Origin of the sequence: Synechococcus sp. N19 (assembly GCF_900474045.1) — a bacterium.
Taxonomy (GTDB): domain Bacteria; phylum Cyanobacteriota; class Cyanobacteriia; order PCC-6307; family Cyanobiaceae; genus Parasynechococcus.
The window spans coordinates 1-42,365 of sequence record NZ_UCNR01000012.1 but is presented as its reverse complement, the minus strand read 5'-3'; the positions used below and the strand labels follow the sequence as shown (position 1 = coordinate 42,365).

The window sequence follows — 42,365 nt, the reverse complement described above, 5'->3', positions numbered from 1 at the left end:
ACACGATTTGCTAACGATTTCGAGTCAATATCGTTCGCATTGGCCTGCGGCGGCGCCCACCAGCAGCGGAGTGGCACAACGCCATTGGCAAGCTCAACCCAGCCAGGCGAAGGGAAGCTGGACATTGTCACAGGCCCACAGGACACACCCCCAATTGTCACCAGGCAATTCGCTCCGTATGGTGGCCGCATTCCGACCTGTCCCACCGGCGTGCGATTCCATATCCAACAGGAAAGTGACATTCCGGCATCGACACAGCTTTACAACCAGATCTGCTTCGCCATCGCGGCGCGGCATTACCCGCCTGGGCATCGCTTACCGAGCACCCGCCAGCTGGCGATGCAAACCGGATTGCACCGCAACACGATCAGCAAGGTGTACCGCCAACTGGAAACCGACGGCGTGGTGGAGGCCATGGCCGGCTCCGGCATCTATGTGCGCGACCAGCAGAAACCCCGTGAAATCAAAACTCCACCGCACATCCGCAATCGCGGCGTCACCGACCTCGACCGCGAAGTGCGTAGATGTGTGGATGGCCTGCTCAATGCCGGCTGCACCCTGCAGCAAACCCGCGAACTGCTGACCCGAGAGATCGACTGGCGACTACGCTGCGGTGCCCGCGTGCTGGTCAGCACCCCCAGAGAGGACATCGGTGCCTCAATGCTGATCGCCGAGGAACTGGAACCCTGCTTGGACGTGCCGGTGGAAGTGGTGCCAATGGAGGAGCTAGAGAGCGTGCTGGAAAATTCCAGCAACGGAACGGTTGTGACCAGCCGCTATTTCCTCCAACCGGTGGAGGAGCTGGCCAAGAAACACAGCGTTCGCGCTGTGGCCGTTGACCTCAACGACTTCCGCCAAGAACTGGCCATGCTCAAGGAGCTGCGCCCCGGCAGCTGCGTGGGCCTGGTAAGCATCAGCCCCGGCATCCTGCGGGCAGCGGAGGTGATTCTCCACTCGATGCGCGGCAACGAATTACTGCTGATGACCGCCACACCTGATGTGGGTAGCCGCTTACTGGCACTGCTACGGGCCTCCAGCCACGTGCTGTGCGATCGGCCCAGCCTTCCCCTGGTGGAACAGAGCTTGCGCCAAAACCGCTCCCAACTGATGCGCATGCCCCAAGTGCATTGCGCCGAGAGCTACCTAAGCGCAGATACGATCGATTTACTCCGTAAGGAGATTGGCCTGCAGACCCCAGCGGCCGCCAGCTGACGATTCTGCGATGTTTGCTCACATCCGTGCCGACCTCGCCATCATCCGCGAGCGCGATCCGGCTGCCCGTGGCTGGCTGGAAATCGTGTGCTGCTACCCCGGCTTCCAGGCCATCAGCCTGCATCGGATCAGCCACCGGCTCTGGACCTGCCGTCTGCCCATGAAATTGGCCGCCCGTTGCCTCAGCCAGATCGGCCGGACCCTAACGGGCATTGAAATCCACCCCGGCGCCCGCATCGGCCACAGCGTGTTCATCGACCACGGCATGGGGGTGGTGATCGGCGAAACCGCGGAGATCGGTCCCCGCTGCCTGCTCTACCAGGGGGTGACCCTGGGGGGCACGGGCAAAGAGCACGGCAAACGCCACCCCACTCTTGCCGAAAACGTTGTGGTGGGCGCCGGCGCCAAGGTGCTTGGTGCGATCACAATCGGCACCAACACCCGCATCGGTGCCGGATCCGTGGTGGTGCGCGATGTGGAGAGCGACTGCACGGTGGTGGGAATCCCTGGACGGGTGATCCACCAGAGCGGCGTGCGGATCAACCCCCTGGCCCACTCCGCCCTGCCTGACGCGGAGGCAAGCGTGATCCGCAACCTGATGGAACGGATCGATGAACTGGAGAGCACCGTGGGGAATTTGCAGCGTTGCCTAAAGGAAGTGGCGGAGGGACGGGCGCTGCGAGAGGTATGCCGCGGCGAAGCCCAGAACCTCAAAGACCGGGAGATCCTGGAGTTTCTGGGCGAGGAGACTGGCTGAGGCTGGCGCCTCAGGCCTCAGATGCAGGGCGCGAGGGCTGGAACATGAACATCGAATAGATCACGTTCCGGCGCATGTTGGTCATCATCTCGAGGAACATGTCATAACCCTCGTTCTTGTATTCGATCAGGGGGTCCTTCTGGCCATAGCCACGCAGGCCGACTGACTCCCGAAGGGCATCCATCGCCTGGAGATGTTCCCGCCAGAGGGTGTCAATCTGCTGAAGGATAAAGAAGCGCTCCGCCTCCCGCATCAACCCTGGCCGTTGCTGCTCGATCTGTCCCTCTTTGAGGTCGTAGGCATTACGCAGTTGCTCCTGTAGAAACGCCTTGAGTTCCTCCATGCCAAGTCCCTGGACTTGATCGGGGGTGAGGTCTTCGAGGAGATAAATGAACTCCTTCACCTTGCCCACCAGCTGAGCCAGATCCCATTCCTCGGGAGGCAGATCGGGATTCACATAGGCCTCCACAATCTCAGCCATCGTGCGTTCGCCGTAGCCGATCACCTGCTTTTTCAAAGCCCGGCCATCGAGCACCCGGCGACGCTCGGAATACACCGCCCGGCGCTGGTTGTTCATCACCTCGTCGTACTCGAACACTTGCTTACGAATGTCGTAGTAGTAGGTCTCCACCTTCTTCTGGGCCCCTTCAAGCGAGCGGGTGAGCATGCCGGACTCGATCGGCATGTCTTCCTCAACGCGAAAGGCATTCATCAGGCCGGCTACGCGGTCACCCCCAAAGATCCGCAGCAGGTTGTCTCCCAAAGACAGAAAGAAGCGGGTGGAGCCAGGGTCGCCCTGGCGACCGGCCCGGCCTCGCAGCTGGTTATCCACCCGGCGGGACTCATGCCGTTCGGTGCCGATCACATGCAGGCCGCCCGCCTCGCGCACGCGGGCTTCTTCCTGCTTCACCACAGCGTCATACTCCGCCTTCACCCGTGCAATCGCCTCGCGCAGAGCCAGGATGTGTGGGTCTTCGGTGGGTGCTTTCTCAGCAGCAGTGGCGATTCGCTCCTCCAGCTCGATCAAAGTCAGAGCTCGATCACCCCAGAACTTGACCAAATCACGGGCCAACTGACCAAGGGCTTGGTCGGTGTCGTCGGTGAGGGGGCAGGGATAAAGATTCTCACCGCTGCGGGGCAGCGTCGGCGCAGCGGCATCAGCAAACCCCCCCGCTGCGGCATTGCGCTGCAACGGCACTGTGGGCTTGTGATCGTCCTCAGGCTTCACCAAGCGGCCCAACAACACTTCCCGCAACTTCAAACGAGCCATGTAGTCGCTGTTGCCGCCGAGGATGATGTCGGTGCCCCGGCCCGCCATATTGGTGGCGATGGTTACCGCTCCAGCGCGACCTGCCTGAGCCACGATCTCCGATTCGCGTTCTACATTTTCCGGCTTGGCATTGAGCAGGTTGTGAGGTATCTCCTGCTCCGCCAACAGAGAACTGAGTAACTCGCTCTTCTCCACTGATGTAGTGCCCACAAGCACAGGCCGTCCTTTCTTGTGGATCTCGGCGGTTTCATTGGCCACCGCCCGCCATTTGGCAGTTTCAGTTTTGTACACCTGATCGGCCCAGTCCTGGCGGGCCCGCACCCGGTTGGTGGGCACGATGGTGGTTTCGAGTTTGTAAGTCTTCTCGAATTCCACTTCTTCTGTTTTCGCTGTACCGGTCATGCCGGCCAAGCGTGGATAAAGCAGGAAGAAGTTCTGGTAGGTGATCGAGGCGAGGGTCTGGGTCTCCGCCTGAATCTGCAAAGCCTCCTTGGCTTCAATCGCCTGATGCTGTCCATCGCTCCAGCGGCGACCGGGCATCACCCGACCGGTGAACTCGTCCACAATCACCGCCTCGCCATCGCGAACGATGTAGTTCACATCCTTAACAAACAGCTCTTTGGCTTTAAGGGCATTGGTGATGTAGTGAGCCCAGGGATCTTGGGGGTCAAACAGATCCTGAACGCCAAGCATTTGCTCGGCCTTGGCAAAACCTTCATCGGTAAGGGTGCAGCTGCGCTGCTTCTCATCGACCTCGTAATCACCTTCTGGATCAATGCCGTCCTTACCCATTTCGGCTGCGCGCTCTAGGGCCTGAGCCACCTGTGCCGCCTGCTGATACTTCTCCTGGGGTCGTTCCACTTGACCGGAAATGATCAAGGGCGTGCGGGCCTCGTCGATCAAGATCGAATCAACCTCATCGATCACGCAGTACTGAAACTCACGCTGCACAACCTCGCTGATGTCCGCGGCCATGTTGTCCCGCAGGTAGTCGAAACCCAGCTCAGAGTTGGTGGCATAGGTGATGTCGCAGTTGTAATTACGCCGTCTTTCCTCCGGCCGCATGTCCTGCTGAATTAGGCCCACGGATAAGCCCAGGAAGCGATGCACCTGTCCCATCCACTCGGCATCGCGGCGTGCGAGGTAGTCGTTCACAGTAACCACGTGGACACCGCGACCAGTGAGTGCGTTGAGGTAGCTGGGTAGGGTCGCCACCAGGGTTTTGCCCTCGCCGGTTTTCATCTCGGCAATTTGACCTTCATGCAGCACCATTCCGCCAATCAACTGCACATCGAAATGGCGCATGCCGAGAACCCGCTTGCCGGCTTCGCGCACCACCGCGAAGGCCTCGGGAAGGATCTCGTCGAGAATCGGGCGCTGGTTGACCAGGCTGCCAGCGTTCGCAAGACGTTCTTGAAAAGTAGCTGTTTTGACACGCAGCTCGTCGTCGGAAAGTAGCGCGATTTCCTCTTCCAACAGGTTGATGTCGGAAACGATCGGCTGATAGCGCTTCAGCTTGCGGGCATTAGGGTCACCCAGCAAAAGCTTGAGCATGGAAGGCGCTAAGTCGTCTGAGCCACAGCCTACTGAGGCTGCACAGCAGCAATGCTGGGCAATCCGAGCAAGAAAGCCCAATTACAGGCCTTGAGCAGGGCTTACAGCTGCATTAGCTCAGCAGAAAAGTAAGGATTCACAGCAAAAGCCTTGAAATTGTCTCACTGATCTCTCATGGCCCATAGGGGACCCACTTTTTGAACCATTGATACAGTCCAGAAAATCTGCACTTCTTTGATGAGGCTGTCCATCCTGGTGGTTTCGAGGACAGCAGCGCTGATTAATCGGCTTTGCGACAGCTTGGACGCTGCATGCAGCTTGGCCCCAATGGAGGTCGAGGTCCTCTGCTCATGGAACGGCAGCGACGTTGAGGAAGCACAGATCCGCAATAGCAGCCGCTACGACTTTCACCTCGCTCAACGAGCTCCATACCATTTCGCATCCAACATGAACGCTCTGGCCGGTCTGGCTGGCGGCGAAATCTTGATGTTGGCCAATGACGACCTGATTCTTGATCCTGGCTGCGTTGATGCAGCTCTAAATCTGCTTAGCAGTCGTCCCGAAGTGGGACTGGTAGGGGCACTTCTACGCGATCAACAGGGACTCCTTAGCCATGCCGGCATCAATTTTGACTTGCGATGTTCTTGCTATCACCTGCTGGATCGGCTTTTGCCTGTGGCAAAGATCGCCAAGGGAATGATTCCTTCGGCACCGGTGGCAGCAGTCACCGGTGCTCTGCAATGGATCGAGCGCGAGGCCTTCCTGAAACACCCCTTTAACTCGGCATATGAGGTGAATGGCGAGGACGTGGAACTCTGTCTCGACCTGCAAGAGCATCTTGGCCAGCAAGTGTGGCTCTGCACCGAAGCCAGCGCCATTCACGATGCGGAAACAACCCGGAGCCAAGACCCGCGTCAGGCCGGCAACAGTGTCGACGAGCTTCGCCTGCGTGCTCGCATAAGGCAATTCCTGGATCACACCACCGGAGAACAGTTGCGGGTGCTGCTGCAACAACAGCAAAGGGAATCCCAACTGCTGCGAGACGAACTCAATCAGGAGTTTGGCAACGCGAAACAGCTGCGCCAACGTCTACAAGAGCAAGAGACTGTGCTGCTCTCCTTGCGGGAAGAGCGACTGCGTCTCCGCGATCAGCTGGATGCGCGTGAGGGCTGCCGGTGATGCGCTCTATCCACCAACACATCGCCACCAAACAGCCCTTAAAAGGACTAAGGCTTGTGGTGTGCGGATTTGAACTCGAGCAAAGCGAACATCGCGGCATCGCTGTATTCAGCAAAGGGCTACTGCGATCACTCAAACAAGCTGGTGCCGAAGTGTGGTTATTAAGCGAGGTCGCCCCACCAATGCACGACATACTTTCCCGCGCATGGTTGCCACGAGCAGTGCGTCGCACCGTGTTTACAGCCCGCTTGCTCGACCAGCTCAACAACGGCAAATCCCGATTCATTGTTGATAGCGGTCTGAAGCGCTGGCTGCGCAGCTTTCCGCTGCTGAGAAGGGGATTGGGATTGCTCGAGCGGATCCCAGAATTCGATCTAAAGCTCTTTCCACGCAGCCGGATACACGCCAATCAACTCACCCAGATTCCAGCCGATCAACTTTTAGGCAGCCCGTACCAACGCTGTGAACGACTGGCCTATCTGCGTGACATAGATGGAGTTGTCTGCGCGAGAAACTGCTTTCGCGATTCGTTCCACCTAGCCAGGAAACGTTCCAACCAGACCCTGCAAATCGACCTCACTGGCTTCGATGGATTCATCACAACCAGCCCCCTCAACCTGCAGCCTCTGAACACCCCGCTCTTCCTGCAGACAGTGCACGACCTGATCCCATTGGAATACGGACGCACCCTCGACCACATACCCAGCTTTAGCCGTCGCCTGCTTGCCACCACCAACGCCCGCAGGATCTACGTCTCCGAGGACGCCAAACAGAAATTCAACGCCAGCTTGCTTTCGCCTAGCACCAACACACATGTAAGTCCCCCAACGCGGGTGCTGACCCAACCCCCCTCACTGCAATTCCCTGGCGATGCCCTCGACTGGGAGGCGCGAAGTCGCGATCTGAGAGTGCTCTCAAGCGACCAGCAGCAACTACACACGCTGCTTCCGGCTCAATTCCTGCTATTCAACTCCTCTGTGGTGCCTCATAAAAATCTCCTGTTTGCCCTCCGGGCGTTCATGGAATCAGACATTGAGCGACTCGGGGTCAACTTCTGCATTACCGGTCAACCCCAGCACGATTCCTACAGCGAGGCGGTGGTCGACATAGCGAGCAGACACAAAAGTGTAATTTTCACCGGATATGTGGATGAGGCCACCAAACGACATCTCTATCTCAATGCTTTGGCTCTGATCAGCCCATCCCTTGTGGAAGGATTCGGCATTCCCGTACTGGACGCCGCCTGCCTGGGACTGCCTGCCCTGGCCAGCCCGATTGGCTCCCATCGGGAGATTCAGGCGATGCACGACTTCCAAGAACACGTGCTGCTCTGCTCCACCCTCCACACCAGCGACTGGGCTAGTGCGATGCGACTGGTAGTCCTGCGGCTACAACAGAAGCGGCAAAACCTCAGCCCCGAAGGCGAGCACTTACTGCTTAACCAGATCCGTCAGGAACGCATCCAGAGATATCAAGCGTTGCAAGAACAGATCAACACTGCCTTTAGGGCTGGCCTCTGTGAGCTGCTGAGGGAAGACGCAACTATCGAGCGGCTCAGCACAACCGTGCCAAAGCCCTGATCTGGGAGCTAATCGCATCCACCTGACGCTCCACGCTGAGGGATCGCGCCAGCTCTAAGCCGCGCAACGACAACTGCCCCCAGAGAGTCTGGTCTCGACTCAAATCGATCACAAGCCGTGCCAAAGCCGTACCGTCATCATCAACGGGGAAGAACAGGGAGCCCTCGGAATGCAATTCACGATGAACGGGGATGTCGCTGATGAGAGTGGGGATTCCTTCAGCCTTAGCCTCCAAAACCGGATAGTCGAACCCTTCTTCAGTACTAGCTGATAGCAGAGCCATCGAGGCACGCACAAGGGCTACCAACTCAGCCTGTGGCATAGCATTGATCAGCTCGACTTGCTTTGGCCGAGGCAAACCTTTGTGCAATCGCTGCAGCAAGGAGGTCTGACGGCCACCTCGGCCGATAATTCGCAAAGTTCCACTCCACTGAGGCCACTGCCGCTGGAGCTGATCGATGCCCCGGAACAAAGCAGGCAGGTTCTTGTTCATGTCATGCCGAGCTAAAGCCACAAGGTCATGACTGAAAGGCGCGAGAACCGGCGGGCGCTGGATTTGGATCCCATTGGGAATCACCTCAATCCGATCCGACTCAACACCGAACTCCACTAACTGATCGGCCACGTAGCGGCTGATGGCAATAAGCCGGGTCGCGACCCGGCAATGAAGCGGCTGCCAAAGGCGATAGCGCAACCAAGCCTTGCTGCTGTTGGAAGCCACCAGCGGTGTGAGGTCATGGCAGGTGATCAACTGAGGAACCTCAGGCCAGCAGAGCAGGGCATCAAAAAAAGGCGAATAGATCGCCTCCAGCTGATCCAGCTTCATCCCGTTGCGTTCCAGGAGAGTCGACAGTCGAATGCCGTGTTGAACAAGGCTGTAACGCTGTAAAAAACGCATAGGCAACCCTGGAGCCCAAGTCGGGGGCACAGGCGACCATTGCCTAGGGGGCTGAATCACAGGCTGACCATCGCACCCCAACTGCAGACGCAAGCCATCGATGCCTGGAACCACCCGCTGCACGTAGCTGCCAAAACCTGAATGGCCGGGCTTCCAGGGAAGCAAGTTGATCAGCGGGGCCATAACAATCGACTCCCAGGGCGACAGTCTCTGTAACGGAAGAGCGTTAGATCAGGAAAGGAAGGGACGGGCGTTCGCGATTCAACCAACGCAAGGCAACCCACAAGCCAACGACATTTAGAGCAAGCGACAAGAGACCCACAGACCACTGAACCTCGCCTGCCATTAGGGAGTGACGTACAGGACTTAAAACTCGATAAAGAGGATTGAGGTTGGCCGTCCAGGCCATGGCCCCAAGGTTGTCTTTGCGATACAAAATTGGTGAAAGCAAAAATACCAGCTGAAGCACAATTGGAACAAGTTGATAAAAGTCGCGGTACCGCACTCCGAGCAAACAAACAATTGTTGGTGCCCAGAACAAAAACAAAAACAAATTCAATAGCGGCAACCATCCATAGGCAAGCAAATTGAATAGCAAGTTATGTTGAAACCAGCTCAGGGCGAGAACGACTAATACAAATGATTGCAGGAACGTCTGCACCTGGAAGGCCCATTCCTCGAGCACATAAAAAATTGGATTGAGATTAGTATTGTGAACATGCGCATGATTGTGCTCAAACAAATTGGGTGCTGATCCAATTGCCGCACTAATACCGTTCCACACCACCAAACCAACACCTAAATACACCACGTAAGTACTGAAATCCTGCACCTTGAAAACGGTGCCGTACACCAGCGCAAGAGCCCCAATCGACAGCAGGTTGGAAAGTCCCAACCAGAAACTACCAAAAAACGTTCGGGCAAAACGCGCGCGGGTGCGGGAAGTGGCGGTAAACCACCAGGCCCTACGCATTCTCCAAGCGTCCTGGACGGTGGAGCGAACGGATGTTTGGGCGATGCCGTGAGGGGAGAGGCAGACACGAGTCATGACGCCAACTTCACAGGAGAGGAGCCATGGTTGCAGTGGTAATACTCCAGGGCATCTTCCAGCGGACCGGAAAACACAACGCGACCACTATCAAACACCAAACCGCGGCGACAAAAACGCCGCAACAACTCATCGGAGTGGGAGGCCAGCAACAAGGTGCCAGCTGAGCTAAGGAAGCGGCTCATGCGCTCCTGGGCCTTCTCGTAAAACCTAGTGTCACCTGCGCCAAACCCCTCATCCAACGCCAGGCATTCGTGGCTACCGCCAGTGAGTACAGCGAATAAAAGACGTGCTTCCATACCCTGGCTGTAGGTCTTCACAGGCAGATGAATGAAGTCACCTAGACCAGAAAAACTAATCACGTCATCGCAGAACTCGTCGAAGCCATGGAGATGACCGTGCGCCAATAAATAATGGGCTTTTATCGCCTGAAGGCCACTGAGCTCCGGACTGGTGACAAAGCCCTTGTGAATCATCGGGAACACCGGCACATGGGCCTTGAAGTAGCCGGAAGTATGCTGATATATGCCCGAAACAAGGCGCAGGAAGGACGATTTTCCAGCACCGTTATGACCGATCAGGGCCACTCTCCCCCCCTTATGGACGTTCAAAGTCAGCCCGTTAAGAGCAGTAACCACTGCACCTCCTCGGCTGCGGATTAGGCGGCCTCCAGTGACGGAGCGAATAAGGGATGCTTTGAGAGAACGAGTTTCCGTCGTAAGAACAGGAATGTCCAAGCAGACATTCTCGAGCTCAAGCACCACTGGGCGCTCATGTAAAGGGGGGAGATCTGGCTGATTGATCACCTAGGACCCTTCACTCTGTGCAGAAAGTGACCTTACCTGTTTTTAACCGGTCTCCGAACTTAGATAGCTGGTTTAGCCAAACGGAACGGGCAAACAAGGTGGTGTAACGGTCCCGAGACTTGAGCCCCATCAGGTTTCGCATTTGGGGCTGATCCGCCAACCGCTGCAGCACGTCCACCAACCCTTCGGGTGACTGCGACCAAGGCAATCCCGACAGCCTCCCGACCCAGCCCATTCCAGATCGCGGCTGATCAAAAGCCAAGGCAATCCGGCCAGCCGCCATTGCCTCCAACTGCACTATGCCAAAAGCCTCATTGCTGCGGTCGGAGGGCAACACCAAAACATCTGACGCGGCAATCTGTGCCTGTTTTTCGAACTCGGACAAGCGCCCGTGGAACTGCACCAGCTTCGGATCCTCTCGAAGCTGGACCATGAACAACTGCTGCGCCAGACGCTCAAAGCGTCTGCGGTTCGGCCCATCACCCACGACTGACAACCGCCAGGGTGATCGCAAGGCTGCCAAGGCCTCGAGCAACCAATCGAGACGTTTGTAACTGTCGAGACGTCCAATAAACAGAACATGCAATGGTTCACCCTCGCGCACTACAGGCAAAGGGACTGCCATGGCTGCTTGTTCTTGGCTTGCGCTTAAGCAGCAGGGAAGAACCGACACATGGACAGGGGAACAACCGCAATGCTGCAGCTCAGCAGACATCACTGGTGATGTAGTGACTACAGCGGAGAGGTGTGGGAGAACTCGCAAAGCGATCCACTGATACAACCAGAACAAAAACCCGCTGAAATTCGGCGTTATTTCTAAAAAACAATGCCAATGGGCAGTAACGATACGGCGAGGATTCAACAAGCGTGCCAGGACTAACAACAGCAGCACTCCCGGAGAGGGCAAATGACCATGAAGCGGCTCAGAAGAAGCCAACAGTGAGACCAGTGATCGACTTGGCAAAGGCAGGTGCAAGCGCCCCCCAAGCCCAATCGAGAACAAGCGCTTGCGTGGATAAGTCACCTGGAACGGGTCCTGACGTAAACATGCCTGACTCTGCACATCCAGGCTGTACGTGATTCCGCCCCAACAATTGCTTAACTCATGGGCCACTCTTTCAACTCCGCCATAGCCAGGCGGCCACTCCCGAAGTATTTGCTGAATGGCCACCGAACAATTGCCCCCCGAAGGATTAGAACTCAATAAGATGCTCATTCTCCGGCCTCAGCCCCACCAGCTGAGTAGGAGCTGGAACAAAGGATGAACCGTACCCAGTCCATGGAATCGATGAACCCCTTACTTCCCTTAGGGACAGAACCAATAAATTCCGGGTTAGCTGACTGAGGCCCGACGAGCCTGGGCAAGCAGGGCCAAACCAATCAAGTCGGGATTGAGACGTGCGAGGCGTGAACGCATGCGCGTTTGCACTCGGCTTTGCAGCCATGCTCGGGAAGAAGGATCTACGACAAGCTTCAGGAGGTCTGTGAGCTGCTCAGCCTGGCGCGGGGAAAACCGAAGAGCCGCCTCACCTCCAGCCTCCCGCAGGCCACGGGCGTCAGCCACAAGACACAAACCACCAGCTGCCATCACCTCGATCGCTGGCAAACCAAAACCTTCAATTCGGCTGGGTATAACAACAGCAAGAGCCTGGCGATAAGCCAAAGCAAGTTGAGCATCGCTAAAGCCGGCCGCCAGAACACGGCCGCGTAGGTGAGGGAAATGCATCTCGAGCTCCTGGGCCCGCCGCTCCGCTGCAATGCCACAAAGCAAAAGCGGCAGCGAAAGAAGATCTCGATCCGCAAGAGCCTGCGCTAAAAGTTCGGGATTTTTGTAACTACCGATAGCACTGGTCGCCGGCAAAAGAACAAACTCATCGGGCAAGCCTGCCTCCTGCTTAAGACAGTGCCAAGGCGAAGGCGCGCCAGGCAAATCTGCGGTCTTATGAAATGCCTCTGCAGGTGCAAGGTGGCACCAGGAAAGTTGAAGATCAGACTTCTGCAAGAAATGAGCGAGATCCTCTGCAGTGGCTAACGACACAGCAAGATGAACGACTGCCTGCTGCAGCCACCTGCGTCGCAAAGACATCATGTCTGGTTGATCAGGGCGAATTCGTTCCGGCAAACAGTCATGCACCAAAGCGAGTTCAGCACAAGACGGTCGATGCGCACCAGTGTTACTAATCCAACTCGAACAGAACACATCGGCCTTCCACTGCTGAACCAAACAACTGTTCTCTTCTGACAAATCCGCCACTGCCTCAGGATCAAGAGGATCACACTCTTGCCCCTCAAGAGGCAGAAGAGAACTAGTGATGCTGAAGTGACTTTTTCGATCAATTACAGCCACAGGGGCCTCAGCATTGATCAGCCCTGGCAACTGCCATGTCGAAAGAATCTGCTGCCAGACACGAGTAATACCACCATGAGGGCGACTCAACCAACATCCATCAATCAGAAGCCTGGGACCTTGATCTCGAGACAAACGATGATTGAGTTCTTGAAGCAGCAATCCATCGGATTGCGCTTGGATCTCAACAGAAAGAATTGACTCCGCTATATTAGGTCCACTTTCTCTCCAAGCCCGAAGGACCCTCGATGCTGCTCTCCAATCAGGGAAGGAGGCAGAATCATTTTTAATAGCCATTATGCAGTTTATCCTCCAAAATAAAAATTACCATTCACCTACATAACGCATCAAACATAAATTCGCATCACAGCTACGTCCATTGCCAGAGAATTTAATCTATCTAAATGCAAATCTCAAAAAGCCAATAAAAGCTCGGAGAGGAGCGGTGATTTTCCAACTATGGGATTCCTGAAGATTTCTCAGCTGACGACGCAGCAATTCACAATTTTGCTCTCGCTGCTCCAAGAGAAAGGCAAGATTCTGAACCTCAGACTCAGCAGAAAGCAAATCATTATGGAGTAAACCAAAGTCCGCCTCTGACAGAAGTTGTTCACGTGCCGAACACTCGGTGACTGCGCGGGGCAGGGAGTCAAAGTGCTCTTGAAAACTTATTAATTGATCGCTTGCACTAGCAACAGCTTGGTAAGTACGTTCGCAGATCGCCAGTAGCAACGGATGGACACAAGCGCAACTCTCAGCATTAATTACAGCCGCGGCACGGTTCAAGTCAGGTCTGATCAACGTTGCGATCAAGGCCCGAACATAATCATCCGATGGTCTTGAATGACCGCGACACTCGAGAAACGGACCTAGACCCTGCTGAAGAGATTGGTCATCAAAAGCCAGCAAATTATCATAAGTAATTATTAAGTCTTCCGAACACAACTGCGAGGAAATGTGATGGTTGTAAATCCACCACAACACTAGGCCGCGATTAAGGCTGAAGCCATTGCGGGCATGAAGCGATGTGGCCACCGCCAGCGGTTCACGCAGGGCTACCACAAGGGGAATGCGGCGCAGAAGAATGTGTAAATAGGCTGGGTAGGTGATGCAGAGGCGTGGATCCTTATCGACCCAGGTCTGCTCCAGGGCATAAGAGGAGAGCCGGCTGCGATGGGGTTGGAGTGCATCGAACAGCGGTGGCCGATCCCAGCTCGCGGGCAGGAGCGGAGGCCGATCCCACTGACAGCCCAGCACTTGAAGCAGGGCGTCGTTGATCTCCACCAGACGTTCGCTTTCAAAGAAGCCCAGTGGGTTCTCCAGCTTCAGCTCCAGATCACCACGGCGCTGCCTGGGGTCCTCGCCGGTCACCAGACCGTGCATCAAGGAGGCCAACAGGGACGTGCCGGAGCGGTGACAACCGGTGACAAACACCTGAACTATCAACCCCAACGACAGCCCAGAGTAAGCGGGCCCGGCAGGAGCCTTAAAGTCAATTCAGCTCTGGCCTGAACGTGAGCAAACGGCTGAGCTTTCTTGTGTGCGGTGCCCAGAAAAGTGGCACGACAGCACTGGCCGCCTACCTGCGCCAACACCCGGGGATTCACCTGCCTAAGGCAAAAGAGCTTCACTTTTTCGATGACGAGACGCAGGCCTGGCCCGAACCAGACCTGAACGCACTGCATCGGCATTTTCAGGCCGCCGAGGCTGATCAGCTCTGGGGTGAAGCGACGCCGATCACTCTCTACTGGGATCCGGCAGCGGAGCGGATCTGGCGTTACAACCCGGAGATGCGCCTAATTGTGATCCTGCGCAATCCGATCGAACGGGCCTACTCCCACTGGATGATGGAGCACCGGCGGGGAGATGATCCGCTGCCCTTCGCCCTTGCACTGGAACTGGAGGAAGACCGCTGCCGCGAAGCCCTGCCGTTCCAGCACCGGGTTTTCTCCTACACCGACCGCGGCTTCTACAGCTCCCAGCTCAGGCGGTTATGGCGTTTCTTCGGCCGGGAGCAGGTGCTGGTGCTCCGGCAGGAACAGCTGCGCCTCAGCCCCCAGAACTGCCTGGAGAGGATCTGGCAGCATCTCAGCATTCCGCCGGGTCGGGCCATCACTCCACTTGAACTCCACAACGGTGACTACGACACCGCGATGACCCCCGCCTGCCGTGAACGCCTGCGCCATATCTTCTGGCAGGAGATCGGCCAGCTTGAACAATTGTTGGGCTGGGATTGCAGCGACTGGCTGAGGAGCTGAGGCGATGAAGGTTCTGCTGGCGATCCCGCACGTCTTTGCTCCGAAGCAAGGGTCGCTGTATTCATCGCAAACAGAAGCGAAGCGGAGCCTTAAGCAGGAAGCACTACTGAAAGCGACGATCGGCAATCTCAACCGCCACCGCCGCCGCCATTGGATCCATGCCTCCCTGGGCAAGGGCCAGCAAGTGGTCAACCGGGAACTGTCGAGCCCCGATGGAGTGGAGCTGACGATTCGACTGTTCACACCTCCTGGCGCCAGCCTGGCGGATGCCCTGCCCGAGGATCCCGACCTGGAGCGGTTGGACCCCGGCGTGAGCGACTACAGCCAGGTGCCACGGGTGGCGTCACGCCACCTGCTTGAGCAGGCCGAGGGCTACGACCTAGTGGGCTATATGGAAGATGACCTGTTGCTGAATGATCCGGAATTTTTCGCCAAAATTCTCTATCTGGATCGCTGCAGCGATGGCCGTTACGCCTTTTTGCCCCACCGCTGCGAGCACATCCCTGGCCGAGGTGACGTGATCCTCTCGGGCGATCCCGATGGGGGCCGACCGGATCTGTTCTGGGACACGGGCGAGGAGCTGAGCATTTCCTGGCCTCTGGGAGAGCGGCGCTTCTATCGGGCCACCAACCCCCACTCGGGCTGCTTTTTTCTGACGCGGAGGCAGGCTCAATCCGTCAGAGACTTCTGGATCCAGGAGCAATGGAGATCAACTTGGAATCTCTCCGGACCCCTCGAGCAGGCCGCTAGCGGAATGCTGTTGCCTGTGCTGCGGGTGATGAAACCCGTTCCGCAGCATTACCGCTTTCTCACTGTGCGTCATCAGGACAGCCTCTGGCGACGGCACCGCTTCGAGCAGGTTGATGGGCAGCCCTCAATCAGCGCCAGTGAGGCGACACCCTGATGCAGGATCGCGAACCCCTGTCCCTGACGGTTGAACACCGAAAGGCGCTTTGGCTGAAACACAGCCATTTTGTGCTGGACCGGGTCCTGCTCCCCCTCTGTGAAGAGCACCTCGTGCGGACCCCGGTTCCCTGTCAGCGGGTCCTGGTTTTGATTGAGAACCGCATCAACCAACAATGGCTGTTCACGGTGCTGAACAGTTGGCTGATGGCCCCGCTCGACATGGAGTTCTGGCTGATTGCCGATCAGGCCAGTGCAGCGCGAGCAAGGCAGCTTCTGAATCAGCACGCCCCGGGCCTGGCTGCCCAGGTGCTGACCGTGGAGGAGCTCCTGCCGGGCACCAAGCTGAGCAACCATGGCAGCTTCAACGCGATGCTCAAGCATTCGAGCTTCTGGAATCAGCTGCCCCATGAGCAGATCTTGATCATCCAAACGGACGCTTTACTGGCGCGGCCCCTGGATTCTTTCTTCTTTCAGTTCCCCTACCTGGGAGCCCCCTTCCTGCCCAGGCAACACAGCGAATACTTCGAGATGCGGCAGGAAAACGGCCGGATCAGCAGCTTCTTCAAAACTGACACCCAGATCCATGGCTCCCCCGATCGGGATGTTTATCCCCACCTCCACGGCAATGGCGGGCTCTCCATTCGTCAACGCAGCGTGATGGGGGCAATCTGTGAATGCTGGGGTGCGCAGAGCCCTGCAGTGGAACAAGAAGATGTGTTCTTCAGTCGCCACGTGGCCCGCATTGCAGCGATGCCCCCCCTGGAAATTGCACAGGCCTTTGCGATGGAAACCACCTACAACCCGGCAGCAATCGGCAGCCATGCCTGCTGGAAGTTTCTGAGCAGCGCCGATCTGGCTGATCATCTCAGCCAGCATCTGCGAGCCGCCTGGTCGATGGCGCAGGCGCGCCGTCAGGCGGCAAGCTGAGACTCCAACCAGGCGATCACCCCCGCAGGAGTGATCGCAGCCATGCAGGGATGGCCCTCGACAAGACAGTCGTCATTGCGAAAACGATTGTCCGCACAAGCGGAACAGCTGGCAGGGCTGACGCTGCGCGTCACGTTGCTGCAGCGGGGCATCCACAGACGCACTGGACTAGCACCAACGCCATCGCCATCGTTGCCGACAATCGCGTAGGTGGGAGTTCCGACAGCGGCGGCGATGTGCAGCGGACCGGCATCAACGCTGATCACCGCTCTGGCATGACGGCAAGCCCCCGCCAGTTGCATCAGGCTTGTTTGGCCGCGCAGATCGATCAGCCCGGTGCACTGCAGCAACTTGTCCTCACCATCACCGGCGTTGTAGGCCTCCTTCTGGGCCGCTGGTGGACTGCCCACCAACCCAACCGACCAGCCATGGGCATCCGCAGCCTGCAAGACCTGCCGCCAGTGGCTGAAGGGCCAGACCTTGGCGGCCCGAGCCGTGGTGCAGTGGATCAACAGATCCGGCACCACGAACGGAGGCTCAGCGGAGGGAAGCTCAATCGCGGTGGGGTCAACATGTTCCTGCACCCAGGCGAGCTGGCAAAAGAGTTCGGCGATGTAATTACTGCCAAACACCTCTACATAACGCTGCTGAAACGCCGGGCTGTCCCAATCGGGATCCGCCAGAAAGCGCTGACGCGGGTGATCCCCCCAGGGCAGATCGCGGCGCCGATTGGCGCTGAGACTGCCACCCGCCACGTAGAGCGGCTCCAACCAGGGCACCAGGCTGCAGGTGAGCGGGTTGAAACCATCGAGATTGAGCGCCAGCTGCACGGGACCATGGCATTCACGCCGTTTGGCCAGGGTCTGCTGTAAGAGCAGTCCAGAGCCTGGCCTGGGATCATCCCAACTGCAGCGCCAATCCAGCATGGGTAAGGCACGCTCGAAATCAGCGGTGACCTCACTGCCGATGAAGCCGATCACCGCATCGGGGTAGCGGGCACGCAAGCCCCGCAACACCGGCGTGCTCACCACGAAATTGCCCACCTTGCAAGAGCCGAGCACAACAATGTGAGGAGCCGAGCCCAGATGCTCACCGCCATAGCGCTGCATGCCCTTCATGGTGTGTATCCGTCCAGCACGCCATGTTGACCGATCGGCCCCTGCGGATCGAGGTGCTAGTGATCAGCCCGGGGCCCCACGATCAGGTGCGCATCAGCGAACCCTTCGCGGCACTGCAGGTGCATGTGCCGTAACGGCTGAGGCTTTACCGGATGCTGTGGCGAAAGCGCCGGGCGATTAAACGCCTCACACAGCAGCGTTTTGCGGGCACCAGCCTATCTTTAGCTGGCGAACTGTTGCTCTGAGCGGATTGAACTAAACCAACTGTTCACCTCCTGATCCGCTTGCCGAAGGGCCTGCGACCAATCGCCCGGGTCAGCACAGCGCACCAGACGCATCGCGTCGTAAAGGAAGGTCTTACGACCAGTCTGGCCCCAGCGCCAATCGGCGGGAGCGCTGAGCATCAACACAGTTGGGATGCCGAGGGCGCCAGCCAGGTGGGCCACCGAGGTGTCAACGCTAACGAGCAGGTCGATGGATTCGAGCACCCCTGCGGTTTGCAACCAATCCGTCGAGTGCAGCGGCTGCTCAAGCACACCGCTCTCGATAAGGCTCCGCACCGGAGCCTCATCGTGACCATCCAGCTGCAAGCTGATCAGGCTGACCTGGTGATGCTTCCTCCACTGCTGGGCCAACTGGAAGAAGGCCTGCCGGGGCACATCACGCACCCGGGCGCTGCGCTCAGGCTGAGGGGCCTTATGGCGCCCGGCGCTCCACACCAGGCCAAGGCGCCGCAGCTTTGGTTCTGCATCAACAAATCGAGACTTCACTTCAGGTGTGGGCTTGAGATAGGCCTGGCGAGCAGCGCCTTGGGGCGACCATTGGTTGAGAACGATGGGTAGGAAGAAGAAACCGATCTGTGAAGCACCTTTCCCCCAGGGGGAAGCGTGGGAATACAAAGCCTCGAGCTGGCAATTAGACGGCAGGGGCAAACAGGCCCTGACCAACGGCAGCAAGGCTGGCCGCAGCCAGATCCTCAAACTGCAAGCACGGCGGGCCGCCTCTGCAATCCAGCCGAGGTTTTGCAGGGTGTCACCAAAACCCTGGTCATCCCAAATGATCAGTTGTTGACAGCATTCGCCGTCCCAGCGGGACTGCCGGCGGCGCGGATCCTGCCAGTAGTCCTGATCGTGGGATGTTCCAGCCAACAAAAGGCGCAGCCCAGCGGAATCCTGACCATCAAGGCTGAGCTTGTAGAGAGCGAGATTCATCAGCTGGGTTTGGAGTTGCATCGAACTCGCCAAATCAGCGCAGGGCTGCCCCACCAAGTCGACAAACGCAGCCTCCAGAAGCGCAGGAGCGCGTTGAGCCACATGCAGCCGAATCGCCCGCTCCTGAGCCACCACTGCTTCAGGCAGGCGAGAGAGCTTATGCAGGCAAACGGCACGGTTCGCCAGTGCCATCACCGACTCGCGGCGACCGAGTTGCCGCTCGACATGGCCCAGTGCCAGGTCGGGCCGCAGCTGAAACAAGCGCAGATCACAGGCAGTAGCCTGTAGCAACTCTTCGTCATCAATAGGCAAGGGCTGGCAAGCCAGTCCTTGCATCAACCAACGTTCTGCTGCGGCCTCGTTGAGACGGCCCAACTCCAGAAGCGCAAGATTGTTGCAGGTGCGGGGCCTGTGGGGGTCGAGCAGAAGCGCGGCTGCATAGGCGCGGCAAGCTTGCGGCAGATGGCCCAGGCGTTGATGCAGACGGCCGATCGTGTGCCAGGTCTGGGCATCATCCAGATGGCCAGAGCGGATCTCATGGAGAAGGCACTGCAGTGCCTGAAGCCAGTGGCCCGACTCCTCCAGTGACTCAGCCAGGGAACCCCGAGTCGCCATCTCCGCCCCATACGGCCATGGGACACTGTGGGTCATGCGAATCCTTCTGGTCAATCACGGAGCTGCCGGCGCATGGGGCGGCGGCGATGGCGTACAGATCCGCGAAACGGCGAAACGGCTGCAGCAACGTGGCCATGAAGTGGTGGGCGTCAATGCCGATCAACCCGACTGCCGCGGGTTCGACCTGGTCCATCTGTTCAACTGCCGCGTTGAGGGGTCGTTCCATCAGCAGATGGCCAGCTGCAAGGCCGCAGGAGTGCCCGTTGTGGTGTCACCGATCTGGATTTCGCTGGCCAGGGCCCTCTGGGGCAGCCGAGGCAGCACTTTGGTGTTGTCCCAGGCGATGCAGCAAGGGGAAGCCTCCGCTGGACCCTTACTGGAACAACTACGCAAACGGGAGATGGTGGTGCAGCTGGAGCACGGCCCCGTGAATGCGGAAGGAAACGGCGATTGCTGCTGGCCGCTGAATCGGGAGCGCTTGCGTCAGCTGCTGCGGGAGGCGGATGGCTTGCTACCCAACAGCTGGCTGGAACTGCAAGCTCTGCGCAGTGACCTGCAATGGGATGGCGACTGCTTCGAAATCGCCCATTACGGCGTGGACCCCTCCCTGTTTCTAGATGCGGATCCAGAACCCTTTCGCCAACACACGGGCATTCCCGGGGCGTTCGTAATGCAGGCCGGGCGAATTGAGCCGGGCAAAAACCAGGCGATGCTCTGCTGGGCCTTACGCCACACCGACATTCCAATTGTGCTGATCGGTGGCTCCAAGCACTGGCCCTCCTATGCCGAGCTCTGTCGCTCGATCAGTGGCTCCAGGCTCACGGTCGTCGAGCACATGCCCCAGACCCTGCTCGCCTCGGCCTATGCCGCAGCAGCTGTGCACACCCTGCCGAGTTGGATGGAAACCTGTGGCCTCGTAAGCCTAGAAGCGGCACTAAGCGGCACCCCCATTGTGGGGAGCACCTTCGGGCACGAGCTGGAGTATCTGGAAGCTGATGCCTGGTATGCCGACCCTGGCGATGCGGCCAGCATCAGAAACGCTGTGCTGGCGGCGATGGAGGCAGGTCGCCAGCATCACCGACCGATTGCAATGAAGCGCAAGGTGCTGGAACGCTTCAACTGGGAGCGAACGGTTGATGCCACTGAACGCTTGTACCACAGGGTTTTGGAGCGACGGAATTAGGGGAGCCAAGATGCGGGTTGCCGTCATCAGCCTGAAACGCACACCGGAGCGCTGGCATGCTTTTCTGCAACGCAATCACCAAACCCTCGGCAGCTGCGAGCTGCTGCGCATCGATGGCATCGATGGAAGCGAACTGCTCCACAGCAGCATCAAGACCAGGCTGATTGCTCCTTCGGCGCATCAGAATTGGAGCGCGGGAGCGGTTGGGATTGGCTTAAGCCATCTCCTTTGCTGGCGGCTGTGCTGCAACAGCTCCGCTCCTCTGGTGGTATTTGAAGATGATGTGGTGCTTGCTGATGGCTGGCATCAACAACTTGAACAGCTGCTTAACCCCTCCGCAGGGATGGTGCTTCTGGGCTGGAATCTCGACTCACTGCTGCGCGCCGAATTCAGCCAACAGCAAGAGATGATCAGTCTGTTTGAACCTGCTTACCCAAGCGAAAAGGCACTGAACGCGATCGTGAACAGCAGTGACACCCGACAATTGAAACGCCTGCGCAACGCATTTGGATTACCTGGATACTGGCTGACCCCCGCGATGGCACGGCAACTACTCACCACGATTCAACGTCTGGAAACCATGCCTTTGAAGCTGGGCCGCGGCTTCCCAGAGATCACAACCTTAGGCATTGATGCCTTGCTCAATGTGCACTATCACCAGCTGGAGTCCGACGTGGTGATGCCACCGCTAGCTCTCGCCTTGAATAATCCATGCACATCATTGACGCGAACTGGACCTCAACGGTTCGATGCGACTGATAGTTAACGGAAACGCTTCACCCCATCCATCTGCTTGGTGAAGAGATCGCTAATGATCGTGACCACGGGGCGCGAGCGGAGCTTGATGTTGGCGGAAACGCCCATGCCGCTCTGAAGATTGAGTTGTTGATCACCAGACTCGACCGATTGCTCCTCGAGCGACACTGTGGCTGGGAAGCGGTATTGGGGTGAGCGCTGATCAGGCGCTAGTACATCGGAGCCGAGCTTGGTCAAAGTGCCCTTGATGTAACCAAATTCACCGGATGGGAAGGAATCCACCGACACATTGACCGGCAGACCCACCTTCACAAAACCAATGTCTACATCGCTGATTTCAACTTTCGCCTGAAGTCGGTTAGCGGGCACTAACTTCAACACAGTCTGATCGCCATTAACCACAGTTTGAGGAGACACCTTGGTGTCGAAGACCTTCCCGCTAACAGGGGCCCTAACTGTGCGGTAGCTGATGGTTTCCTTCAAACCCACCAATTCAGCACGGATCTGGATCATCCGACGATCGATCTGGTTGAGCTGGGCTGCTACAGCACCGACTAATCGCGAACGCTCCTCTTCTAGGGTGGCAACTTCAGCGCTGGTTTCCTGAACCTGATTGAGCTGAGTCAGATATTGAATGCGAGCCATTGCACCAACCTCGTACAGAGGCTTGAAGTCAGAGGCAATTTGTTCTCTCAACTGCAAGGTCTTGCGTCGACTCGTTATTCGGGTTGCGAGTTGCTCGAGCTGAGAGCGAAACTGCTGACTCTGCTGACGAGCCGTGGTCAGCTGGGCATTGAGGATGCGATCCTCCACCATCGGGATCGGCGGCAAGGGCTCAAACCGCGATGGATCTCCACCACTTCTGAGAATGCTTTTGAGGGTGCGCGCCTGCAAGTCATAAAGACTGAGGGTGGTTTCCAAAGCTTTGCGGCGACTGGCCAGACCCTTGGCTTCCACATCAAAGAGGGGGTCTCCCTGTTTGACAATGTCGCCATCGTGCACAAAAACCTTGCTCACCACACCGGCACTAGGGGAATCGACTTCCCTCACTGATCCGGAGGGTTCAAGCCTGCCGCGCACGGCGACGGTCTGGTCGATCTTGGCGGTGAACGCCCAGATCAAGGTGCCACCGAACAGCACTGAGCAGAGCCAGATCAGTGCTGATGACCAATGGCGGCCTTGCTCCACATAGGCAGAACTTCCCTCCCAGATGCGCAGCCGTGGGGGAAGGGGCTTGTTGGCACCCTCGGTCTGTTGCAGATCCGTGTCAGTCAAGGTCGGCCTCCTGCTGGGAATAGAGCGCGTAATAACGGCCCTGCTGCTGAATCAACTCCTGATGGGTACCTTCCTCCACCAACGCCCCCGCATCCATCATCAAAATGCGATCGGCGGAGCGAATGGTGCTCAGCCGATGGGTGATGAAAAAGACAGTGGAACCCTCAAAGGCCTTTTTAAGATTGAGGCAAACCTGACGCTCAGTGAGGTAATCAAGGGCGCTGGTCGCTTCATCGAGAATCAACAAATTCGGTCGCTGCAGCACAGCCCGGGCGATGGCGATCCGCTGACGCTGGCCTCCGGAAAGACCACTACCCCGCTCGCCAACGCTGCTGGCGTAGCCCTGGGGCAACTCCATGATGAAGTCATGGGCACAAGCCACACGGGCAGCTGCTTCAATCTCAGCGCTTGTGGCGTCAGGAGCGGTGAGAGCGATGTTGTCGCGGATGCTGCCATCAAAAAGCAGGCTGTCTTGGGGAACGATGCCAATCTGACGACGAACGGAGCCCAATTGGAGCTTGGCCAGGTCGTAACCATCGATCAAGATCCTGCCCTTCTCTGGTTCGTAGAGGCGCGGCAGAAGCTTCATAATCGTGCTCTTCCCGCTGCCACTGCGACCAACAATGCCGATGAAAGCGCCAGCGGGAATCTGGAAGCTGACGTTTTTCACCACCAAAGAAGTACCTTCGGCAAAACGAAAATCCACCGACTGAAACGTGACTTCGCCCGCTACAGGGGGAAGGGGCAGCTGATCCAGCTCATTGTCAGATCCTTCAGCCGGCGCATCGACCACATCACTGAGGCGCTCGATGGAAAGGGCCACTCCTTGGAAGCTCTGCCAGCTAGTGGCGAGGTTGATCAAGGGGCCCACCACGTAACCGGAAATGATTCGGAAGGCAATCAGCTGGCCGATGGTGAGTTCGCCTTTGATCACAAGGAACGCTCCGACCCAAAGGGTGAGCAAACCTGTGAGTTGGCTGAGAAACTGGCCAGTGGTGCCGGTGGAGATTCCGATGAGCAGGGTGCGGAAGCTCTCGCTCATGAAGGAGGAATAGCTGCGCTGCCAGCGCCAGCGAACAGTGTTTTCTGCATTTTGAGCTTTGATCGTTTGCACACCACTAAGGGCCTCCACTAGGAGGCTTTGCGTGGCGGCATTTTTTTCAGCTGCCTTGCGTAATTGCGCCTTGATTGCAGGAGACGCAACGAAAGTGAGCGCCAGAAACAGGGGGATCACGCCGAGGGAGACCGCTGTGAGCACTCCGCTGTACACCACCATCACTGCGATATAGATCACCGAAAACACTGCATCGAGCGCCAGGGTGAGGAGACTGCCAGTGAGGAAACCGCGAATATTGCCCAGTTCGGCCAGGCGCGTCTGGAGTTCCCCCACCGGACGCCGATCAAAGTAACGCTGAGGAAGCCGAAGCAGATGTTGGATTACCTCAGAACCGAGAGTGATATCGATCCGATTCGTGGTGTCTGCAAAAAGGTAGGTGCGCACTGCACCTAACAAGCCCTGAAATAGGCTAACTAACAGAAGAATTAGACCAAGCGTATAAAGGGTGTCGAGGTTTTGCTGGCCGATCACCTTGTCAAAGATCTGCTGCATCACCAGGGGCTGGGCAAGGTTGAGCAGCTGCAGCACAAGAGAAGCCAACAGAACTTCAATCAGGCTGCGACGGTATTTGCGGATCTGCGGAAAAAACCAAGACAGTCCGAGCTTCCGTCGCTGGGATTCGCGACCTGGTTGTAGGAGTAGAAGGCGAGCTCCTGCCTGATCGCCAACCAATTCAGCGAGAGGGAGGATAACCCTGCCGTATTCGGGCACCACCGCCTTCACTCCCTGAGAGCTGATGTCATGAATGATGGTGGGCTGGTCCATCACCCAGCCAATGGCCGGGAAGGGGACACGCCCCAGCTGTCCTTCCGGCAGATCTGTCATGGTCCCTGTGAATCCCATCACAGTGGAGAGATTGCCGATTAACTCAAGGCTGGTATGGGTACGACCACGAAGATTATCGTTGGCAGCTCGCTCGATCACATCTCGGCGGAAGGGCACGTTGTAGTAACGAGCCAGCATCTCCAAACAGGCCATGGTCTGACCAATGGGACCCGTTCCGGTTACTTCGGCAATACGCTGGCGTCCTCGAACGCCTATTGCAGGCTCAGCGACCTGGCGATCGCCCGTAGGTGCGGGCAAGAGATCGGCATAGCGATCATCTGCGCTGACGCCATCGTCTGCAAGCACAATTTCTTCAGGCGCCTGCAGATCGGGCTCAAGCGATTGCGCCCAAAGATCAGACTCGATTCTCACAAGTCGCAAGGGCTCCCCTAGGGGAATCTGAGCAAGGCGCTCTGGATCGACCATTTCACCAATCGGCACAGGGTTGCCGCTGATCGGCTGGGAATCCCAAAGCCAAACAGCATCATCTGCCGGAAGTTGGCGCAGCTGATTGGCCGGCACAAGCTTTAAGCCGGGAAGAAGACGGCGCAAAACCTCTCTTTCCGCTGGTTCCGCCACTGGCCTGGAGCGCAACGCTGGTGCCAACACAGCCATCAACTCCGAGGGGGAATTGTTGACGTCGAGCCAACGGCTGAACGACTCAGATTCACGCTCAAGCTCATAGAAATCATCAGCGTTAAAGCCGATCAATTTCAAAGGGGTGGCCGCGGTGAGCCACTCACAAGGGCTGCGGCGGACCAAACCGGCCCAGCCGACCAGATCGCCGGGCTGGGAATAGGCCAACGTGACGGGTCTCCGCAAACCAGGATCTTCGTGAAGGAGTCTGCCGCGACCTTCCACGATGCAAAAACAAAACTCAGGAATGCGATCAGGACGCAAAAGCTCCTGACCAACCGTGCAATGAAATGGTCGAGCGCGTGAGGCAAGCCAATGGAGCCTCTCCTCACCGAGTTCACGAAATGCAGGCAAGCGCCGAAGCAACCCTTCGAAGGTGGCTATGGATTGTTCGGTCATGGTTCGGGATCGTAATTAATTGGCTCGAGGCTGTCAGCCTTTCCTGCGAGCACAAGCTTCACTCGCTGTTCAAGAAATTCATTGAGCGCCTCTTGCAACATCTGCTCCCGCATGGATTCGTCAAAGCGTGCAGGCTTGAGCTGCTCAAGCCGCATCAAAACATGCCATTCACCAAGCTGCTGTGGAGCCGAGAGTTGACCTGGACGAAGGCTACGCAGGATCTCTTGAAGCACCTTGGGCTGAAGCGAACCTACCGAAATCGGCCCAATCACACCTTTTCGCTGAGCTTCCTCACCAACACCGTGCTGGTGGGCCGCTTCCGCAAAAGTGGTTTCACCCTCCTCTAGACGTATCCAGAGCTCACGTGCCAGACCAGCATTGCGAACTCGTAGTAAAGAATAAATCACTTGATCCCTACCGCCGCGGGAGGCCAGAAAGGAGTCTTCCAAACCAGGCCCGAATCATTGTTTCGCGAAACGATGCAACGATTCGGGGCGCTGAAGATGAAGATTGAGATCGGACTCACTCCAGCCACGACTCTCGAGCGCTTTAGACAGGGGTTGATCACCCAAAAAGGCCTTGCGTTGCTCCTCTAGCCAATCGGAGGGAACTGGCACCTGCTCAAGGATCAGCTCTTCCTGCTGGCGGCGAACTAAGAGTGGAAGAAGCTCCATACGCCTTACGATTGACGCAATTTCCGAGTCGGCAAATAAAGCCTTCATAGAGTTAGGCATCAGGCCATCCTCTCTGCCATCAGAGCCTTGGAATCAAGGAGAAGCATGGTGTCAAATGCTTCATCCAGCTGATCTGCCACCGATTGCCAATCGCCATGCGTCTTCTGGCGAAACACACGCATGGAGGGATACCAAGGAGAGTCCGACCGTTGGCGCAACCATCGGAAGTCGGCGTTTTGAGGAAGCAGCACCCAGGTTGGCTTGTTGAGAGCAGCCGCAAGATGAGCCACTGCTGTATCCACCGTAATAACTAGATCGAGCTGACTAAGCAGATGGGCTGTATCTGAGAAGTCTGTAAGACGGTTGTTCCATTCATGGATCTCCTGCCGATGGCGCCAGGGGGCAATCTGTTCAGCATCCTCTCCAAACTGAAGGCTATGCAGTTCGAGCAGATCAAGATCGATCAACCGTTCAAAAAGGGGCATTAAAAGAGTCAAGGGCAGGCTCTTATGGCGATACATGGCCTTGTTGTCTGGATTGGAAGCCCAAACGATGCCAACCGAAATCCCGCCAGGGGGCTTAGCCAAATGCAAGGCCTCTCGCGGTGGAGCAGGAGCCTTGAGGTATGGGCAGATAGAGGGGATCGTATGAAGCTCCGTGCCAAACAAGCGTGGAAGACTCATCAGAGCCACATGTGGCCTGGTGTCAGCTTCTGGATCGGTGCTGCCGATCAATTGAACGCGCTCGCCCAAACCTGTCCAATCACGCATGAGCGTCATTAGGGACGGCCGGGTAAGAAACACATATGGGATAGCCGCAGCATCCAGCAGCTTTAGATAGCGGCAGAACTGAATCGCATCACCGAGACCTTGCTCAGACCAGACAACAAGCGGAGGCTGCCCCTCGCGTGGAGCACTAGCCAGATCGCGAAGACGAGGCCCTGAGGTTGGGATGGTGACATGTTCAAAATCTTCATTATCGAAGCGCACCTCGTAGTACTCCCAACCCTTGGAGTAGTCACCCAGCAGTAAATAAGCGAGGGCAAGGTTCCACAAAGAGTGGGTAGAGCTCTGATCCAACTCAACGCCTCGCTCCAAATACTGGAGTGCTTCTTCGGGCTGAAGAACGCTGATCAGGGCATTGCCTAGATTGGTATGGCTGGGAGCATGGCTGGCCTCTAACGAGATGGCATGACGAAATGCCCGTTCTGCGTTGGTGAAATCCTCAAGCCCGAAATATGCAAGGCCGAGGTTGCACCACACGTCTGCCACGAGTGGATCGAGACGCAGACTGAGTCTCAGAGCCAAAAGAGCCCCCTCATACTGCGTCAAACTATTGAGCGCTGTGCCGTAGTTGTGCCAAGCCGATGCTGCAGAAGGCTCCAGCACTAGGCTTCGGCGATAAAGATCAACTGCCCGCTCGGGATCATCGTCCTTGAGCAGGTTCGCGAAGTTATAAAGAGTGTCTGGCCGATCAGGCTCCAGCTCAAGGGAGCGTTCGAACGCTTTAACAGCTCGTGCGTTTTGACCCTCTACCTTGCGGGCCACCATACCTACAAGGTTGTGGTAAAGCCACAAAGGATCACAGGCTTGGACCACTGATGGCTCGAATAGGGCTTTCAACGCGTCGGGATAGCGCCCCTCAAGCCAGTGAGCCATCGCTAGGGGCAAGACCCAACGACTATCGCCATCGATCTGACGACCGCGGATTGCATGCTCCAAGGCTTCCTGACTCGACAGGGAGCGATTGGACACTCGCTCCAGCAGGCTGTACCAACCTGCGGCGTCCCCATAAATTGGTTGGGACTGAAGACTCGACGTGCCCACCGCGCTAGACGCCATTCGAAAAAAAGCCCAGGAGGCACATGCCCAGCAGCAGTATTTGATCGCTGAGAGACTTTACCGTGCCCTTCTCGAAGAGGAGGCAAACCTTGACGATGTGATCAACCTCGGCGCACTCCTGCGCAGCCAGGGCCGCCTGAAGGAAGGTTCAAATTTTTATCAGCAATGGGTGAAACATTTTGGACCCGATAAAAGTTTGATTCTCAACGCGTGCAATTGCTGGAACGACAACGACGAATCCCATTTAGTTCTTCATTACTTAGAACCTCAGTTACGCGAAGGTCAGATCTCACGCAACCTGACACTGTGCGTTGCCGATGCACTGCATCGGCTCAACCGCTTCAAAGAGTGCACAACCTTGTTACAGCAATGCCTTCGCGGTGAAGCCGATGACAAGCAGATTTGGATAAGGCTGGGGCTTGCCCACGCAAAAAACCAGGCTCTACCTGCAGCCCTAGATGCCTTCACGCAAGCCAACCAGCTCGATCCAGATGATTTAGAGATGGTGGCCAACCGAATCACCATCCTCAAAGATCTCGGTCAGTTCGATAAGGCCGAGGCGCTGATCAAGCAGCTCAGCGATGAGCAACAACTCCAGACGGACGTGGCTCAAGCAACAGCGGGATTATGGGTAGAGCAGAACAAACTGGTTGAAGCGACAGGCCTTTTCCAACAAATCTGCCAACAGAGTCCTGACATTGCCAACTATTGGCTCAACTGGGCTTCTGCGCTACGCGGGTTACGGCGCACAGTTGCGCCCTACCGCGTGCTTCAACGGGGATTGTGTTATGAGCCAAGCAACACGGATCTGCAGGAAGCACTGCAACAAATCCTGGCGGAAATGGCCCGTCCCGAAGCAGCGGCGCGCTGCCGTGAACTCTGGTCACGACCCGACGAACAATTAAAGGCTAGCTACCTATTCAGCCGGCAATTTCTTGGGATCGGCACAGCACCAAGCGATAGTCAGGAGCTTGCCACTCAGGCCCGCAGTTGGGAACAACGCAGCCAGCGGAAACAACTATGCCCCCTATGGCCCGACACCATTCTCGAGCCGCTGGAAGGTCGCAAACTTCGAGTGGGCTATCTGTCTGCCGACCTGGCAAACCACCCGGTTGGGAGATTCCTGCTGCCCATACTCAGCCATCACAATCGCGAGAAGGTGGAGATATGGGCCTTGAGCTGCGGATCTCATGACGACTGGATCACCGATCACATCCGCCAACGGGTTGATCATTGGGTGGATTTACGATTTGGAACAACAACGCAATGCGCTCGCGTTGTGGCTGACATGCGCTTGGATGTGCTCGTCGAACTTGGAGGATTTACGGGCAATTCCAAGCTGGAGCTGCTCTGCCACCGGCCTGCGCCGGTGCAACTGAGTTATCTCGGCTATCCCGGACCTACCTACCTGCGCTGCATCGATGGCTGGGTGGGGGATGCAGTGCTCTTTGAACAACTCAACCCTGTAGACCGCAGCGCCCATCCTCTGATCAAACTCGAGGGAGGATACATGGTTTTTGACGGTGGCGGTGAACTACCTACGCCGAAACGGACTGCAGGAAAGCGATTCCGCTTCGGGAGCTTTAACCACGCCCGCAAACTGACGCAGGCAACTATTGAACTTTTCTGCCAGGTAATGGAGGCCAATTTAGAGGCGGAACTGGTCCTTAAAAGCATCAGCTTCTGTGAAGCAGCTGAGCAAAAGCGAATTCGCAAGCGTTTCGAACAGGCAGGGCTGGCAAGTGAGAGGCTGGTTCTGCTTGATTGGGTGGAAGGGGGCCTCAACCATCTCCAGCGATATGGAGAAATCGATGTGGCTTTAGATCCTATTCCTTATGGCGGTGCGACAACCACCGCAGAGTCATTGTGGATGGGCGTTCCGGTGGTCGCGCTGGCGGGCGATGGCATGGTGGGGCGATTGGCAGCCAGCCTTCTCGTCCATGGCGACCAGTCAGATTGCGTGGCCCACGACGTTGACAGCTATGTGGAAATCGCCAGTGCTTTTGCACAACGAGGTCTTCGCGATGAGCATGAACGACTGAGGCTGCGGCGTACTGTGCAGAACTCTGCACTGGCCGATGGACAGCGACTCACCCAAGAACTGGAACGGCATTACTGGTCGCTAAGGAGAAAAGTCAGGCCCTGCTGAGCGCCTGAACATGCATCTCACTGAAGGCAGCTTCAAGATGATGCATTAGGTCTGCAGCATCACCCAATGGGCTGCTCTGAAGCTGACCACGCCAGTAGCCGCGGTTGGCACGGAACTCCGCAACGCGGGTAGCGTGTTCACGCGCCAAATTGATGTAGCCGGGACGATCCTGAGCAATCCAGTCGGGCATGTTGGCACCGGCAAGAACGGACGTACTCATTCGACTGACGTAATGAGATCCCGCCAAGGTGATAGTGGGAACACCCATCCATAACGCTTCACAGGTGGTAGTACATCCACCATTGGGAATGGGATCAAGGGCGATATCAATGTAGGCATATTGCTGCATGTGTTCCGTAGGCCCTTTAGTTAACGAAAGCCAATCCACCCGCTCAGGATCAAGGCCCTGACGCAACATGCGGCGGCGAAGGAGGCGCTGAGTGTCGAAATCCGTCTGGCTTGACGCTTTTAAAACTAGACGGGAACCAGATACTGCATCCAACACTTCAGCCCAAAGCCTCAACGTGGCATCAGATAGCTTGCGGTTGTGATTAAAACTTCCAAACCGGATTGGACCAGACGGGGCCGTTGAAACCGATATATCGGCTTCAGGAAGTGGTTTTTGTGGCGTCCAAGCCAGAAATGGTCGCTGCAGCCTAAAAAGCGTCTCAGTAGACCATTCCGTGTGCCCCGAAGGAAACAAATGAGAGTCCCCGAGCCAATAATCCATAGACGCAAGCCCGGACGAGGCAAAGTAGCCCAAATAATTGACCTGAACTGGAGCCAGTCTTGGATTTAAGCCTGCAATAAAATTCCCACCAGTCCAACCCGAAAGATCAATAACAACGTCATATCTATTACCACGAATCTCTTGCAAACGATTATTTCCTGCAAGACCAGACACATCATGAACTTCCATACCAGGAATTGAGCGAAATAGATTGCAATAGGATTCCTTCCTGTGCTCTACAAGATTGACCATCACATGTTGATGGCTCAATCGATTTGACTGCGAAGAAAACCAACCATAAAGGAAGCGAGCAACAGGATGATAATTACAATCCCCCGTCATCCAAGCAATACGCAATGGAGATGATTTATCGCACTTTTCTCTAAAGAGATCTTTTTTACTTTTACGTAGCCCCAAGAAGCCAGGTTGAGCTTGCAGGGAATCAACCAAAGATTGCAGATGAGCCGGATACCTTTCAGACTGAATGCTTGCAAGCTGCATCACTAAGTTTGCTTGAAGATGAGGCTCAGTCGCAATATTTCCGCTGGAAATTACTGGATTTAAAAATCTCATCCAGTCCGCCTGTCCATTCATCTCGTAGGTTGCCAACTGGTTACACAGGCTGATTGAAGTGGGCCTAATACTTGCAGAAATCTGCTGGAGCAGTGCTGAACGCTTGGCCAATCCAGGCTGCCTCTTATAAAGATTTAGAGCTGTAAAATGATATAGTATTTCAGGATGTTCACCAAATTTAGATAACGCTTCAAGTGCACAAGGCATGACATTTACTGCATCTTTTCCTTCAATCATATGATTGAGAAGTTGACGATAATACCCGATATGCCGTGGGCAACGATGCAGCTGTGAGAGCAATAGTTCTATCGCTGCATGCTCACTTTCTTTTCTTGAAACCAGAGATGCTCGAAGCATCACCATTTCAGGGCACAAAAAATCAGGTAAACCGCTCAGCATTTCTTCCGACTTGGACAGCTCACCAGCTTTAAGGTAAAAATCTGCCTTGCATAGTTGGAGCAAATATGAATGCTCCAATCCTGCCCAAAGCTCAGATGGAGCCATTGCAACTGAATGAAGATCATTTCTATGCAACCAAGCCAAAAGAGTTAAAACCCTTACTTCCAATCTCGATGGATTTTTTTCTCTTAGTGCTGCCAAGACGGAACCAAACGCTCGCTGATCAAGCCGATTAAAAGCAAGCCAACACAATAAAATCTCGCATTCCTCTTGTTCTTCATCTTTGCGTGCAATCTTTAGAAGCAATGCTGACTGAATATCCAAAGGATCAGCATCTGAACGGATGGCGACGGCCAAATCTTTCAGGGCCGACGAGGCTGTGAGAGAGGATTTGCTCTTTAGATCACCAGCAGCGAAATCATAAGGCCAGGAAGCAGCAATATCTTCAAACAAAAAAAAGAGGGGCCGAAGGCCCCTCAACTTTAGTTCATCTCCTGAAAAGAGAAGATGATCACCCAAGATCAGTGATAACAGAGGAGCTCACGGTTGTGAGTGTGAAGCCAAGCGTAGATGCCTGACCATTAGTCGCAACCGCAGAACCTGTCAGGCCGCTAACGAAGATCGATGCTGCCCCAGTGGAGAAGGTGATCAACGAAGTGGAGGTTGAGAAGGTCATTCCACTTGTTGCACCGTAGGAAGAGTCAACCGCGATGGTCAAATCAAGTGTTCCAGCAGCACCTGTACCCACGTTGGAGAAGCTGATGGTGTCAAGACCACCGCTAGATCCGAAGAAGTAGGTGTTGGAAAGGGAGCCGGTGTTGATGACGTCGGTGCCCGAGGTGAAGGCGAAGGTCACACTGTCATTACCAGTACCACCAACAATGGAAGCACCAGTGACTTCGTTGGAATAACCCGTGAAGTTGACAATGTCGTTGCCTGCACCAGCAACGATGCGGGTGTTAGTTACACCAGAGTTGGTGAGGTTGATGGTGTCAGCACCAGAGCCACCAAGCAAGGTGGATCCGTTAACACCACCAGACACACTGATCAGAGAATCGCCAGTACCACTGAGGTCAACATAACCAGCGGTCATCTTACCTGTGAAGGTGGCAGAGTCAGCACCAGCGCCACCAAGAATGGTGGAGTTGTTGAAGGCAGCAGCACTAAATGTGTCGTTACCGCCGCCACCAAGAATGGACGAAGCATTGACACCACTCAGAGAGAAGGTGTCGTTGGAAGCTCCGGCAGTAATTGTGGAGCTAATCAGAGATTGAGCAAGTGCGAGAGAGTTCGCACCTTCACCACCAACAATGGACGAGTTGGAGACACCAGCACCAAAATTGAAGGTGTCGTTGGAAGCACCACCGATCAGCGTGGAAGCGGAGATTGCACCGGCACCAGTAAACAGAGCAACGCCAGTGCCAAGGTCGGCGTAGTTGCTGGTGTTGACGCCATCAATCAACAGGGTGTCAGCACCGGCAGCACCGTAAACAGTGGAGCTGGTGACAACTGCCAAGCTGATGCTGTCAGCACCGCCAGCGGTATCGGTCGCGGAAGCATCAGCGAAGATGCTGACATTGGCTGCGTTAGCAACCGAGATCAAGTCAGCACCAGTACCGGCGTAGAAGGAGGTGCCAGTAGATGCAGTATCACCAGCACTGGAGGTGCTGATGAACATCGTGTCATTGCCACTTCCGGCGTTGACAGTAGAGCTCACGAAGGAGCCATTGAGAGACAACGTATCGGTGCCAGCGAAAGCGTTGAAATCAACGTTGACGATTTGGTCGGTAGCTGCAGAACCGAAGAGGATGGTGTCAGCACCCGCACCGCCATAAACCGTTGAGGTTTGGAGAGTGGCAGCACCAATACTCAGAGAATCCTTACCGGTCAGAGTGCCGGTTTCGTCAGATCCAAGAATTGTTGAATTGAGGATTGTTGTAGCGCTGAGTAGCAGCTTGTCCGCGCCACGGTTTCCAGCAAGCCAGCTGCTGGTAATGGAAGAGGTGGTAGTAGCGCTGAGCTGGTCAGCTCCTTGACCGCCATAAATGGTGCTGGAAGCGATCTCAGCACCCAGCGTGAAGGTGTCATTACCACCGTTACCCTGAAGCAGGGAAGAGGCAGAAACCTTGCCAACGATGTTGATGGAATCAGCTCCATCAAGGGATGTGTCGTAGACAAATCCACCACCGCCGTAGACGCTGCCGCCTTTGACGACAGAGTCGAGCTTCATAGTGTCGTTGCCCAGATTGCCGGACACGACTGAGCCGGTGACAGAACCAGCGACAGAAATGTCGTCAGCGCCCTGGCCTCCAACTACAGAGGAAGAACCCTGGACTTTGCCACCGACATACATTGTGTCGTTACCACCATTGCCCTGGATGGCAGATGCGCTGATGGATCCTGCGATGCTGATGGTGTCCGCACCATCCAAAGAAGTGGCATCTGAGAGATTGCCACCGTAGATAGTGGAATTATTGAAATCGTCGGCCTTGAAATAGATGCTGTCAGCACCCAGATCACCAGTCACATAAGCACTTGCACCCTTGCTGATCCAGAGGGTGTCATTTCCATCACCACCAGAGAGGGTGGAGGTGTTGAGCGAAACGGTGATGCCGAGAGAGTCATTACCGCCCTTGCCGTAGACAGTTGCTCCGTCGGCGTCGGCATTGAAGTTCAGGGAGTCATTGCCAGATCCCAGATCGACAATGTCGTTGCCCTGAGCCCCCAGGACGGTGTCATCGCCCGAGAGGGCGGAAAAGGAATCTGCTCCTGTGCTGCCAATAAGGGTATTGGCGGAGTCAGTTCCGGTAATGGAGTTGTAGCTCGAAGTCATCAGGAAGAGAGCTGTGGTGGGTGAGTTGATGGTCTCCTCACAACCGCACCCACCATGGGGGCGGCGTGTGCCGCATACCTAGGGCATACGGCACAGTATTTATACCCCAACATCCGTGCTACTGCCACGTCTTTGGGCAGTTTGATTACTGTTTACGGACATGAGCGCCATCCAGGCCTCCAAACCCTTTTTGCTGTCGTAGACTCTGCTGGCATGGCGTGCGGCATTGGCCAAAGAGCGCCTCCTAGAACTTGATGTGAGCAGTTCTTCGACTGCATCGGCTTGATGTTCAGGAGAAAAGAAGTCGACCAAAACGCCCGACTCACCATCTCTCAGGACCTCACGCACGGGGGGCGTATCGCTGGCCACGATGCAACAACCGGCGGCCATGGCCTCAAGCAAGCTCCAGCTGAGAACGAAGGGAACCGTGAGATAAAGGTGTACATCACTGGATGCGAGAACCTGTTGATAGGCATCGGTTTGCAGAGCACCCATCCAATGGGTGCGGTCTGGGTCTAATTGGAGATCCTGTTTTGCCCAGTCACCCCAGCTGCGACCATCCGGTCTTCCCGATCCGTAAGCCACCACATCGGCACCCACAATCAGAACATGCAGCTGGGGACGCCTCTGCTGCAGTAGCGCGATGGCCTGCATCGCCTGCGGGAACCCTCGGTACTCCTCAAAACCACGGCTCACATAAGTAAGTACTTCAAGCTCAGGATCCTTTGGCAAATTATCGGGTCTATGGTCCGGCCCTCGCTTAAGGGACTCCAAGGCTTCAACATCAATGCCCTCGTGGATCACATGGAGCCTGGAAGCAAGATGCTCGGGAAACTGCTGGCGCTGCCATTGGGTCGGCACCACACCGATGTCACAGTCCGCAAGTTCTAGGAGGCACTGGGCATTCCAAGTACGCAAACGCAAAGCCCGATCCGGCTCCACCGGGGCCTGCCTGAGAAAATCCACATCAGCACCAACGGCTCGGTAAAACCACTCAAACAGGCCAATTCGTTTGGATTCGGGGAAGGCATCGCTCAGATACAAACCATTCCCGAAACCGACATGACTCAGAATCCAATCAGGGACCCAGCCCTCATCGCGAAGCTGCTGGCAAGCACGAAACACAGCTTGGCCTTCGAGAACACTTGCTTCAAAACGACGAAGATAAGGATGTAGTAACTCCCCTCCAGCTGGACGATGAGTGTCATAGGTAAGGATGCGCATGCCTGACACTGGATCCGGTGCATGCCATTCCCTGCTTTTGGCAATGAATACCACCTCATGACCTTCCTCGACCAAGGCAGGGGCCAAGCGCCGGAACTGGGCTGGGAAGTTGGTGTGGGAAATTAGGACACGCATGCGTTAAGCATGGTTCAGCCCTGCTGAACCAGGGGCTGAGCAAAGATCTGCTGATAAGAAGGCAGCAGCCATGAGGGCAGCTTCTGTTCAGCATCATTAATTCTCATGGTGCCGGGCTCAAACAGAAGCATGGCCACCAAAACAGCATTGATGGCGCCCGAAGTATTAAAACCACCCCCAGTGTCAGGATTCAACTTATATGTAGCCTCATGCTTCTTTTTCTCTTCCGTCGGCGTCATCGCTTCTTTCTGTATACCGGAACGCACCAGCGCCCAGTAACGGTCTCCTAGATCAGTTGCCCAAATACTTTCAAGCTGCTGCTCCGGGCAGCGCTCGATCGCCTCAATCAATGACAAACGTACTTGACGAAGCTCATGAGTAATTTCCTGGTCCTCAGGGTCTATGTAGTACAGATTTGACAGACCAAGGAGGCGGTTCAGCTGGATGCGATTGCCCACCAGTTCCTGAAGTGTGCCAGGAAAGGCCCCGAAGTCGGGTTGAGGAAGTTCGGTAGCGGGCTGAGGAGGCTGCTTGTCTTGATTAGTAATTACCGGCTTCGGCTGCTCATAAATGGCTCGATAGTCTGCAAACAACCATTCAGGCAGTTGGGCTTCAGCATTGGCAATCTGCAACAGCCCTGGAGGAGAATAAAGAAAATTAGCTATCAGAAGCTGGATTGCCATTGGAGCTTGAAACCCCGCGGACAGTCGTTCACCAATGGCATTGCGTAACGAAACCTGATCAGGGCTGAAAACAGTGTCTGGCGTGAGGGAACGAACCATCGCTTTGGTGACGTCACCAACCTGTGAGGACCACAAACTTGGCAACAGATCTTCAGGTGCTGCAAGCCAGAAGGCGGCCACTTGGTCGCGCTGATTGAGGTTGGAGCAACTATTAAGTGTCCAGGGGTTGGTTGGCAGCTGCAGCACGGGTCCCAAGATTCACAAATACGATTTTACCGCTTTCGCAGGCGAGTTCTGAACTCAGCTCTCGCCAGCCAAAGCGTTAGGGCTGCTAGCACCCCACCCATGAGCAGCGGTGCTAGCAGCACCTGGGACACCCAAAAGAGTCCCCGGCTCAGTAGCCAAATCAAAATAGCTAGATAGGGAGCGATGCAAAGCACAGGAAACAGCCAACGCTGCCAGCGGCTGGTGATCAACAGATGTCGCAGGCGTATCCATCGGGAGAGCTGAGTCATGGGGTAGCCACCTGCTCAACACAGTCAAGCTGTTGATGCTTGCAAACCAAATCGCTCTCCATTTGACCTCGCTCTGAATTAGGTAGCGACTCAGCCAGAATCTGCCAGATGAGAGCTCTTTGCTGCCGTACCGCCGGCGGTAAGCACTGCAGTGTTTCAGAGCGGGCTGGTATTGACTCTGAGGTATGGGAGGCAAAACGGGCAAACACACGCACAGGATCGAGCTGAGGACTGACCGGTCTGGGGCAATGGGCATCAGGAGGTGCTTGGCAGCGGCGCTGCTCTAGTTCCGCAAACAACTTTTCATGAGCCGCCATCACCAGTTCAGGTGCGAACAATTCACGGGCCCGACGGGCTGCCGCAGCACCCATTGCCCTGGCCATAGAGGGTTGACTCAACACCGTAAGCAAAGCCATTTCAGCCTTCAACAGATCGAGTTGCACCAACTGAGCCAATGCACCAGCGACGGCGGGGAAGCCCTGAATCCCTGTGAATTGCTGCCATCCCAAAGGCACTGAAACCCGAGAGGCCGATGTGGCCCAAGCGCTGGGGATAAGAAAGCCATCTACGCCATCACGCACCAGATCGCGGTATCCGCTCCAATCGGATGCCACCAGCGGCAACCCGGCTGCCATCGCCTCAGCCACTGCCAAGCCAAAAGTCTCCTGGGCGTTATCCACCAAAGAAACGGCCACATCAGCGGCGGCCAGAGCCTGTCGCTTGACCTCTTCAGAAACCGGCTCAGCACCACCGAGGCGCAAAAAACGGACTGATGGACACAACCGGCGTAGGTTCTCCAGATCCTCATGGGGTGAAGGCTTATCGTCAGGACCGCATTCAATGAAGACCACAGGCCGCCGAAGCTCGCGTGCCACCCGCTCCAACACAAGGTATGTGGGCCAGGGATCAGTCTTGGTGAGCAGAGAGAGTCGGCCCAGCCAGAGAACCACGGGGTGGCCAGGTGCAATGCCTAGAGACTTGCGAGCCTGAAGCTTGCTGAACTTGAAAGGCTCAAGGCTTTCGGGCGGGAGCGGCAGAGGGATTACCGGCAAGTGGGGGCGCTGGCTGCGAAGCAGGGCAGGGGAAGCACCGGTTCGCCACTGGAGTTGCTCTTCGCGGGCATCCAGGACCTGCTCAACCGCATCTCGACCGGCACGACTGCTACATATCAGCGCATCCCAAGGCTGAACAGGCTCGGTAACTAGATCTTGAAGATGCCCTAGTGCCGCAGGTGTAGAGAGGGTATGGATCTGACCTATCAGAGAAAAAGCCGCCGATCCAACTGGTTGACGCCATTGGGCCCAACGGCCAATCGATGGATCGGGCAAAAAGAACCCACCCCAGGCCCTGCATGGCTCTGGATCAAGCAACCCCAAAGGATGAAGTTCACCAGTGAAACCCTGGCACTTCAGCCAGGGCTTCAGCTGCTCGAGCTGAGCAGGAACTGCATGGGCCAGGGCCATGGGCCTGGATCCAGCCTGACGAGCCCAGCAGCGAAGTAGTTGCTGACCAGCCCAACGGCGACCGTTTAGCTCCCCACCGCCTGGCAGCAGGTCACCGCTGGTGATCAAGACAGGCAGGGATTGCAAAACCATGGGTGAGGATGTGACATCAGCTTATGGGCCCAAACCGAGCACGATGCGGTTGCTGCTGATCACCAACCTCTATCCCCCCCAAGAGCTGGGAGGCTACGGACGCTGCATGTCGGACTTTGCCTGGGGACTGCAGCAGCGCGGGCACACTTTGCAGGTGCTTAGCAGCGATGCTCCCTACCTAGGACCTAGCAGCGCAGGACCGAGCGCCGAACCGGTGGATCGGCGACTGCGTTTAAAAGGCAGCTTTCAAGGGGGAGTGCATCAATTGCAGGAGCCAGCAGCCCGGGCGGCTATTGACGCCAATAACCGGGCCCTCCTGAACCACTGGCTCGAGCAGGGATCCTGGGATGGAATCCTGCTGGGCAATCTGGACCTGCTGGGCACGGAGCTGCTCGACCCCCTCCTGGCATCGGGCCTGCCCTTGCTCCATCACATCGGCTTTGTGACACCACCGTATCCACCCGAGCAGATGCCAGCCAAAAGCAGCCGCTATCAGGTACTAGCCGCCAGTGAGGCCGTGCGTAAGTGCCTAACAGACGCCGGCATGGCTGTTGCAGATGCCGCTGTGGTCTACCCAGGAGCGCGCGTGGATCTCTTCGGTGAAGACAGGCTTGGTCGACCCCTCCCGCCAGCACCAGACGGAACGCCTGGGCGACCGCTCAGGGTGTGCTTCGCCGGTCTGCAAATGGCAACCAAAGGACCTCACACCCTGCTTGAGGCGCTGCTTCAGCTCAAGCAGAAGGGGGTAGCCGTTCACGTGATGCTTGCAGGGGGAACATTTCAAGCCGATTACGCCCAACACTTGCGCCAGTTCTGCTCAAACCATCAACTCAACAGCGAGGTGGACTTCCTGCCCCAGCTGAATCGGGAACAACTGGCCCGTTTCTACCAACTGAATCATGTCTGCGTATTCCCATCCCTCCACCCGGAAGCCTTCGGGATCGTTGCAGCTGAAGCAATGGCCAGCGGTTTGGCCCTGGTAAGCACAGGTATTGGTGGAGCCTCGGAAGTATTTGAAGACGGGATTAGCGGCTTGAATTATCCGGCAGGAAACAGCACGGCTCTGGCTAATCGGCTGGAGCGGCTGGCGGGCGATCCAGCGCTATTAATTCGCCTGCAACATGCTGGAGAGCAGCGAGTGCGATCCCGATTCAGCGTGAACGCATCAGTGCGTCAGCTGGAGTTACTAGTGAGCCAAGCAGCACCATGAAGCCAGCTGTTATCACGCCTTATCACAAAGAAAGCCTGGAGATCCTTAAGCGTTGCCACCGCAGTGTTCTTTCTCAGACGGCAGAGGCCACCCACTTTCTGGTGGCCGATGGAAATAGCAGAGAGGCCATCGATCACTGGGATTGCCAACATCTCTCCTTACCGCAGTGTCACAACAATTGCGGCAACACCCCACGAGCACTGGGTGCGCTAATGGCGGCATCACAGGGGTATGAACCGATTTTTTTCCTCGATGCTGATAATTGGTTCAAACCAAAACATGTGCAGCTGGCTCTGGCACTGCATCAGAACGATCCAACTATTGACGTAGTTATCTCCGGTCGCACAATCGTTTTGGACGACGGAACCTTGCTCAATTCAGCACCCGAAGACGTAGAGCAGCACTTTGCCGACACCTCAACACTTTGCTTGTTTAAAAGAGCTTTCAAAAGTCTTTTGTTCTGGGCGTTGATGCCCAATGAACTCTCGCCCATCTGTGATCGCGTGATCTACGAATGTCTCAAAACGCTCCCCCTGAAACTCCATTGGCACAACAAACCAACTCTGATGTTTCAAAGCCACTACAGCAATCACTATCGGCTGGCCGGCAAAAGCCCTAAAACTCCCCTGCATGATCCCAACTGGGAGCAGCTTCGGGCTGATCTACCAGCCCTTCTTGAGGAGTTCCAGAGCATTACTGGGCATCAGCTCTCTGCCGAGCACTGAGCCTCAATGAGTGACGTCATTGCAGCCAAGGTGAGCCGCTGGTCATAAAGCAGAGCGCGTCGCCGCGCCGCCGCACCGTATCGGGCCCGCTTATCGGGGCTTACAAGCAATTGCAAAACTTCCATCGCCAGCACATCGGGCTGGTCCATCGGAACCAAGCGACCTTCAACGTTGTGATCGATCGCTTCCTCCACCGGCATCCCCTTGCTGCCAACAATGCAGCAGCCACAGGCCATCGCCTCCAACAGGCTCCAGCCGAGCACAAAGGGGTAACTCAGATACACATGCACCCAGCTTGCTTGCAGTAGCGCCATCAACACCGGGTGGGGCACCCGGCCGAGGAAGTGGATCCGCTCCAAATCGAGCTGACCGGCCAATTCCTGAAGCATGCGCTGGCGGAGGGGTGGCCCATCGCCATGACCGCCGCCATAGCCAGCCTCGTTGTCGCCCACGATCAACACCCTCACCTCCGGGTGCTGCTTTTGGATCAAAGGCAAGGAACGCATGAACAGGTCAAAACCTCGCAGACGCTCGAGATTGCGGTTCACAAAGGTGATGGTGGGAACGTTGCGATCGATCGATACGCCGCGCACTTCGAATCTCACGTCAGGTTTAGGGTGGGCCAGACGGGTGTCAATACCTTCGTGAATCACATGTAGCCGCTGGTCACGGAATTCAAGCGGCAGGCTTTCGGCCTGATGTCGGGTAGGCAACACCCAAGACCGAGCAGCAGCAAGGGCGTTGCGGGTCATGGCATTGCGTCCGAGCTGCTCCAATCGGTTGCTAAGACCCGCCTCAGGCTTGAGCGGATCAATTCCATAACCACCATGCTCCGGACGCACCCAAAGCTCGGGCCAGAGGATCTGAGGCACGGTTGGCCACACTTCTTGAAGGCCTAGGGTTTCTCCCCAGCCGGTATGGGCCAGGATCAGATCCGGACGCCAGCCTTCTTGCTGCAACTGCTCGGCAAAACGCGCCACTCGTGAAGCACGCTCAAGTCCCTCATGCCAGATCTGGGTGCCCAAGGGGACGCCCGTCAAAGCCCCAGGTTCCTTGTAACGCAGCACCCGACCCTTGAGAGCAATCGGGCGTTCATGGGAAGCGATCGCCACCAGCTCGTGGCCCCTTTGCTCAAGGTGAGGAGCCAACTGCCTGAACTGTCCTGGAAAATTCTGATGAATCAGCAGCAGCCGCACGCCAAA

At 56.4% G+C, this 42,365-nt stretch carries 32 protein-coding genes; 12 read left to right on the top strand and 20 right to left on the bottom strand.

Features of this window, described 5'->3' with window-relative positions; genetic code table 11:
* Window positions 1–210 precede the first annotated feature (210 nt).
* Together DXY02_RS08405 and cysE are read left to right on the top strand one after the other, a co-directional pair.
* On the top strand, window positions 211–1,212 hold the full coding sequence (locus tag DXY02_RS08405) for a GntR family transcriptional regulator (protein ID WP_114988929.1): 1,002 nt from the start codon (window positions 211–213) through the stop codon (window positions 1,210–1,212).
* Between the two features lie 10 nt (window positions 1,213–1,222).
* Window positions 1,223–1,969, top strand: coding sequence for a serine O-acetyltransferase (gene cysE, locus DXY02_RS08400; RefSeq protein WP_114988925.1), 747 nt, complete (start codon window positions 1,223–1,225; stop codon window positions 1,967–1,969).
* Between the two features lie 10 nt (window positions 1,970–1,979).
* Here cysE and secA read toward each other — a convergent pair whose 3' ends face one another.
* Window positions 1,980–4,793 carry a preprotein translocase subunit SecA gene (gene secA / locus DXY02_RS08395; protein ID WP_114988924.1) on the bottom strand — a complete coding sequence of 938 codons (2,814 nt, stop codon included), beginning with the start codon at window positions 4,791–4,793 and terminating at the stop codon, window positions 1,980–1,982.
* A gap of 447 nt (window positions 4,794–5,240) precedes the next feature.
* On the opposite strand from secA, the gene DXY02_RS08390 reads away from it, so the two are divergent.
* Both DXY02_RS08390 and DXY02_RS08385 read left to right on the top strand, forming a co-directional pair.
* Complete coding sequence (locus DXY02_RS08390; protein ID WP_170951530.1) at window positions 5,241–5,972, top strand: glycosyltransferase family 2 protein; 732 nt, start codon at window positions 5,241–5,243, stop codon at window positions 5,970–5,972.
* 233 nt (window positions 5,973–6,205) lie between these two features.
* Window positions 6,206–7,552, top strand: a complete 1,347-nt coding sequence (locus tag DXY02_RS08385) for a glycosyltransferase (protein ID WP_244276220.1) — start codon at window positions 6,206–6,208, stop codon at window positions 7,550–7,552.
* On the opposite strand, the gene DXY02_RS08380 is transcribed toward DXY02_RS08385, so the two are convergent.
* From DXY02_RS08380 to DXY02_RS12255, 6 genes are all read right to left on the bottom strand, one after another.
* Window positions 7,527–8,633, bottom strand: a complete 1,107-nt coding sequence (locus DXY02_RS08380) for a glycosyltransferase (protein ID WP_114988921.1) — start codon at window positions 8,631–8,633, stop codon at window positions 7,527–7,529. The genes DXY02_RS08385 and DXY02_RS08380 overlap by 26 nt on opposite strands.
* Window positions 8,634–8,676: 43 nt before the next feature.
* Window positions 8,677–9,498 (bottom strand): ABC transporter permease, encoded by an 822-nt coding sequence (locus tag DXY02_RS08375; protein WP_114988920.1) that lies wholly within the window; start codon window positions 9,496–9,498, stop codon window positions 8,677–8,679.
* Window positions 9,495–10,259: an ABC transporter ATP-binding protein gene (locus DXY02_RS08370; RefSeq protein ID WP_256377315.1), complete on the bottom strand. Its 765-nt coding sequence runs from the start codon at window positions 10,257–10,259 to the stop codon at window positions 9,495–9,497. The genes DXY02_RS08375 and DXY02_RS08370 overlap by 4 nt, the downstream gene beginning before the upstream one ends.
* A gap of 55 nt (window positions 10,260–10,314) precedes the next feature.
* Complete coding sequence (locus DXY02_RS08365; RefSeq protein WP_244276216.1) at window positions 10,315–11,475, bottom strand: glycosyltransferase family 4 protein; 1,161 nt, start codon at window positions 11,473–11,475, stop codon at window positions 10,315–10,317.
* A gap of 162 nt (window positions 11,476–11,637) precedes the next feature.
* A complete protein-coding gene (locus tag DXY02_RS08360; RefSeq protein ID WP_114988917.1) occupies window positions 11,638–12,948 on the bottom strand; it encodes a glycosyltransferase in 1,311 nt (436 codons plus the stop codon).
* A gap of 99 nt (window positions 12,949–13,047) precedes the next feature.
* Entirely contained in the window at window positions 13,048–14,022 is a 975-nt protein-coding gene (locus DXY02_RS12255; protein WP_170951528.1) for a hypothetical protein, read from the bottom strand.
* 143 nt (window positions 14,023–14,165) lie between these two features.
* On the opposite strand from DXY02_RS12255, the gene DXY02_RS08350 reads away from it, so the two are divergent.
* From DXY02_RS08350 to DXY02_RS08340, 3 genes are read left to right on the top strand one after another with little or no spacing between them, the layout of a single operon-like run.
* Window positions 14,166–14,909, top strand: coding sequence for a sulfotransferase domain-containing protein (locus DXY02_RS08350; protein ID WP_114988915.1), 744 nt, complete (start codon window positions 14,166–14,168; stop codon window positions 14,907–14,909).
* A 4-nt stretch (window positions 14,910–14,913) separates the two neighbouring features.
* Window positions 14,914–15,813, top strand: a complete 900-nt coding sequence (locus tag DXY02_RS08345; RefSeq protein ID WP_114988914.1) for a hypothetical protein — start codon at window positions 14,914–14,916, stop codon at window positions 15,811–15,813.
* Entirely contained in the window at window positions 15,813–16,742 is a 930-nt protein-coding gene (locus DXY02_RS08340) for a DUF5672 family protein (protein ID WP_114988913.1), read from the top strand. The genes DXY02_RS08345 and DXY02_RS08340 overlap by 1 nt, the downstream gene beginning before the upstream one ends.
* Here the strand turns inward: DXY02_RS08340 and DXY02_RS08335 are convergent.
* The gene (locus DXY02_RS08335) at window positions 16,727–17,860 is read right to left on the bottom strand and encodes a glycosyltransferase family 9 protein (RefSeq protein WP_244276214.1); all 1,134 of its coding nucleotides are present in this window, start codon (window positions 17,858–17,860) and stop codon (window positions 16,727–16,729) included. The genes DXY02_RS08340 and DXY02_RS08335 overlap by 16 nt on opposite strands.
* Before the next feature lie 221 nt (window positions 17,861–18,081).
* Entirely contained in the window at window positions 18,082–19,722 is a 1,641-nt protein-coding gene (locus tag DXY02_RS08330; RefSeq protein ID WP_114988912.1) for a hypothetical protein, read from the bottom strand.
* Here DXY02_RS08330 and DXY02_RS08325 point away from each other — a divergent pair.
* Window positions 19,721–20,869: a glycosyltransferase family 4 protein gene (locus DXY02_RS08325; protein ID WP_114988911.1), complete on the top strand. Its 1,149-nt coding sequence runs from the start codon at window positions 19,721–19,723 to the stop codon at window positions 20,867–20,869. The two genes, DXY02_RS08330 and DXY02_RS08325, sit on opposite strands and share 2 nt — an antisense overlap.
* Complete coding sequence (locus tag DXY02_RS08320; RefSeq protein ID WP_114988910.1) at window positions 20,823–21,635, top strand: glycosyltransferase family 25 protein; 813 nt, start codon at window positions 20,823–20,825, stop codon at window positions 21,633–21,635. The genes DXY02_RS08325 and DXY02_RS08320 overlap by 47 nt, the downstream gene beginning before the upstream one ends.
* Here the strand turns inward: DXY02_RS08320 and DXY02_RS08315 are convergent.
* The 5 genes from DXY02_RS08315 to DXY02_RS08295 form a co-directional block, all read right to left on the bottom strand.
* Entirely contained in the window at window positions 21,632–22,900 is a 1,269-nt protein-coding gene (locus DXY02_RS08315) for an HlyD family secretion protein (protein ID WP_244276212.1), read from the bottom strand. The two genes, DXY02_RS08320 and DXY02_RS08315, sit on opposite strands and share 4 nt — an antisense overlap.
* Window positions 22,893–25,646 (bottom strand): peptidase domain-containing ABC transporter, encoded by a 2,754-nt coding sequence (locus tag DXY02_RS08310; protein WP_244276211.1) that lies wholly within the window; start codon window positions 25,644–25,646, stop codon window positions 22,893–22,895. Before DXY02_RS08310 ends, DXY02_RS08315 begins: the two co-directional genes overlap by 8 nt.
* 227 nt (window positions 25,647–25,873) lie before the next feature.
* On the bottom strand, window positions 25,874–26,326 hold the full coding sequence (locus DXY02_RS08305) for a peptidylprolyl isomerase (RefSeq protein WP_114988908.1): 453 nt from the start codon (window positions 26,324–26,326) through the stop codon (window positions 25,874–25,876).
* A gap of 12 nt (window positions 26,327–26,338) precedes the next feature.
* Window positions 26,339–26,611, bottom strand: a complete 273-nt coding sequence (locus DXY02_RS08300) for a hypothetical protein (protein ID WP_137024485.1) — start codon at window positions 26,609–26,611, stop codon at window positions 26,339–26,341.
* Complete coding sequence (locus tag DXY02_RS08295; protein ID WP_170951526.1) at window positions 26,611–28,305, bottom strand: tetratricopeptide repeat protein; 1,695 nt, start codon at window positions 28,303–28,305, stop codon at window positions 26,611–26,613. The genes DXY02_RS08300 and DXY02_RS08295 overlap by 1 nt, the downstream gene beginning before the upstream one ends.
* Window positions 28,306–28,369: 64 nt before the next feature.
* Between DXY02_RS08295 and DXY02_RS08290 the strand changes: the two genes are divergently transcribed.
* Window positions 28,370–30,541 carry a glycosyltransferase family 41 protein gene (locus tag DXY02_RS08290; RefSeq protein ID WP_114988905.1) on the top strand — a complete coding sequence of 724 codons (2,172 nt, stop codon included), beginning with the start codon at window positions 28,370–28,372 and terminating at the stop codon, window positions 30,539–30,541.
* Here the strand turns inward: DXY02_RS08290 and DXY02_RS08285 are convergent.
* The 5 genes from DXY02_RS08285 to DXY02_RS08260 form a co-directional block, all read right to left on the bottom strand.
* Window positions 30,528–32,762, bottom strand: coding sequence for a hypothetical protein (locus DXY02_RS08285; RefSeq protein WP_206749635.1), 2,235 nt, complete (start codon window positions 32,760–32,762; stop codon window positions 30,528–30,530). The genes DXY02_RS08290 and DXY02_RS08285 overlap by 14 nt on opposite strands.
* Window positions 32,755–35,076, bottom strand: a complete 2,322-nt coding sequence (locus DXY02_RS08280; RefSeq protein ID WP_114988903.1) for a calcium-binding protein — start codon at window positions 35,074–35,076, stop codon at window positions 32,755–32,757. Before DXY02_RS08280 ends, DXY02_RS08285 begins: the two co-directional genes overlap by 8 nt.
* A 99-nt stretch (window positions 35,077–35,175) precedes the next feature.
* Complete coding sequence (locus tag DXY02_RS08275; RefSeq protein WP_244276210.1) at window positions 35,176–36,375, bottom strand: glycosyltransferase; 1,200 nt, start codon at window positions 36,373–36,375, stop codon at window positions 35,176–35,178.
* A 74-nt stretch (window positions 36,376–36,449) separates the two neighbouring features.
* Window positions 36,450–37,364 carry a hypothetical protein gene (locus DXY02_RS08270; RefSeq protein WP_244276209.1) on the bottom strand — a complete coding sequence of 305 codons (915 nt, stop codon included), beginning with the start codon at window positions 37,362–37,364 and terminating at the stop codon, window positions 36,450–36,452.
* Window positions 37,365–37,629: 265 nt separating this feature from the next.
* On the bottom strand, window positions 37,630–39,228 hold the full coding sequence (locus tag DXY02_RS08260) for a glycosyltransferase family 4 protein (RefSeq protein ID WP_114988899.1): 1,599 nt from the start codon (window positions 39,226–39,228) through the stop codon (window positions 37,630–37,632).
* A gap of 43 nt (window positions 39,229–39,271) precedes the next feature.
* Between DXY02_RS08260 and DXY02_RS08255 the strand changes: the two genes are divergently transcribed.
* The gene (locus DXY02_RS08255; protein ID WP_170951525.1) at window positions 39,272–40,438 is read left to right on the top strand and encodes a glycosyltransferase family 4 protein; all 1,167 of its coding nucleotides are present in this window, start codon (window positions 39,272–39,274) and stop codon (window positions 40,436–40,438) included.
* Complete coding sequence (locus DXY02_RS08250) at window positions 40,435–41,163, top strand: glycosyltransferase family A protein (RefSeq protein ID WP_114988897.1); 729 nt, start codon at window positions 40,435–40,437, stop codon at window positions 41,161–41,163. The genes DXY02_RS08255 and DXY02_RS08250 overlap by 4 nt, the downstream gene beginning before the upstream one ends.
* On the opposite strand, the gene DXY02_RS08245 is transcribed toward DXY02_RS08250, so the two are convergent.
* Window positions 41,142–42,365: glycosyltransferase (locus DXY02_RS08245; protein WP_244276208.1), on the bottom strand; the 1,224-nt coding region annotated here is incomplete at its 5' end. The two genes, DXY02_RS08250 and DXY02_RS08245, sit on opposite strands and share 22 nt — an antisense overlap.

Excerpts from the sequence above, each read along its gene's own strand:
- cysE (WP_114988925.1), top strand. The coding sequence starts at position 1,223 with ATGTTTGCTCACATCCGTGCCGACCTCGCCATCATCCGCGAGCGCGAT.
- secA (WP_114988924.1), bottom strand. The coding sequence starts at position 4,793 with ATGCTCAAGCTTTTGCTGGGTGACCCTAATGCCCGCAAGCTGAAGCGC.
- DXY02_RS08390 (WP_170951530.1), top strand. The coding sequence starts at position 5,241 with ATGAACGCTCTGGCCGGTCTGGCTGGCGGCGAAATCTTGATGTTGGCC.
- DXY02_RS08380 (WP_114988921.1), bottom strand. The coding sequence starts at position 8,633 with ATGGCCCCGCTGATCAACTTGCTTCCCTGGAAGCCCGGCCATTCAGGT.
- DXY02_RS08375 (WP_114988920.1), bottom strand. The coding sequence starts at position 9,498 with ATGACTCGTGTCTGCCTCTCCCCTCACGGCATCGCCCAAACATCCGTT.
- DXY02_RS08360 (WP_114988917.1), bottom strand. The coding sequence starts at position 12,948 with ATGGCTATTAAAAATGATTCTGCCTCCTTCCCTGATTGGAGAGCAGCA.
- DXY02_RS08345 (WP_114988914.1), top strand. The coding sequence starts at position 14,914 with ATGAAGGTTCTGCTGGCGATCCCGCACGTCTTTGCTCCGAAGCAAGGG.
- DXY02_RS08340 (WP_114988913.1), top strand. The coding sequence starts at position 15,813 with ATGCAGGATCGCGAACCCCTGTCCCTGACGGTTGAACACCGAAAGGCG.
- DXY02_RS08335 (WP_244276214.1), bottom strand. The coding sequence starts at position 17,860 with ATGAAGGGCATGCAGCGCTATGGCGGTGAGCATCTGGGCTCGGCTCCT.
- DXY02_RS08325 (WP_114988911.1), top strand. The coding sequence starts at position 19,721 with ATGCGAATCCTTCTGGTCAATCACGGAGCTGCCGGCGCATGGGGCGGC.
- DXY02_RS08330 (WP_114988912.1), bottom strand. The coding sequence starts at position 19,722 with ATGACCCACAGTGTCCCATGGCCGTATGGGGCGGAGATGGCGACTCGG.
- DXY02_RS08320 (WP_114988910.1), top strand. The coding sequence starts at position 20,823 with ATGCCACTGAACGCTTGTACCACAGGGTTTTGGAGCGACGGAATTAGG.
- DXY02_RS08300 (WP_137024485.1), bottom strand. The coding sequence starts at position 26,611 with ATGCCTAACTCTATGAAGGCTTTATTTGCCGACTCGGAAATTGCGTCA.
- DXY02_RS08280 (WP_114988903.1), bottom strand. The coding sequence starts at position 35,076 with ATGACTTCGAGCTACAACTCCATTACCGGAACTGACTCCGCCAATACC.
- DXY02_RS08260 (WP_114988899.1), bottom strand. The coding sequence starts at position 39,228 with ATGGTTTTGCAATCCCTGCCTGTCTTGATCACCAGCGGTGACCTGCTG.
- DXY02_RS08255 (WP_170951525.1), top strand. The coding sequence starts at position 39,272 with ATGCGGTTGCTGCTGATCACCAACCTCTATCCCCCCCAAGAGCTGGGA.
- DXY02_RS08250 (WP_114988897.1), top strand. The coding sequence starts at position 40,435 with ATGAAGCCAGCTGTTATCACGCCTTATCACAAAGAAAGCCTGGAGATC.